49 protein-coding genes and 4 pseudogenes are annotated in these 55,666 nt (G+C 70.5%); 30 read left to right on the top strand and 23 right to left on the bottom strand.

The window, feature by feature from the left end; all coding sequences use genetic code 11:
* Window positions 1-34 precede the first annotated feature (34 nt).
* Entirely contained in the window at window positions 35-430 is a 396-nt protein-coding gene (locus ACZ4TG_RS00265) for a RidA family protein (RefSeq protein WP_468158983.1), read from the top strand.
* Window positions 431-536: 106 nt separating this feature from the next.
* On the opposite strand, the gene ACZ4TG_RS00260 is transcribed toward ACZ4TG_RS00265, so the two are convergent.
* Window positions 537-1,013: an NUDIX hydrolase gene (locus ACZ4TG_RS00260; protein WP_468158982.1), complete on the bottom strand. Its 477-nt coding sequence runs from the start codon at window positions 1,011-1,013 to the stop codon at window positions 537-539.
* 268 nt (window positions 1,014-1,281) lie between these two features.
* Here ACZ4TG_RS00260 and ACZ4TG_RS00255 point away from each other — a divergent pair, with 268 nt between their 5' ends.
* Window positions 1,282-1,866 carry a DUF1062 domain-containing protein gene (locus ACZ4TG_RS00255; RefSeq protein WP_468158980.1) on the top strand — a complete coding sequence of 195 codons (585 nt, stop codon included), beginning with the start codon at window positions 1,282-1,284 and terminating at the stop codon, window positions 1,864-1,866.
* 238 nt (window positions 1,867-2,104) lie between these two features.
* On the top strand, window positions 2,105-4,027 hold the full coding sequence (locus ACZ4TG_RS00250) for a CASTOR/POLLUX-related putative ion channel (protein ID WP_468158978.1): 1,923 nt from the start codon (window positions 2,105-2,107) through the stop codon (window positions 4,025-4,027).
* 33 nt (window positions 4,028-4,060) lie between these two features.
* Here ACZ4TG_RS00250 and ACZ4TG_RS00245 read toward each other — a convergent pair whose 3' ends face one another.
* A complete protein-coding gene (locus ACZ4TG_RS00245) occupies window positions 4,061-6,016 on the bottom strand; it encodes a flavin monoamine oxidase family protein (RefSeq protein ID WP_468158976.1) in 1,956 nt (651 codons plus the stop codon).
* Window positions 6,017-6,139: 123 nt separating this feature from the next.
* Window positions 6,140-6,490: an alkylphosphonate utilization protein gene (locus ACZ4TG_RS00240; protein WP_468159759.1), complete on the bottom strand. Its 351-nt coding sequence runs from the start codon at window positions 6,488-6,490 to the stop codon at window positions 6,140-6,142.
* On the opposite strand from ACZ4TG_RS00240, the gene ACZ4TG_RS00235 reads away from it, so the two are divergent.
* The gene (locus ACZ4TG_RS00235) at window positions 6,486-6,956 is read left to right on the top strand and encodes an STAS domain-containing protein (protein WP_468158975.1); all 471 of its coding nucleotides are present in this window, start codon (window positions 6,486-6,488) and stop codon (window positions 6,954-6,956) included. The genes ACZ4TG_RS00240 and ACZ4TG_RS00235 overlap by 5 nt on opposite strands.
* A gap of 15 nt (window positions 6,957-6,971) precedes the next feature.
* Here ACZ4TG_RS00235 and ACZ4TG_RS00230 read toward each other — a convergent pair whose 3' ends face one another.
* The 3 genes from ACZ4TG_RS00230 to ACZ4TG_RS00220 form a co-directional block, all read right to left on the bottom strand.
* Window positions 6,972-7,706, bottom strand: coding sequence for a nucleoside deaminase (locus ACZ4TG_RS00230; protein WP_468158974.1), 735 nt, complete (start codon window positions 7,704-7,706; stop codon window positions 6,972-6,974).
* 104 nt (window positions 7,707-7,810) lie between these two features.
* On the bottom strand, window positions 7,811-10,105 hold the full coding sequence (locus ACZ4TG_RS00225; RefSeq protein ID WP_468158972.1) for a CehA/McbA family metallohydrolase: 2,295 nt from the start codon (window positions 10,103-10,105) through the stop codon (window positions 7,811-7,813).
* A gap of 332 nt (window positions 10,106-10,437) precedes the next feature.
* Window positions 10,438-11,229, bottom strand: coding sequence for an SDR family NAD(P)-dependent oxidoreductase (locus tag ACZ4TG_RS00220; RefSeq protein ID WP_468158971.1), 792 nt, complete (start codon window positions 11,227-11,229; stop codon window positions 10,438-10,440).
* Between the two features lie 141 nt (window positions 11,230-11,370).
* On the opposite strand from ACZ4TG_RS00220, the gene ACZ4TG_RS00215 reads away from it, so the two are divergent.
* On the top strand, window positions 11,371-11,943 hold the full coding sequence (locus ACZ4TG_RS00215) for a TetR/AcrR family transcriptional regulator (protein ID WP_468158969.1): 573 nt from the start codon (window positions 11,371-11,373) through the stop codon (window positions 11,941-11,943).
* A gap of 179 nt (window positions 11,944-12,122) precedes the next feature.
* Here the strand turns inward: ACZ4TG_RS00215 and ACZ4TG_RS00210 are convergent, their stop codons facing one another.
* On the bottom strand, window positions 12,123-12,854 hold the full coding sequence (locus ACZ4TG_RS00210) for an SDR family oxidoreductase (RefSeq protein WP_468158968.1): 732 nt from the start codon (window positions 12,852-12,854) through the stop codon (window positions 12,123-12,125).
* Window positions 12,855-13,283: 429 nt separating this feature from the next.
* Here ACZ4TG_RS00210 and ACZ4TG_RS00205 point away from each other — a divergent pair, with 429 nt between their 5' ends.
* The 6 genes from ACZ4TG_RS00205 to ACZ4TG_RS00180 are packed head-to-tail and all read left to right on the top strand — an operon-like array spanning window position 13,284 to window position 19,965.
* Complete coding sequence (locus ACZ4TG_RS00205; RefSeq protein ID WP_468158966.1) at window positions 13,284-13,970, top strand: 2OG-Fe dioxygenase family protein; 687 nt, start codon at window positions 13,284-13,286, stop codon at window positions 13,968-13,970.
* Between the two features lie 5 nt (window positions 13,971-13,975).
* Window positions 13,976-14,812 carry a class I SAM-dependent methyltransferase gene (locus ACZ4TG_RS00200; protein WP_468158964.1) on the top strand — a complete coding sequence of 279 codons (837 nt, stop codon included), beginning with the start codon at window positions 13,976-13,978 and terminating at the stop codon, window positions 14,810-14,812.
* The gene (locus ACZ4TG_RS00195; RefSeq protein ID WP_468158962.1) at window positions 14,809-16,182 is read left to right on the top strand and encodes a diaminopimelate decarboxylase family protein; all 1,374 of its coding nucleotides are present in this window, start codon (window positions 14,809-14,811) and stop codon (window positions 16,180-16,182) included. The genes ACZ4TG_RS00200 and ACZ4TG_RS00195 overlap by 4 nt, the downstream gene beginning before the upstream one ends.
* Complete coding sequence (locus ACZ4TG_RS00190; RefSeq protein ID WP_468158961.1) at window positions 16,182-17,537, top strand: hypothetical protein; 1,356 nt, start codon at window positions 16,182-16,184, stop codon at window positions 17,535-17,537. Before ACZ4TG_RS00195 ends, ACZ4TG_RS00190 begins: the two co-directional genes overlap by 1 nt.
* Window positions 17,534-18,811 carry an ATP-grasp domain-containing protein gene (locus ACZ4TG_RS00185; protein ID WP_468158959.1) on the top strand — a complete coding sequence of 426 codons (1,278 nt, stop codon included), beginning with the start codon at window positions 17,534-17,536 and terminating at the stop codon, window positions 18,809-18,811. The genes ACZ4TG_RS00190 and ACZ4TG_RS00185 overlap by 4 nt, the downstream gene beginning before the upstream one ends.
* 20 nt (window positions 18,812-18,831) lie before the next feature.
* Window positions 18,832-19,965 (top strand): GNAT family N-acetyltransferase, encoded by a 1,134-nt coding sequence (locus ACZ4TG_RS00180; protein WP_468158958.1) that lies wholly within the window; start codon window positions 18,832-18,834, stop codon window positions 19,963-19,965.
* A gap of 83 nt (window positions 19,966-20,048) precedes the next feature.
* Here the strand turns inward: ACZ4TG_RS00180 and ACZ4TG_RS00175 are convergent, their stop codons facing one another.
* Window positions 20,049-20,672: a nucleoside/nucleotide kinase family protein gene (locus ACZ4TG_RS00175; RefSeq protein WP_468158957.1), complete on the bottom strand. Its 624-nt coding sequence runs from the start codon at window positions 20,670-20,672 to the stop codon at window positions 20,049-20,051.
* A 270-nt stretch (window positions 20,673-20,942) separates the two neighbouring features.
* Here ACZ4TG_RS00175 and ACZ4TG_RS00170 point away from each other — a divergent pair.
* A pseudogene (locus ACZ4TG_RS00170) lies at window positions 20,943-21,065 on the top strand (PadR family transcriptional regulator); the annotation flags it as partial.
* 173 nt (window positions 21,066-21,238) lie between these two features.
* Window positions 21,239-21,694 carry a hypothetical protein gene (locus tag ACZ4TG_RS00165; RefSeq protein WP_468158956.1) on the top strand — a complete coding sequence of 152 codons (456 nt, stop codon included), beginning with the start codon at window positions 21,239-21,241 and terminating at the stop codon, window positions 21,692-21,694.
* 116 nt (window positions 21,695-21,810) lie between these two features.
* Here ACZ4TG_RS00165 and ACZ4TG_RS00160 read toward each other — a convergent pair whose 3' ends face one another.
* Genes ACZ4TG_RS00160 through ACZ4TG_RS00150 form a run of 3 tightly spaced genes read right to left on the bottom strand, consistent with a single transcriptional unit; the run spans window position 21,811 to window position 26,233 of the window.
* Window positions 21,811-23,100, bottom strand: a complete 1,290-nt coding sequence (locus tag ACZ4TG_RS00160; RefSeq protein ID WP_468158955.1) for a hypothetical protein — start codon at window positions 23,098-23,100, stop codon at window positions 21,811-21,813.
* Entirely contained in the window at window positions 23,097-25,823 is a 2,727-nt protein-coding gene (locus ACZ4TG_RS00155) for a hypothetical protein (RefSeq protein ID WP_468158954.1), read from the bottom strand. Before ACZ4TG_RS00155 ends, ACZ4TG_RS00160 begins: the two co-directional genes overlap by 4 nt.
* Window positions 25,820-26,233 carry a hypothetical protein gene (locus tag ACZ4TG_RS00150; protein WP_468158953.1) on the bottom strand — a complete coding sequence of 138 codons (414 nt, stop codon included), beginning with the start codon at window positions 26,231-26,233 and terminating at the stop codon, window positions 25,820-25,822. The genes ACZ4TG_RS00155 and ACZ4TG_RS00150 overlap by 4 nt, the downstream gene beginning before the upstream one ends.
* Before the next feature lie 223 nt (window positions 26,234-26,456).
* Here ACZ4TG_RS00150 and ACZ4TG_RS00145 point away from each other — a divergent pair, with 223 nt between their 5' ends.
* Entirely contained in the window at window positions 26,457-27,572 is a 1,116-nt protein-coding gene (locus ACZ4TG_RS00145; RefSeq protein ID WP_468158951.1) for an AI-2E family transporter, read from the top strand.
* Between the two features lie 945 nt (window positions 27,573-28,517).
* On the opposite strand, the gene ACZ4TG_RS00140 is transcribed toward ACZ4TG_RS00145, so the two are convergent.
* Both ACZ4TG_RS00140 and ACZ4TG_RS00135 read right to left on the bottom strand, forming a co-directional pair.
* Window positions 28,518-29,507: a PI-PLC domain-containing protein gene (locus ACZ4TG_RS00140; protein ID WP_468158950.1), complete on the bottom strand. Its 990-nt coding sequence runs from the start codon at window positions 29,505-29,507 to the stop codon at window positions 28,518-28,520.
* A gap of 361 nt (window positions 29,508-29,868) precedes the next feature.
* Entirely contained in the window at window positions 29,869-30,411 is a 543-nt protein-coding gene (locus tag ACZ4TG_RS00135; RefSeq protein WP_468158948.1) for a GNAT family N-acetyltransferase, read from the bottom strand.
* Between the two features lie 422 nt (window positions 30,412-30,833).
* On the opposite strand from ACZ4TG_RS00135, the pseudogene ACZ4TG_RS00130 reads away from it, so the two are divergent.
* The 5 genes and pseudogenes from ACZ4TG_RS00130 to ACZ4TG_RS00110 all read left to right on the top strand — a co-directional run.
* A pseudogene (locus ACZ4TG_RS00130) lies at window positions 30,834-30,986 on the top strand (ectoine synthase); the annotation flags it as partial.
* 55 nt (window positions 30,987-31,041) lie between these two features.
* Window positions 31,042-31,315, top strand: a pseudogene (locus ACZ4TG_RS00125) (aminotransferase class III-fold pyridoxal phosphate-dependent enzyme); the annotation flags it as partial.
* Between the two features lie 178 nt (window positions 31,316-31,493).
* Window positions 31,494-31,772 (top strand): hypothetical protein, encoded by a 279-nt coding sequence (locus ACZ4TG_RS00120; RefSeq protein WP_468158947.1) that lies wholly within the window; start codon window positions 31,494-31,496, stop codon window positions 31,770-31,772.
* Between the two features lie 31 nt (window positions 31,773-31,803).
* Window positions 31,804-32,442 carry a hypothetical protein gene (locus ACZ4TG_RS00115; protein WP_468158946.1) on the top strand — a complete coding sequence of 213 codons (639 nt, stop codon included), beginning with the start codon at window positions 31,804-31,806 and terminating at the stop codon, window positions 32,440-32,442.
* 1,022 nt (window positions 32,443-33,464) lie between these two features.
* On the top strand, window positions 33,465-34,010 hold the full coding sequence (locus ACZ4TG_RS00110; protein WP_468158945.1) for a hypothetical protein: 546 nt from the start codon (window positions 33,465-33,467) through the stop codon (window positions 34,008-34,010).
* 126 nt (window positions 34,011-34,136) lie between these two features.
* On the opposite strand, the gene ACZ4TG_RS00105 is transcribed toward ACZ4TG_RS00110, so the two are convergent.
* Entirely contained in the window at window positions 34,137-35,084 is a 948-nt protein-coding gene (locus ACZ4TG_RS00105) for an SDR family NAD(P)-dependent oxidoreductase (RefSeq protein WP_468158943.1), read from the bottom strand.
* Window positions 35,085-35,534: 450 nt separating this feature from the next.
* Here ACZ4TG_RS00105 and ACZ4TG_RS00100 point away from each other — a divergent pair, with 450 nt between their 5' ends.
* Window positions 35,535-36,827 (top strand): penicillin-binding transpeptidase domain-containing protein, encoded by a 1,293-nt coding sequence (locus tag ACZ4TG_RS00100; RefSeq protein WP_468158942.1) that lies wholly within the window; start codon window positions 35,535-35,537, stop codon window positions 36,825-36,827.
* 549 nt (window positions 36,828-37,376) lie between these two features.
* On the opposite strand, the pseudogene ACZ4TG_RS00095 reads toward ACZ4TG_RS00100, so the two are convergent.
* Window positions 37,377-38,070, bottom strand: a pseudogene (locus ACZ4TG_RS00095) (transposase); the annotation flags it as partial.
* Window positions 38,071-38,691: 621 nt separating this feature from the next.
* On the opposite strand from ACZ4TG_RS00095, the gene ACZ4TG_RS00090 reads away from it, so the two are divergent.
* The 3 genes from ACZ4TG_RS00090 (at window position 38,692) to ACZ4TG_RS00080 (ending at window position 42,057) form a co-directional block, all read left to right on the top strand.
* Window positions 38,692-39,396 carry a hypothetical protein gene (locus ACZ4TG_RS00090; RefSeq protein ID WP_468158941.1) on the top strand — a complete coding sequence of 235 codons (705 nt, stop codon included), beginning with the start codon at window positions 38,692-38,694 and terminating at the stop codon, window positions 39,394-39,396.
* 458 nt (window positions 39,397-39,854) lie between these two features.
* On the top strand, window positions 39,855-40,631 hold the full coding sequence (locus ACZ4TG_RS00085) for a class I SAM-dependent methyltransferase (RefSeq protein WP_468158939.1): 777 nt from the start codon (window positions 39,855-39,857) through the stop codon (window positions 40,629-40,631).
* Window positions 40,632-40,926: 295 nt separating this feature from the next.
* Window positions 40,927-42,057: an acyl carrier protein gene (locus ACZ4TG_RS00080; protein WP_468158938.1), complete on the top strand. Its 1,131-nt coding sequence runs from the start codon at window positions 40,927-40,929 to the stop codon at window positions 42,055-42,057.
* A 424-nt stretch (window positions 42,058-42,481) separates the two neighbouring features.
* Here the strand turns inward: ACZ4TG_RS00080 and ACZ4TG_RS00075 are convergent, their stop codons facing one another.
* Window positions 42,482-43,939: a hypothetical protein gene (locus ACZ4TG_RS00075; RefSeq protein ID WP_468158937.1), complete on the bottom strand. Its 1,458-nt coding sequence runs from the start codon at window positions 43,937-43,939 to the stop codon at window positions 42,482-42,484.
* A 478-nt stretch (window positions 43,940-44,417) separates the two neighbouring features.
* Between ACZ4TG_RS00075 and ACZ4TG_RS00070 the strand changes: the two genes are divergently transcribed.
* The gene (locus ACZ4TG_RS00070; protein WP_468159758.1) at window positions 44,418-44,687 is read left to right on the top strand and encodes a Mu transposase domain-containing protein; all 270 of its coding nucleotides are present in this window, start codon (window positions 44,418-44,420) and stop codon (window positions 44,685-44,687) included.
* On the opposite strand, the gene ACZ4TG_RS00065 is transcribed toward ACZ4TG_RS00070, so the two are convergent.
* Both ACZ4TG_RS00065 and uppS read right to left on the bottom strand, forming a co-directional pair.
* On the bottom strand, window positions 44,632-46,095 hold the full coding sequence (locus ACZ4TG_RS00065; protein WP_468158935.1) for an oxygenase MpaB family protein: 1,464 nt from the start codon (window positions 46,093-46,095) through the stop codon (window positions 44,632-44,634). The two genes, ACZ4TG_RS00070 and ACZ4TG_RS00065, sit on opposite strands and share 56 nt — an antisense overlap.
* Window positions 46,092-46,778, bottom strand: coding sequence for a polyprenyl diphosphate synthase (gene uppS / locus ACZ4TG_RS00060; RefSeq protein ID WP_468159757.1), 687 nt, complete (start codon window positions 46,776-46,778; stop codon window positions 46,092-46,094). Before uppS ends, ACZ4TG_RS00065 begins: the two co-directional genes overlap by 4 nt.
* Window positions 46,779-47,230: 452 nt before the next feature.
* Here uppS and ACZ4TG_RS00055 point away from each other — a divergent pair, with 452 nt between their 5' ends.
* Window positions 47,231-47,449 carry a hypothetical protein gene (locus ACZ4TG_RS00055; RefSeq protein WP_468158934.1) on the top strand — a complete coding sequence of 73 codons (219 nt, stop codon included), beginning with the start codon at window positions 47,231-47,233 and terminating at the stop codon, window positions 47,447-47,449.
* Window positions 47,450-47,675: 226 nt separating this feature from the next.
* Here ACZ4TG_RS00055 and ACZ4TG_RS00050 read toward each other — a convergent pair whose 3' ends face one another.
* Window positions 47,676-48,035 carry a MerR family transcriptional regulator gene (locus tag ACZ4TG_RS00050; protein ID WP_468158933.1) on the bottom strand — a complete coding sequence of 120 codons (360 nt, stop codon included), beginning with the start codon at window positions 48,033-48,035 and terminating at the stop codon, window positions 47,676-47,678.
* 59 nt (window positions 48,036-48,094) lie between these two features.
* Here ACZ4TG_RS00050 and ACZ4TG_RS00045 point away from each other — a divergent pair, with 59 nt between their 5' ends.
* From ACZ4TG_RS00045 to ACZ4TG_RS00035, 3 genes are all read left to right on the top strand, one after another.
* On the top strand, window positions 48,095-48,424 hold the full coding sequence (locus tag ACZ4TG_RS00045) for a putative quinol monooxygenase (protein ID WP_468158932.1): 330 nt from the start codon (window positions 48,095-48,097) through the stop codon (window positions 48,422-48,424).
* Window positions 48,425-48,804: 380 nt separating this feature from the next.
* Window positions 48,805-49,122 (top strand): hypothetical protein, encoded by a 318-nt coding sequence (locus ACZ4TG_RS00040; RefSeq protein WP_468158931.1) that lies wholly within the window; start codon window positions 48,805-48,807, stop codon window positions 49,120-49,122.
* 17 nt (window positions 49,123-49,139) lie between these two features.
* A complete protein-coding gene (locus tag ACZ4TG_RS00035) occupies window positions 49,140-49,358 on the top strand; it encodes a hypothetical protein (RefSeq protein ID WP_468158929.1) in 219 nt (72 codons plus the stop codon).
* A gap of 389 nt (window positions 49,359-49,747) precedes the next feature.
* Here ACZ4TG_RS00035 and ACZ4TG_RS00030 read toward each other — a convergent pair whose 3' ends face one another.
* The gene (locus ACZ4TG_RS00030; RefSeq protein ID WP_468159756.1) at window positions 49,748-50,185 is read right to left on the bottom strand and encodes a MarR family winged helix-turn-helix transcriptional regulator; all 438 of its coding nucleotides are present in this window, start codon (window positions 50,183-50,185) and stop codon (window positions 49,748-49,750) included.
* Between the two features lie 114 nt (window positions 50,186-50,299).
* On the opposite strand from ACZ4TG_RS00030, the gene ACZ4TG_RS00025 reads away from it, so the two are divergent.
* A complete protein-coding gene (locus ACZ4TG_RS00025) occupies window positions 50,300-51,181 on the top strand; it encodes an alpha/beta fold hydrolase (protein WP_468158928.1) in 882 nt (293 codons plus the stop codon).
* A 72-nt stretch (window positions 51,182-51,253) separates the two neighbouring features.
* Here ACZ4TG_RS00025 and ACZ4TG_RS00020 read toward each other — a convergent pair whose 3' ends face one another.
* Complete coding sequence (locus tag ACZ4TG_RS00020) at window positions 51,254-51,355, bottom strand: helicase (RefSeq protein WP_468158926.1); 102 nt, start codon at window positions 51,353-51,355, stop codon at window positions 51,254-51,256.
* Between the two features lie 473 nt (window positions 51,356-51,828).
* Window positions 51,829-52,545, bottom strand: coding sequence for a TetR/AcrR family transcriptional regulator (locus ACZ4TG_RS00015; RefSeq protein ID WP_468158925.1), 717 nt, complete (start codon window positions 52,543-52,545; stop codon window positions 51,829-51,831).
* A 91-nt stretch (window positions 52,546-52,636) separates the two neighbouring features.
* Here ACZ4TG_RS00015 and ACZ4TG_RS00010 point away from each other — a divergent pair, with 91 nt between their 5' ends.
* Window positions 52,637-54,346 (top strand): CocE/NonD family hydrolase, encoded by a 1,710-nt coding sequence (locus ACZ4TG_RS00010; protein ID WP_468158923.1) that lies wholly within the window; start codon window positions 52,637-52,639, stop codon window positions 54,344-54,346.
* Between the two features lie 1,019 nt (window positions 54,347-55,365).
* Here ACZ4TG_RS00010 and ACZ4TG_RS00005 read toward each other — a convergent pair.
* Complete coding sequence (locus tag ACZ4TG_RS00005) at window positions 55,366-55,536, bottom strand: ArsR/SmtB family transcription factor (RefSeq protein ID WP_468158922.1); 171 nt, start codon at window positions 55,534-55,536, stop codon at window positions 55,366-55,368.
* Window positions 55,537-55,666 lie beyond the last annotated feature (130 nt).

Here is a 55,666-nt window from a genome sequence, read left to right as displayed (position 1 = left end):
TACTCCCGATCGATCGAATGGAGCTGATGTGGCAGTGGAACGAACGGCGGTCAACCCGGTGACGTGGTCGGTGGACTTGGGATTCAACCAGGGTGAGGTCGTCTCCGGGCACACACGGACCCTGTACATCTCGGGGCAGACCGCGATGAGCGGCGAAGGCAAGCCCCAGCATGACGGTGACATGGCGGCGCAGTTGACGCTGAGCGTCGACAACCTGGAAGCCGTTCTCGGCGAGGCCGGCATGTCTTTGTCGAACCTCGTCCGGCTCAACGTCTACACGACCGACGTCGATCTGCTCTTCCAGCACTACGGCGTGCTGGCGGCGCGGTTGGGCGCCGCCGGGGTGGCGCCGACCTCCACGATGCTCGGGGTGACGCGACTGGCGATCCCCGGCCAGATGGTCGAGCTTGAGGGGACCGCCGTGGCGTGACGCGACGCCGCCCCCCTGCTGCTCGTGCCGGTTGAACCGGCACGAGCAGCAGGCAGTTGGGTGATTGTCTGAGGTCACCCTGTGCGGCAGTCACTCCGACTGTGAGTCAACCGCGATGCCCCGCGCCCCAGGGGCCGTCCGGCACCAGGGCGCCAAGCACGGCCAACAGCTGTGGTGGCTCGACAGGATCCGGCAAAGAGTCCAGGTCCGACCACAAGACCCACGCGTGCGAGCCCAGGTTGACCTGCTCATCCGGGAGCAGGCCGGTCCGCACCAGCGAAGGCCGCTCCTCGGTGAAGCGGGCCACGAAGAAATCCTCCGAACCGACGAGCCTCACGCCCTTCCACCGCACGTCCCGCTCGACAGGCACGGACCGCTCCAGGACCGCATCCGGGTCCAGCCCGGTCTCCTCGGCCAGCTCGCGCCGTGCAGCCGCAAGCGGCGTCTCACCGGGGTCAATTCCACCGCCGGGAGGCTCCCAGAGCCACGTCCCATCGACCGGATCACGCCAGCGCAGCAGAAGCACACGGTCAGCGGGGTCCAGGCAGAGCACCCGCGCAGCGGGCCGATGTATGGTCTCCATCCCGTCGACACTAGCGGCCCTCGACGTGCCGATCGAGATCACAGGCTGCCGGCTGAGTCAGCACCACAAACGCGAGCCCGCGTCGATCCGAAATTCAGTGGAGCCGCAGTCCCGTGAGCCGTTACGGTGCTCCCGCCCACAGTCATCCCGGCAAGGACGTGCCGTTGTACACCAAGTGAGACACCCCGAGCGCTGATCCGTCGCGCGTCGCACCTGTGCGCCGTGCTCCTTTTCGCTGCGGTCTTCTCACTGGAACCGGTGTATCTCTGTGTCCAAAACCTGGGTGGTCGTGCCCACCTGCCTGCCGATAGTTCTCCGCCGTTGCCACAGGTGCGCCTCCGGGCGCTTCCGGGCGAACGGCAAATTCCGCGTCAACGCGAACCACAAGCTCCTCGACGCCTGGCTCCTCGCCCTGTGCACCGAATGCGGGGACACCACCAAGCTCACTGTCCTGGAGCGGATGAACGTGCGTGGCGTACGACCCGAGCTCCTGAACCTGCTGCACGACAACGACCTCGGCCTGGCAGCCGAACTGCTCCAGGACCCGGTCGTACGGCGCCGCAACCGCATCGCCCTCGACTGGGACAACGCCTGGCGCCTCGACAACGGCGCGCCGGAACAGCCGAATCGGCCGAATCAGCCGCACCATCCGCATCAACCGGAGGGTGACGCCATAGAGGTCTCGGTCCGCTTCGCGGCGCGGATACCTGTGCGGCCGGTGCGATTGATCGCCGAAGGCTTCGGCCTTTCGCGAGCCGAGGTCGAGAGACTGCTCGCCGAGGGGAACCTCGTGTCGGCAGTCCGCCTGAGCGGCAAGCGATCGGGCGACTTCACCTTCATGCTCAAGCGCTGAGCCCTTCCGGCCCGGGGCCTGTCCGGCGGTATCCGATCCGCCGGACAGGCCCGCCGCAGCGGCCGCGCGCTCCGGCTGCGTGGCCGGCGAGTGGCCGGGCCGAGCCGTCGGAAACGTTCATTCCTCCGGGTGAGGGAAGGGCTCTCGAGGAAGGCGGCCGCGCCGGAATTGTCTAGCCTGGGTCAGGGAGTGGCGGGCAGCCACCCCGTGGGCGCGTGGTTTCAGCACGGGGGCTTGTATGGCGGGGCAGCACAAGGCGACCCTCCGGCTGCGCCTGCGGTACCTGTTCGACCATCTGGTGGCGGGCGGGACCGCCGCGCTGGTGGGCTGGCTCGCGCTGGCCTGCCTCGCCGTCGTCCTGCCGGCCAGCGCGCTCCTCGTCTGGGCCGACCGGGCGGCTCCGGCGGATCTCTCCGGCAAGCTCACCGCAGTGTGGGTCAGCGTGGGCCAGACGCTCAAGATCGGTGGCGCGGTCGGACCTCCCCTGTACGTCCTCGCCTCGGTAGCCCTCGCCCTGGTCGCCCTGCTCTACGTGTCCACCCTGGTCAGCGTGATCACCGCGGGCATCAACCAGCGCATCATGGACCTGCGCCTGGGCCACTCCACCGTGCTGGAGACCCGGCACACCGTCGTCCTGGGCTGGTCCGACCAGATCTTCCCCGTGGTCGGGGAGCTGGTCGCCGCCAACGCCAACCAGCGCCGATCGGCCCTCGCCGTCCTCGCCCCGATGGACAAGGTGGAGATGGAGGAGGCCATCGCCGCCCGTGTCCCCGACACCGGCCGGACCCGGATCATCTGCCGCTCCGGCCGCACCACCGATCCGACCGAGCTGGCCCGGGTCGGTCCGCAGACCGCGAAGGCCGTGCTCGTCCTGCCGCCCGGCGGCGACACGGGCGACGCCCACGTGGTGAAGACCCTGCTCGCCCTCGAAGCGGCCCGTGCCGGGGCCGGCGCTGGAGACGCGGTGGTGGTCGCCGCCGTCCGGGACACCCGCAACCACCTCACCGCACGGCTGGCGGCCGGTCCCGGCGGACACGTCCTGTGCGTGGACGACATCGTCGCGCGGCTCCTCGTACAGACCGCCCGCCAGCCCGGACTGTCCCTCGTCTACCAGGAGTTGCTCGACTTCGAAGGGGACGAGTTCTACACCGCCCCCGCCGGGGACCTCGCGGGACGGACCTTCGGCGAGGCCCTGCTGGCCTTCACGACGTCCTCGGTGGTCGGCGTGCTGCACCACGACGGGACCGTCGCGCTCAACCCTGATGACCGTACGGTCATCGATGCGGGCGACCTGATCCTCGTCATCACCGAGGACGACGACACGGCCCTGCCCGCGGACGCCGCCTCCTGGGTGGACGAGGACGCGATCGTCACCGCCCGGCCCGGCCCCCGCCCCGCCGAACGCCTGCTCCTCCTCGGCTGGAACCGCCGCGCCCCGCTCATCGTGGAGCAGCTCGACGAGTACGTGAGCCCCGGCACCACCCTGGACGTGGTGGCCCTCGGTGACGAGGCGACGGCGCGCAGCGCTCGTACGGTCGCACTGGCTTGCACTGGTTTCGAAGTGACCTACCAAGCCGGGGACATCACCGATCCGCAGGTCCTGGACAAGCTGGACGTTCCCGCGTACGACAGCGTGATCGTCATCGGCGAGACGGACCCGACGGCCGAGGCGGGGTCCGACGCGCCGAGCGAGTCCCAGGCCGACGACCGGACGCTGGTCACCCTGCTGCACCTGCGGGCCATCGCGCAGGCCGCCGACCGCGAACTGGCACTGACCACCGAGATGTCCGACGACGGCAACCGGCTGCTCGCGCCCGCCCGGGAGGGCGCCGACTTCATCGTCAGCGGCCGGCTGATCAGCCTCCTGATGACCCAGATCTCGGAGAGCCGCCACCTCGCCGCCGTCTTCGAGGAGTTGTTCCGTGCGGAGGGGCACGAGCTGTACCTGAAGCCGGTCACCGACTACGTCCGGGCCGGGAGCGAGGTCGCCTTCGCCACCGTCGTGGAGTCCGCGCGCCGCCGCCGGGAATGCGCGATCGGGTACAGGCTGCGCGCGGAGGCCGCGACGGCTCCCGCCCACGGGGTGCGGATCAACCCCGACAAGCGGCAGCCGGTGCGGTTCGCCGAGGGGGACTGGCTGATCGTGCTCGCCGAGGGCTGACGGCGCCGGTCCCCGCCCGGTGGAAGGAACGGCCTACGCCCCCGAGTGGACCTCCAGGGCGGTGCGCACCGCGGACTCCAGGGCTCCCTCGATCCACGCGGGCTTGACCGAGGTGTGACAGCCGGCGAAGTGCAGCCTGCCCTCGGGCTCGCGGACGTACGGGAGGAGTTCGGTGTGCTGGCCGGGCAGCAGCACGGAGGCCTCTCCGTAGGCGTACGGGTCGCGCATCCAGGACTGGGTGCGTCCGACGCCGGTGTAGAACACCTCGATGCGCTGCCCGAACACCTCCTGGAGTCCGGCGAGCGCGCGCGGGTAGCGCTCCGCGTCGTCGAAGGAGTCCCACTTCAGGGCGTCGTCCGCCCAGCTGTAGGACGCCAGGATGACGCCGCCCGGGCTGCCTTCGACCGGGTGGGAGGGCTGGAACATGAACCGGTTGGGGTTGTCGGTGGCCGAGCCGCCGCCGATGACCCCGGCCGCCTCGGGCTGGTCGCGGGTGGTGCGGCGGCAGGCGGCGTAGTGGGCGCGCTGGGCCTGCGAGATGTGCCCCTTGGGCACGGAGGGGTGGGCGCCCAGCAGGGCCCCGTCCTCCGGGGTCTGGGCGACCTGGTAGTTCCGGTACAGACCGGCCTTGACGGCCTCGAGTTCACGCTTCCAGTCGGCCTCGTCGAACTCCCACCAGCGGCGGCTGAACTCCAGCAGCACCTTGGTGGCCGCGTCGTAGTGCAGTTCGGTGACCGCGCGCCGCTTGCCGTAGGACAGTGCGGGGGTGACCTGGATGTGACGCAGTCCGGAGAAGGGGACGGTGATGATCGCCGTGTCCCCGGTGAAGGTCTCCCGCCGCACGGGGCTGCCGCCGCGTCCCTCGGAGACGGTGTCGACGCTCACCCCGCCCTCGTCGTGGGTGATGCGGGTGGCGCGCCGGTCGAGCCGGACCAGGTCCTTGACCCGGGCGTAGAGCGCGTCGGCCAAGGTTGCGGTGCCGTCGGGCAGTTCGTAGAAGGCGGTGTCCGGGCTGATCAGGGAGGCCCCGATGAAGCTGTGGATGAAGGCGAGGTGCAGGCGGGAGGTGAGGTTCTCGACGGTGCCGATCAGGTCGATCGTCCGGTCGTCGAGCTGCGCCACCTCGGTCAGGAAGCGGTACGTCGACATGTGGCCGTAGCGCTGGACGACCCGGGCCCAGCCCTCGACGAGCTCCCTGTCCTTCTTGCCCTCGATCTCCTTGCGTACGGGGGCGAAGGCGTCGCGCACGATCTGCGCGGCGGCCACGGACTCGTAGGCCGCCGGGACCCCGAAGGAGCGGTTGACGGCCTGCGGGCTGCGGGCGTAGTCGGCGCGCCGGGCCCGGATGCCGTTGACGAAGATCCAGGTGCGGTGGGCCGGGCGGCCCGAGGCGTCCACATCGACCAGGTGGAAGCGGCGCCGCCGCAGGCCGAGGCTGTCCATCAGCCCGGTGACCAGCGGATGGCTGTCGGGGATGCGCATGGCGCCGGCCTCGGCGTACTGCTTGGGATCGGCGAAGACGGCGGGCGAGTTCTCGTGGCCGCCGGTACGGAAGGTCTTGATCCGGCCGCCCACCCGGTTGCCGTTGGCCTCGATGACGGTCACCTGGTGTCCGGCCTCGCGCAGGAGGTGGGCGGCGGTGAGCCCGGCCGGTCCGGCGCCGACGACCAGTACCTTCTTGCGGGCAACCCGGGAGCGCGGCAGACCGTTCTTCAGGAGGATGTCGGAGTACCGGGGCACCAGGGGCCGGTCCTCCTCGTCGCGGACGAGGACGGCCCGGGCGACGGTGAGGCAGGTTTCCCAGTCGGGCCGGGCGCTGCCGGGCGCCGTCCGCGGGGTCTCGGCGGACGCCGCCGCGACGGTCAGCGCGCCGGCCCCCGCGACGGTCAGCGCGCCGGCTCCGGCGATGACGGTACGGCGGGAGGGGCGGCGGGCGGGCGCCGGTGCGGGCGCGGGCTCGGCGGGCGTGGAGGGCGGATCGATGATCATGGGGCAACTCTCGCGCCCCGCGCGCGCCCCGCACGCTGAAAAGCGCCCGGGAGGCGAACTACCACCCGGACGTGCGGCGCCGCCGCGCACCGCTGACGAACTGGGATTCGTACGGCCCCGCGGTCAGACCTTCCTGACCACGCTGGACTTGAGCTGCATGGCTCCGAAGCCCTCGATCCTGCAGTCGATGTCGTGGCCGTCGACCCCGTCCACGAGGCGGATGTTGCGCACCTTGGTACCCGCCTTGATGCCGCTCGCGCTGCCCTTGACCTTCAGGCCCTTGACGACCGTCACCGTGTCCCCGTCGGCGAGCACGTTGCCCACGGAGTCCTTGACCACCCGCCTGCCGGGCGTCGCTTCGCTCGCATCGTTGCCTTTCCGCGAGCCGTCCACCGGCTCACGGGAGCGCCGCGCCAGGATGGGGGCTCCGCGGGCGCCGGCGTCTGCGGGAGATGTGAAGGAGACGGTATTGATCACCCTGGACGTCCAACGCTACGGCAGCTCGGTCCTGGTCAGCGTCGGCGGGCCACTCGAGGACGACGCCGGCGCGGCACTCCAGCCCCTGCTGGACCACGTCACCGACTACGAGCGGGACCTCACCTTCGATCTGCACGGCGTGGTGTCCATGGACTCCGACGGTCTGCTTCACCTCTTGGACCTGCACCGGCGCGCGGAGTGCCTGGGCCTGCGCGTCCTGGTGGTCGGCTGGCAGCCCCAGCCCCAGCAGCTCATGGCCCAGGTCGCCGGCATCCGAGGCCCCGGATCGGCCACGGGGGAGCGGTACGCGCTGGCGGGCTTCCGCCGCCTGCTCCAGGAACGAGAACAGCGCGCACGGGACCGCGCGCACCTGAGCGAACCGCTCCCCGAGCGCCCCCGCCCCTCGAACCGGCGTGCACCGACCGGCTCGAAGGCGGTCTCCACCGCGGCGTCCTCGGCGTAGAGCTCGGCGGCCAGCTCAGTCAGCCAGGCCCTGGCGTACCTTCCGGGCCCGTGCTGCCGAGGCGAGGTCCGGCCAGATCCCGGCGAGCCACTCCTCGGCCGAGGCCGAGGCCGAGTTCGAGGCCGAGTTCGAGGCCGAGTTCGAAGCCGAAGCCGAAGCCGAAGCCGAAGCCGCGCCCGGCCGCCCCGGTGCGAGGGCGTCGTGCAGGGCCGCCGTCTCGGGTTCCACGGCCCGGTGGTGCGTCAGGATCTGCGGCTCGCCCGGGCCGTCCCCGTGCGCCAGCACCACGCTGCGCAGGAACATCACGTTCGCCGCGACCAGCCAGCCGTCGTGCTCCACCGGATCCGCTCCGGAGGAGCCGGCGGAGCCATCCGACAGGGCCCATGGGTCGGGAGCCAGGTACCGCACCCGGCCCACGCCCGTGAACCGCGTCGCGGCCGCGCACATCCGGCACGGTTCCTGCGTGCTCCACAGCACCGCGGAGCCGAGGTCCCATCCGGTCCGCGCGGCCCCGAGCACGTTCATCTCGGCGTGGGCCAGCGGCGTCCCGCGCAGGGGGCCCCGCCCGGGGCCGTCCTCGTACGCCTCGTTGCGCCCCTCGGCGAGCACCGCGCCCGTCGCGTTCGTGAGCACCGCGCCCACCGCCAGACCGCCCGCCGTCAGCGCCTCGTAGGCGAGCGAGAGGGCCCGCCGGACCGCCTCCGGCGCCGCTCGCCACGCCGGACCGAATTCCGCTTCCCCGTGTTCCATGCCGCCATTGTCCCGCTGCCCCGGGCATCCGCCGGGCCGTACGCCCGCCGAACTCGAAGCGGCGACGCCCCCTCCCTGCGGCCGACCCGTACCGGCGGTTCCGGCTAGCCGGCGCTGATGGCCGTCACGTGCGTGGTGCCGTCACGCAGGGCGGTGATGCGGACCTGTCCCGCGGGGAAGGGGTCCCGCCCGTTCGGGCCGGGTATCTGCGAGAAGGGCGTCCAGGAGCCGTCAGGCTTCCTGATGTTGTGCCAGATCCGTCCGTCGAGCCCGACCGCCACGACCTGGGCGGAGCCGTCGGGCGTCCCCGCGATGCCGATGGCGCTGGCACCCATGGTGGCGGTGGTGACGCCCCGCGGGGGCCGGAATCCGGTCCAGGAGCCGTCGGGCCGCCGCTGCTGGTGGTACACGATCCCGTCGAGGCCGATCGCGAGGACCTGGGAGGAACCGTCGGGCAGGCCGGTGATCGCCAGGGCGGGGCCGGAGAACGTTGGAGCCCCGCTGTAGCCGGCCAGCCGTCCCCAAGCCGTCCACGTACCGTCACGCCCGCGAACGCAGTGGTACATGGCACCGTCCGTGCCGTAACTGAGCAACTGGGCGGACCCGTCGGGCATGGCGGTGATCGACACCTTCGTCGCACCCCAACGGCTCTTCGCGGTGAAGCCGGGCAGGGCCCGGAACCCGGGCAGCGCGCCGTCGGCGCGGCGCTGCTGGTGGAAGGTGGTGCCGTCCATGGCCGTCACCACGATCTGGCAGGTGCCGTCGGGGAAGGCCGCGATGTCCGCCTCCCGGACGGCGAATCCGGTCGAGCCGTCCGGCCCCGCTACGCGCTGCCAGGGCTGGAGCGTCGCCGAACCCCGGACGGCGGTCAGCCACAGACCGTTGTCGGGCGCGATGCCCAGCACCACGACCGAGCCGTCCGCCAGGCCGGCCACGGCGCTCTGCACCCCCGCGAACGAGGCGGCGCCGGCGGCACCGGGCAGCGGGCGGATGCCGGTCCACGACCCGTCGGGGCGGCGCTCGGTGTGGAAGAGCGCGCGCCGCTCGACGTCGTACGGGGGCAGTTGCGCGGAGTAGAACCACACCGGGTTGGTGATGGCCACCAGTTGGTCCAGCGTGGTGGAGGCGGGCTTGGGCCGCCGCACCTCGGCCCGGGCGAACAGCGAGGCCTTGCCCCAGCCGCGCCAGCGCAGTTGGCCCCTGCCGCTGCCGTCGATACAGGTGGCGGCCATGATGCCCCACTCGGTGTACAGCGTGGCGATGCTGTCCGGGGCGCCCGTCACGTCCAAGGTCACGTCGACGCTGTCGAAGAACGACAGGGGCAGTTCCTCACCGGGTCCCGCGATCGCGCCGCCCGCGCGGGCGGTGAAGTCCACGGTCACGGCCGCGGATTCGACGGCGTACGACCGGCCAAGGCGCAGTGCGTCCAGTACGGCGGGCGTCGACAGGCTGGTGGCGCGCACCACGTTGTGGGGCCGGCCGACGGCGTCCGCGGGGCTGTGGGCGTCGCTGTTGCCCACTGCGGCGACCCGTTTGCCGAGGCAGAGCATGACGTGCCAGGCGGCGATGTTGGCCGCGTCGTCCAGGGTCCACGGTCCGTTCCACACCTCCAGCGCGTCCACGCGGTCGAGGCCGAACTCCCAGAAGGATCCCGGTGCCGGAGTGAGCGGATGGGCGGCGATCGTGACGCCGCCCAAGCTGTGCACGCGCCGGACGTGGCCCTCGAACGCCCCCTGGTCCGCGGGGCCGTAGCGCCAGTCCACCCATTCGCCCTGGGGCAGGCCGACGGCCAGCCAGTGGCCGTGGCGGGTGGTGACCTCCTCGGCGTTGATGACCAGCAGGTCGCTCGGGACGTTGCCGCGCCATGTCACCCCGGTGGAGCTGGTGTTGTGGTCGGAGGTGGCGATGAAGTGCAGCCCCTCCTCGCGGGCGGCCGCGATGATCTCGTCCACCGTGCGCTTCCCGTCGGAGTGCACGCTGTGCAGGTGCAGGTCGCCCCGGTACCAGCCCGGTCCCCGTCCCGCCACCGAGGCCGGCAGGATGTCGTACGGGGTCCGGGGCAGCGCTTCGCCGTGGTGCAGGGTGACGTCGACCTGCCAGGCCATGCCGCCGGCGGCGCCGACCATCGGCCCGAGGATGACGGACCAGCTGCCGGGCTCGACCGGCCCGGGCACGTAGCCGGGGGTGGCGTCCGCAGCGGAGAGGGTGAACCCGGACCGTTCGCCGCCCGACCAGCCGCGGAAGCCGGACGGGCCGAAGACGCCGAGGTCCAGGACGCCGGCGGCGGCGTCGTGGGAGGTGGCGACGGAGATCCGCTGCACTCCGGCGGGGACGTCGAAGGGGACGTACGCCCACTGGTCGTTGCCGTACGGGGCGCGGCCCCGGTACGTGGTGGTCACCGCGTCGGACCCGAGGCCCCTCGTCGCGGCGTGCGCGATCGGGGCGGGAACCAGCGCGGCGGCTCCGCCCGCGGCCAGCAGGGCCCCTAATCGGAGCAGGGACCTGCGCTCGACACCGGGGCCGGGGCCGGGGTCGTGGCTCGGGTCGGAGCTGGCGTCGGGCACGGCGTTCGGGACGTGTTCTCTCGGCACAGCGGTGCTCTCCGTTCACGTGAGGTGGCATCGAAGGCGTGCGGGCGCGAGGGGGCGCGAGTGCGGGCGCGGACGGATCCGCCCGAGGGCGGGGGAGAGGGGCGAGTGGCGGTCCGCTCGGGCTTGGGCGGGACCGCCGCTCAACGGCGCGAGCGCTGGGCCTCGACGATCTGCCGTACGGAGCCGTCGACGTCCGCCCGGGCCTGGACCCGCTCGGCGAACCCGGGGAACTGCCCGGCGATGGCGCTCAGCAGCCGCAGCTCCAGCGGCGCCACATTGACCTCGCACCGGTCGCGGCGGACGGCTCGTACGACGCCGTCGGCGACCTGGCCGGGCGTGACGGTCCTGATGCCGTTCGGTGCGGCGGCACCGGTGGCCGCGAACATCCCGGCGTCGCGGACGAAGCCGGGCTGGACCAGGGACACCCCCACCCCCGTGCCCCTGAGCTCCTGGCGCAGGGCGAGGGCGAATCCGCGCAGCCCGAACTTCGTCGCGTTGTACAGGGAGGTCGACTTGGTCGCCGCCTTGCCGGAGATGGAACCGACCAGCACGATGTGGCCGTGGCCGCGGGCGACCATCTGCGCCGCGAGCAGTCGGGACAGCAGGACGGGCGCGCGCAGGTTGACGTCGAGGGCGCGGTCGAGCTGCTCCTCGGTGTAGTCCAGGAGGTCGCCGCTGGCGGGCAGGGCGGCGTTCGCGACGAGAACGTCCGCCTCGGCGCAGGTCTCGGCGAGGCGGACGACCTCGGACCGGACGGCCAGATCGGCGACCACGGTGCGGGCGCCGCAGGCGTCCGCGGTGGCCTTGAGGGCTTCCTCCCGCCGTCCGGTGAGCGTCAGGCGGGCCCCTTGCGCTGTCAGGCGCGCGGCCAGGGCGGAGCCGATGCCTCCGGTGGCCCCGGTGAGTAGAACGTTCGATCCGGATATGTCCACGATGACTCCCGTGAGGCGTCCCTATACTGTTCGTTCGAACGAACAGTATGGATCGCTCCGCCCGGTGTCCACACCTCGGACATCCCCAACTCCCCTTCCCCGCTTGGGCCGGCGCGCGGACCGATGGGGCAGAATGTCGACATGCCCCATGCTTCCGACACCCGCCAGAGCATCATCGACGCCGTACTGCGGATCATCGGGCAGGACGGCATCGCCGCCGTCACCAACCGGCGGATCGCCAAGGAGGCCGGGGTCTCCCTCGGTTCCGTCACCTACCACTTCGCCACCCAGCATGAGCTGCTGCGCGAGAGCCTGCTGCACTTCGTGGCCGAGGAGACCCGGCACTTCACGGCGCTCGCCGACGCGTGCTCCGACGAGCGCTTCGACATCGGGCAGGCGGCCGAGGTGGTGGCCCAGGTCGCGGGCGGCAACGCCTTCGACAGCCGCCACATCGCGCCGTTCGAGCTGTACGTTCAGGCCGGCCGCGACGAACGGCTGCGCGCCGCCGCGGCCGAGTGCTTCGCCGCCTACGACCTGCTGGCCACCCGGATCCTGACCCACCTGGGCGTGCCGGACCCCGAACGCCTGGCCGGCGTCGCCGTCGCCCTGGTCTTCGGGCAGCAGCTGCGCCGCCTGGCCACCGGAGCTCCCGCCGAGGACCTCGTCGACACCCTGCTGATCCTTGCGAAGTTCACCCCGTCGCAGACCCCGTAGGTGTCGGCTCGCAGGGGAACCAGGCTCGTCAGGTCGTGACGTAGCCCTCCGGGCCCGGCGCAGGTGGCCGGACATGGCGGACTTCGCCGACCGCAAGGCGATGCGCCATCACGGTCGAAGCCCCGACCCTCGTCGCCCCGAAAGCAGGGCGACGAGGGTCAGGGCACTGTCCGCCCCGATCAGGCGGCGTGGCCGCCGTCGACGGAGAACTCGGAGCCGGTGACGTAGGCGGCCCCTTCTCCGGCGAGGAAGGCGACCGTGGCCGCGACCTCCTCCGGACGGCCGAACCTGCCGAGGGCCGTCATCGCGGCCTGGGGGTCCGCGTAGGGCCCGTCGGCCGGGTTCATATCGGTGTCGACCGGCCCGGGATGGACGATGTTGGCGGTGATGCCCCGCCCGCCGAGCTCCCGGGCGAGGGCCTTGGTGAGCCCGGTCAGCGCCGACTTGCTCATCGCGTACAGCGTCCCGCCGGGGCCGGGCACCCGCTGGGTCATGCAGGTGCCGATGGTGATGATCCGGCCTCCCTGGCCCATGTGGTCCGCTGCGGCCTGCGAGGCGAGGAAGGTACCGCGTACGTTGACCGCGAGCACGCGGTCGATGTCCGCCAGCGTCAGCCCGGCGAGCGGGCCCAGGACGCCTGCGCCCGCGTTGTTGACCAGTACGTCGAGTCGGCCGAGTGTCTGCACCGCCCAGTCCACGGCACCCGCCGCGTCTCCGACGTCGCCCGCGTCCGCCCTGACGGCGACGCCTCGGCGGCCGACCGCCTCGATCCTGCGGACCACTTCCTTGGCGGCCGCCTCGTTGGCCGTGTAGGTGATGGCCACATCCGCTCCCGCCTCGGCCATGGCCAGTGCGATCGCCGCGCCGATGCCCCGGCCGCCACCTGTCACCAGAACCGCCTTGCCGTTCATACGTCCTCCTCGTTATTGGTTGCTGGTTCAATGAAACGAGGCGGTGATCGTCGGCGCTGGCGGTAATCCGACCTGGCGTTCAGCCTGCGACTCGGCGCACGTCGGGCGGCCGTTCGCGGCCGAACACCAGCCGCAAGGCGGGCCGTCGGCGGGGTGGCTGCCGGGATCTGAAGAGGCGTCGAATTTTCGCCAACTCGTAGTAGAATTCCAGCCAGGGTCGTGACGCGGCGCCAGGTCAGGGCAGTTGGCCGAATCGGACCTCCTATACCTGGGGACACCCCTGCTGTCCATTCGACAACATGTCGAGTTCACCCAGCATTCATGTGAAGATCAAGATCTTGTACGTGTGTCGTACATCTGTCTAGCCTTCCCAACGTTGCTCCGAAGCCCAGAGCGCACACATCTGGGCTCTTGACGATGGGGGTTCACATGAGTCTTGGTGACAAAGGCTTTACGGTCATAGACACTCCGCCGCTGGACGATCACAGCCTGGCCGAGTTCGAGAGGCTGCCGCTCGACCCGTACACCGGCTCGACGCAGAGGTACCGCCGCTTCTCCCAGTTCCGCCTGGTCCACGAGGACCGGTGGACGCTGGAACTGCTGCCGCACCGTCACTTCGCGCAGCCACGCCAGTACAACGACCTCGTCGGTGGACAGATGCGCACGCTGGAGCCGCTGACCACCGATCCCACGCCGCTCATCGCGGCCGGTGCCGAAGCGCTGGGCCTCGACAAGGAGACGGCCTGGCAGCTCAACATCCACCAGTGCAGGGTCGTCTCCACCCCCGAGGTCGAGGGCATCGCCGCTCCCGAGGGGCCGCACCGGGACGGTCACCAGTTCGGCATCGTCGCCGTCACGCGCCGCCACAACATCTCCGGCGGGGAGACCCAGCTCATGCCTCTCGGCGGGGGCGAGCCCTTCTTCCGCACCACCTTGCAGGACGGCCAGGCGATCGCCTTCGACGACCGTCTGATGTTCCATCACGTCACCGACATCGAGCACCTCACCGACGAGGGCGGCTACCGGGACGTGTGGCTCGTGGCGGTGAACACCTGGGACAACCGGCGCTACGGCGAGGAGTACGAGGCCGAGGTCCGCGCGAGCAACGAGGTATGAGGCAGATGTCCTTTCCCGTCACCACCACCCAGCCCGCCACCACGGCCGACGGCGCGGGCCCCGGCGGCCCGGCACCCGTCTACGACCGGATCGGCGTCGGCTACTCCTCTGTACGCCGCCCCGACCACCGCTGGGCCGCCCAGATCGAGGCCTCGCTCGGCAACGCCCGTACCGTCCTCAACCTGGGAGCCGGAACGGGCGCCTACGAACCCGCCGGCCGCCAGCTCGTCGCGGTCGAACCATCGCTGCAGATGCGGGCGCAGCGCGGCCCGCAGGCTGCGCCGTGCGTCGTCGCGAGCGCCGAGCGACTGCCCTTCGACGACCAGAGCTTCGACGCCGTCATGGCCGTCCTGACGGTGCACCACTGGTCGGACCTGGAAGCCGGCATCGCCGAACTCCAGCGCGTGGCACGGCGGTTCTCCATCGTCACCTACGACATGGAGGTGCAGAAGAACTTCTGGTTCACCCGCGACTACGTCCCGGAGATCGCCGAGGCGGAGTGCTCCCGCGTGCCCTCCATCGAGCGCCTCACCAAGCTCCTCGGCCCCTGCGAGGTGACGGAAATGCCCGTCTGGCACGACTTCACCGACGGGTTCATGACCGCCTTCTGGCGCAGGCCCGAGACCTATCTCGACCCCGCCACGCGCCGGGCCTGCTCCGCCTTCGCGCTGACGGACGAACAGGCCGTCACCCGCGGCATCGACCGCCTCCGGGACGACCTCGCCTCGGGCGACTGGCACCGCCGCTACGCCGAGCTGAGCACCCGGGACCACATCGACGCCGGCTTCCGCCTGCTCACCGGTGTGTCCGCACTCGCCACGGAGCGGGAGGCGTCCGCATGAGCCGGCCCTGGCCGGACCACGGCACGGAGCCCGGATGGGACCCCGTACGGCTGGCGGAGATCGCGCAGCGGCACGACACGCCGGTGCACGTACTCGACGCCGACCGCCTGGACCGCGCGACGCAGCACCTGCTGGACGTGCTCGGCGGGCTCGGCAGGCCGGCCCGCGCGTACTACTCGGTGAAGACCAACTACCTGCCCTACCTCATGAGGCGGCTCGCCGCCCACGGCCTGGGCGCGGACGTCGTGTCGGGATACGAGCTGGAGGCCGCGTTGGCCGCCGGGTTCGACCCTGCACACATGGTGTTCAACGGCCCGGTCAAGACGGATGCCGAGCTGGCCACCGCGGTACGTCACGGCGTGCGGGTCAACATCGACGGCGAGCAGGAGATCGACGCGCTGGAGGCGATAGCCGCCCGGACCGGGCAGCGCGTGGAGGTGGGTATCCGGATCTCCCCGGGCCTGCCGGTGTCCACCTCCGGCGATCCCTCCTACCGCGCCCAGGCCGAGCGCGCCGCCGCCCGCACCCGCTTCGGCTGGCCCGCCGGATCGCAGCAGCTCGCGCGTCTGGTGGACCGGATCGCCGGATCCCCCCACCTGGCGCTGCGCGCCGTCCACGCCCATCTGAGCAGCCAGATCGTGCACGAGGACCTGATGCTGCGGGCGCTGGAACGGGTCCTGGACGAAGCCGGCATGCTGCACCGCCGGTTCGGCCTGACCGAGGTGAACATCGGCGGCGGATTCGGCGTACCCGGCATCCGGCGTCCACGCGTCGGCCCGCAGGGCGCGCTGGCGGCCCTGCGGGGGGAGAGCGCCGTACCGGACGACGAACCGGTCCTCGACATCACCCGGCTGCTGCCGGAACTGGACAAGCAGATGCAGCAACGCGGCCTCGACGGTGTCGCGCTCGCCTGTGAGCCCGGCCGCTGGCTGGTCTCGGACGTCATGGCCATGGTCACGCGGGTGATGTCGCGCAAGGAACTGCCGGACGCCCGCTGGCTGATCCTCGACGCCGGCAACAACGTCGCCCCGTGGAGCGGAACCGGCGAGGTCCACCGTCTGACACCGATCGGCAGGCAGTACTCGGCCGACCGGAGCACCTGGTCCGTCGCCGGGCCGCTCTGCTACGAGAACGACGTGCACGCCGCCGCCATGGAGCTGCCGGACGACCTGCGCCCAGGCGACCTGCTGTGCCTCCACGACACGGGGGCCTACTCGCTCGGCCGCAGCAACAACTTCATCCGGACCCGGGCCGCCGTCGTCGCGGTCGACGGGGACCACGAGGAGTTGGTCTGGCGGGCCGAGACCGGAGCGGACGTGTTCGGTCTCGCTGACCCGACCACGCCGGGTACGGCGCCCGGGACCCCCTGATGATCAAGGCCTACCTGGAGCTCCTGAAACTCCCGGGCGCGAGCGCGGCGGCGGTACCCGCCGCGCTCGCGCGCCTGGCCGGGACCATGGTCCCGCTCGCCCTGCTGCTCACGTTCGTCCAGTCGGGGCGCTCCCTCGCCGTCGGTGCGGGCGCCGGCGCGGCGTACGCGGTGGGCAGCGCGGTGGGAGGTCCCTTCACGGGCCGCCTGATGGACCGGGCCGGCCCGAGCCCGGTCCTGCGGGTCACGGGGCCCGTGGCGGGCCTGATCCTGGTGTCGGCCGCCCTGTGGGTGCGCACGGCGCCGACCGCGGTGGCGCTGGCCGCCGCGTGCGCGGCCGGGCTGGCCACTGCGCCCGTCGGCGCGTCGATGCGGGCCCTGTGGCCCGCTCTGACCGAGGACGCCGCCCTGCGGCAGCGGGCCTACTCCTTCGAGGCGACCCTCAGCGAACTGCTGTTCATCCTCGGTCCGACGGCCGTCACGGTGCTCGCCACCCTGACCGGCGCGCGCGGGGCGCTGCTGACGACCGCGATCCTGTTGGGCGCCGGAGGGCTGGGATACGGGCAGGCACCCGCCGTACGCGGGCGCGGCCGGCGGCCCGAGCCCGCCTCCGCTGTCGCGGACCAGGGCGAGAAGGACTCGGGGCAGGGCCGGGCCGCGGCCTCGGCCGTGCTGGTGGCGATCGCCCTGACGGCGGCGCTGTCCAGCGGGCTCGTGGTCGCGGTGACCGCGTCGCTGCGGGACCAGGGGTCGGCGCCCGAACTCGCGGGCACGCTCGTCGCACTCCAGTCCGCCGGCAGTGTGGTCGGCGGCCTGCTCTACGGTGCGCGCACCTTCGGGGGCACGACGTACCACCGCTACCTGCGGCTCCTGGTCGTGCTGACCCTGGCCCTGGCGGCCCTGCCGACCGTACGACTGGCCCTCCAGGCAGGGCTGCCCACCACCTGGGCGCTGGTTCTGCTGGGCGCCCTGCTCGTACTCAGCGGGCTGCCGATGGCCCCGGCCGGGGCGGAGGAGTTCCAGCTCATCGGGGAGATGACCGCCCACGGGCGGGCGACCCAGGCGTTCGCGGGGGTCGGCAGCTTCATCGCCCTCGGCGGTGCGGCGGGCTCGGCCGTCACGGGCCTGGTGGCCGACCGTCTGGGCCCGGGCGCGGCATTGTGCACGCCGGCCGCCTTCACCCTGGCCGCCCTCCTGCTGAGCCTGGCGGCCCGCCGGCCGATCACCCGAGCGGTGTCACCGGCCCCTTCCACCACCACCGCTTCCACGGCGACCGCTTCCACCGCCACCGCTTCCGCCGATCCCGCGGACCGCACCCCGATCCCGGCCACCGACCCTGGAGAAACCCAGACATGAACACCTCACCCGGCGTACTCGCCGTCGTCGAGAGCCAGTTGTCGAACTTCGGTCTCACCCCGCTGCGCGCGGCCCACGAACTCGGCTTCCACACCGTGCTGGTGAGCAACAACCCGGACCGTTACCGGGTGGTCGGGATCGCCGAGGAGGTCTTCTCCCAGCACATCGACGAGATCATCCAGACCGACACCAACTCGGTGGACGCGGTCATCGCCGCCCTCCTGCCCTTCCACGAGCAGGGCCTGCTGCGCGGCGTGATGACGGTCACCGACTACAACATCCCCATCGTCGCGGAGGTCGCCGCGCACTTCGGCCTTCCGGGCCTGTCCCCGCAGGCCGCCCGCAACTGCCGGGACAAGCTGCTGATGCGGTACGCGTGCGAGCGGGCCGGCGTCCCGGCACCCGGCTTCCACCAGGCCACCAGCGAAGAGGACGCACTCGCCGCCGCCGACCGGTTCGGCTATCCCTGCGTGGTGAAGCCGATGACCGAATCGGCCAGCATCGGCGTCACCCTGTGCCGCACGCCGGACGAGGTCCTCGCCGCCTACCGCGACATCAGCTTCTCCCCGACCGACTTCCGCGGGCAGCCCAGGCGCCCCGGAGCACTCGTGGAGGAGTACCTCCTGGGCTTCGAGGTCAGCGTCGAATCCGTCCTGGTGGACGGCGAGCGCCGATTCCTGGGCGTGACCGACAAGGCGCTCGGCTCCCACCCGCACTTCGTGGAGATGGGCGACACCTTCCCCTCGATGCTGTCGGCACCGGTGCGCGCGCAGTGCACCGAACTGGCCCGCCTGGCGCTGGAGGCGGTCGGCCACGACTTCGGCGCCGCCCACGTCGAGGTGAAGATGACGGACAAGGGCCCGTACGTCGTCGAGGTCAACGGCCGGATGCCCGGAGCGGAGATCACCCAGCTCATCCGCGAGGCGACGGGGGTCTACCTCCAGCGCGAGGTCGTCCGACTGCACGCGGGGCAGGCCGCCGACCTCACGGCGACCCTCGACCGCGCCGCCGCCTCCCGCTACCTGTCCGCCCGCCAGGCCGGCACGCTGACCGGGATCGGCGGCACGGACCTGGCCCGGCGGGTTCCGGGCGTGGTGGACGTCGACCTGGAGGTCCACCCGGGCGACGCCGTACGGCCCGCCGAGAGCAATCTCGACCTGCTGGGCTACGTCGTGGCCGTCGGCGACACCACCGGCGACGCGGTCCGCAGGGCCGAAGCGGCCCTGGGCCAGCTCACCCCGGTCATCGCCCCCGCGACGGGCGGCGAGCGGTGACCGCCGCATCCGGGGTCCGCGTGACCGTACACCGCGCTCTCGAAGACGCCGACCCGCAGCGGTGGGACGCACTGCTCGGCCCCCGGGGCTTCTACGCCGCCTCCCCGTGGCTACGGCACGCGGAGGCCACCGCCGCCACCGCTCCGTACTACCTCACCGCCCACGACGGTGACGACCCCGACGGGCAGCACCGCCGCACCGGTGTCCTTCCCGCGTACCCGCTGGACCACGACACCCCGTACGTCTTCTGCAGCCCGGCCAGGGTCATCGACAGCATCCACCGCACGGTGACCGGCGAGGAGGCGCCCTGGACCGCTGGACTGCTGCCCGCCCTGGCGTGCGGGGGCCGCAACCCCTCGCACACCAAAGCCGGGATCGCCCCCGGGCCGGACGGGGGAGCCCAGCACGACACCCTCACGGCCCTCGTGCGCCGGGCCGAGGAGGAGGCCTGGGCCGCCGGGTTGCGGGCCGTTTCCTTCCTCTACGTCGACGAGGACGACGACCTGCTCCGCGGCGTGCTGGCGGAGCGCGGGTACACGGCGCTGCCGGGCCAGACGGCGTACTCCTTGCCCGTCCCTCAGGACGGCTCCTTCGACAGCTACCTGGCCCGCTTCGACCGATCACGCCGTACGAAGATCAAACGCGAGCTCCGCGCCCTGAGCGAGGCCGGGGTCGCCTACGAGACCCAGCCGCTCACCCCCGGGCTCATCGAACGGCTTGCCCCCTTGGAGCTCGCGCTCTACGCCAAGTACGGCACCCCCGCGAACGCGGACGCCTTCACGGCGGTGCTGCACAGCGTCGCCCGCCACGCGGGCGACGCCGCACGGGTCACCACCGCGTTCCTCGACGGGCAACTGGCCGGTTTCGCCCTCACCTTCACCCACCGGGGCGAGATGTACGCCCGCCAGGCCGGGTTCGACTACGAGGCACAGGGCAAGCTGCCGCTCTACTTCGGGCTGGTCTACTACGAGTTGCTGCGGACGGCGCTGGCCGAGGGGCTGACGCAGATCCACTACTCCACGGGCTCGGACCAGGCGAAGCTCCTGCGCGGGTGCATCCCGCGCCGGCAGATCGCCTACGTCAAGGCACGCCGCCCGCAGGAGCAGGACCGCCTGACCCAGCTCGCGGCACTGTGCGAGGCCGGCCCCGCCTGACCCCCCGGCCCTCCGCGCGCGGGGCGCGGCACGCGCAGGGCCGATCGCCCGATCGCCCGACGGGCCGACGCGGCGCGTGCCGGTCAGCCGGTGTCGAGGACGATGACGACGTCGGCCCGGTGGCGGCCCCGGGCGATGAGGCGGGCATTGGGTTCGTCCGACCGGGCCACCCAAGTGCGTGCGTGCGCCGGGTCCTTGCCGTGGCGGACGTGGCGGTCGACGAGGCGCTCCAGGCGCAGGGTCTCGTCCGGGGCGAGGTACCAGGCCTCGTCCAGGAGCGGCCGCACCGGCGCCCACTCCGCGTGGTCGTGCAGCAGGTAGTTCCCCTCGGTGATCACCAGCGGTACGTCCGCGGCGACGGGGATGCTGCCGGCGATCGGCTCCTCGAGGGAGCGGTCGAAGGCAGGTGCGTACACGGTGGGCCCGCCGGGCGCCCGCAGCCGGCGCAGCAGGCAGACGTACCCGGCCGCGTCGAAGGTGTCCGGGGCGCCCTTGCGGTCGGCCCGCCCCAGCCGGTCCAGCTCGGCCTGCGCGAGATGGAACCCGTCCATCGGGACCACGACGGCCCGCTCCGGCCCGAGCGCGTCGGCGAGCAGTGCCGCCAGGGTCGACTTCCCCGCTCCGGGCGGCCCGGCGATGCCGAGGATCCGCCGGGAGCCCCGAGCGGCCAGCGCCGCCGCCCTCCTGACCAGTTCCGAGGTCTGCACACAGGCATTCTGCCCGGGTGGAGCGGGTTTGACGGAGCTCTCGGTCGCCGGCACGGCGGTTCTGGCGATCCGCACCGATGCGTCCGGCCTTGACCGGCCGGACCATCGCCCCTCATCACCCACCGGCTCCACTCGGTCCGGCACGCCGACGTCATCCACGTACTCAAGGACGGACAGCACGCCGAGTCCGGCACCTTCACCGAGCTCATGGACGAGACCACCGGCACCGGAGAGTTCCGCAACGCCTACCTCGTACGGGGCGCTCTACCCCAGCCCGTACGGGCCGAGGAGGCGCCGGATCTCTTCCGGCACGGCATGCTGCGCATCGCTCGCGCGACCAGCGCCGAGGAGAAGAAGTGGCTGGCCGAGGCGATCGCGAGCCTGGAGGGCTGAGCGGGGCCCGGTGGCGGCGCCCATCCCGCCACGGGAGCCGAGCGAGTCGCTCGTCTGCGGCGTCCTGTCGACGCTTCGACGGAGCCAGGATGGCCTCGCGCCGAAACGGCGTGTGCGACGATCACGGTGTGGAGCGGCCGTGTGGCTGCTGGCCTTCCCGGGGGTGGAGTCAGGTGAACGACGACGAGATACGCTCGCGCTTCGACGGTCGCGGCCGCGTCGAGCTGCTGCCCGGCGGGCCCACAGCCTCCCGGCGACGCCGAATCGACGAGATCGCCCACGCGTTCGGCTACCGGCTGCTCACCCTCCACAACCTCGGGTTCGCCGGAATCCGGCTCGTCTACGAACGCGACGACGCCCCGCCCGCACGACGCCGCAACGAACTGACCATTGCCCGGCTGCGCGCGGGCGGGCCGCTGCTGCCGGCGATGGAGCAGCCTGCGCCCCCGCCACCTGGCCCGCCGCCTCCGGCCACGGCAAGGCCCCCGCGCCAGCGGCCCAGCCGGCCGCCGTCGGAGCCCCCGCCGCCCCCGCCCGCGGCTCCAGCCCGACCGCGTGTTCCGCCCCAGCCGCCCTTCCCACCGCCGCCGCCCCCGCCCCCTGCCGCGATCGGCGGGCAGACCACCTGACCCTTGACAGGGGTGGGCGGCCGCCGACCGGGGGCGTGTGACCACCGGACGCCGTGCCGGTGAGCAGCCGTGCGACAGACGATCCCCAGGGGCAACTCTCGCGGCCCGCGCGCCCCTCACGCCGAGAAGCCCCCGGGCGGGGACCCACCACCCGGACGTGCGGCGCCGCCGCGCACCGCTGACGACATTCCCCCCGCGAGCTGAAAGGCGGCGATGCCCTGCTGGGTGAGGACCACCAGCCCCTCCGGGCCCTCGAAGTCGACATCGATGACCTCGCTGTGCAGGTCGATCTCGGCGAGATAGCGCAAGCGGATTCCTCGTACGCTGAGGCGGGAGCGCCGGTAGTGGATCCCACAGTGCAGGCCGTACACGAGTGCGGCCGAGGCCAATTCCTGGTAGACGTACGCGGGGAAGAACAGATAGAGAAGGCTGAGAGCCAGCGGGTACGAACCCAGGCGGGGCAGGCCCCGCCGAGTGATCCACTCCAGCAGTCCGGTGTGGACCGTGGTTCCCCGTACGAATGCCAGGCGCGCCCCGCCGGCTACCGGCAGGACAGCCGCGAGACTCCCCCTCACCGGCAGGGCCGGCAAGGCCCGGCTGAGGTTCCCCGCGGTCGGCAGGTTTCCGGCGGCCAGGACGCTGTGGGACCGGTGCTCACCGGCGACGAGGACGACCGTCATACCTCCGGTCTCGACGACCTCGCACTTGCGGACCTGCCGGGCACGTTTGTCCAACAGGATGCGCGCGCTTGAGCGACGGCGGTTGGCCGGATGCCGAGACCACTTCTCCAGCACCGCATCGTGGTCGTACGGCAACTTCGCCCCGTGGTACGTCCAGGCGCAGGCCTGATGATCGGGATTCCAGTCGACCGCCCAGAAGGTGGCCGATCCGGGGCCGACGGGGGTGACCGACACCGTCGCGTTGGTCGAGCAGCTGATGACTGCCGGCCTGCCGGAAACGAGACCGAGGGAAAGCCAGACCACCCGCCGCCGGTGCGCGTGAGTGAAGTCACCGGACCACGAGCCGTCTTCCCCCGGAGTGAAGATGCACACGGAGCCCTCGCTGTCCCCGATGGCCACCACGACGAGACCGCCAGGGCGCCCGGCGGCCAGGGCGGTGATGCGCTCGGGGGACGCGCCGATCACCGAGGTCGTGTCGGTCCGGAGATCATGGGCGAGGACTTGCAGGCCCCTGACCGCCAAGAGCGTGGGAGCGCCACTGTCCAGAGTGGTGCACGCCGTGTGTGACAGGGGCCCGGGCAGGTTGTGGCGGAAGAGGATCCGTCCGCTGGAGCTGTCCCGGACGCGGACCAGCCCGCCCAGGTGTACAGCGACCGTGACCCGCTCCCCGTCCAGCTCCAACCCGTGGACGGCGATCGGCGCTTCGGGCCGCTCGTAAATGGTCACGAGGGCAACTCCGGAAAATCCCAGACGCGCACACAGCCCGAACGCTCTCCGGCGATGATGACCCAGTGGCCGTGGTGCAACTCGGCACCGCGCACTTGATCGACCGCCGTGTGCCCGTCGACACCGTAGAAGTCAGAGGTCGAGAAACCGTCGCCTGCCAGTGAGAACACCTCCAGCGGTCGGGCACAGGCATCGTAGGCGGCGAGCACGAAAGCCTTGCCGTCGTACAGGCGGACGTCCACGTCCTGCACGCTCTCCGGGCATCGGCGAACGGTCATCGAGCTCCCGGGAAAACGGAGTTCGTGAATGAGGTGATTGCTCACACCGGTCACGAGCCGGAGCGGGTCGTGCGTTCCCGGGATGAGGCGCACGCCCGCGACGAAGCCTCCGGTATCGGGGCTGCTGACCCGGGACGTCCGACCGGTGCGCAGGTCAGCGAGGCGGACACCGCCCCAGGTTCCGATGACGGCAGTGGGAGACGCGTTCAGCGTGGTCACCGCCACGGACGCCTGGTTCCGGTTGAACCCGTAGTTCTCACTCAGGCGAAGCATCGGCAGGCGCTTGAGCTCGGCCACGTCGAAGCGTTCCACATCGTCGCCGTCGTCGAAAACATGCAGGATGAGGGCGCCGTCGATGTCGACGAAGGCCACTGCGGTGGTCTCGCTGTCGGAGATCTCGTTGCCTGCCCTCCAGCTCCTGGTCAGGCGCCCTCCACCGAAGACCTCCCAGAGGTACACCGTGTTCGTGTTGCTCGCGGCCAGAAAGACCTTGCCGTCGTGAACAGCGGTGTCCAGCCCCGTGATCGGCATGTCCGCCGTGGAGTCGATCCTCAGCACCTGGCGGTTCATGTCGAGGTTCCACACCTCCACCTCGCCCGACGTGGACGCGCAGGCGACGTACTGGTCGCCCGCATGCCGGAACACCGTCAGCCGGGACACCGGATCGGACAAGGCGGTCAAGGTGTAGCTGCTGCGACGCGGCGCCAGATCGACCCAGCGGGCCTTCCACGGCGAGGTGTCGGGAACCGGCTCCATGCGCGACAGCAGGGTGAGGGCGCCGTGAGCGCGGGCCGCCAGGTCGAGAGCCGGCGCGCGAAGCTCCAAGGGGAGGCGCCGGAAGTCGGCGGCCGCCTGCCGGTAGACGTCGACCGCCGTACGGACTTCGCTCGCCGCGGATCCCGCCGGGGGACGGTAGCCGGCCAGAGCGCCGAGCAGCCGGTAGGGGTCCGCGGCCAGCAGGTAGCCGGGATCGAGCATCAGCTGCGCCAGGGCGTCGTGGCCTCCCGCCTTGGCGATGTGCGTGGCCAGGTAGGAGCGGGTGTAGGAGGGGGCGTTGGGCCAGTCGCGGGTACCGTCGGGCCGCAGGGTGGCATGCCTGAGGAGGAAATCGATGAAGGCGCGGTGCACCGCCCGCTGGTCCGGGACGTTCCGCAGGTGCTCGGACAGGGTCAGATGGTACGGCTGGTAGACGGTCTGGCCGCCGTCGGAGGACCTGACGGCGTAGCTCCCTACGTGTTCGCGCAGCCACAGCAGGTCCGTGTAGGTGTAGGCGCGTCCCGTCAGTCGCCCCGCCAGCCCGGACCACACGTCCTCGTCCGGCAGGCCCCGCCCTTCGGCGAAGGCCAGTGGCCGCAGCAGGTCGAGGGCCCGCTGCGCGTCCTCAGGGCCGAGCCGCTCGGTCAGGTCCTGCTCCAGGATCTCCCCGGGCAGCCGGGGGAGTTCGCCCTCCCAGTCCGATGCGAGGTCGGGCAGGGCGGAGCGGGCCGCGAGCATCCGGGCCAAGAGCCGCCCGACGAGGAAGGAGGATCCGGCCGCGCGAACGATGGCCGCCACCACCCGCGCCACGACCTCCGGCGCCGCGCCGCGAAACGGGCTGGTCTCGGTCGCCTGAAGCAGGACGTGTTCCACGTGGAGCCGCATGGCTTCGGGATCCGCGCAGTCGTGGTCGAGATCAACAACCTCGCAGAGATCACTGAGCTGGGAGGCGAGCTCGGTTCGCATGCCGAGCACCATGCGTACGCTTCCGTCCTGAAGCTCCCGTTTCAGAACGAGGTCGACCAGGAGCTGTGGGTCGGCCGCTTCGTCGACGGCGTCGATCAACACCGTGATGACGGGGGAGTCGCCGGCCTGCTCCGAAAGCACACCGCCGGCCACCGATTTCACCGGCCCGCGGGCGACGCGCCTGGCGAGGTCCAGGGCATCCGCCAGCTCCTCCGCCTCCAGGCCGGAGGCGTACACCACATGGGCGAAGCAGCCGAGCGCAGGAGTCGTCTCCGTATCGACGCCCACAAGAGACCGGGGCACATGGGACTGATAGCGGGGGTCGGACAGAGCCGCGAGCAGGCCGAGAACGGCCGTCTTGCCGGATCCGGGGGCACCGGCGAGGACCAGCCCCGGCCGGCCCTCTCCGTGACGAGCCAGCCACGACACGACGCGGCGGAGCGCCTCGTGGCGTCCTGAGAAGTCCCAGGTGTCGGCGTCGTCCGCGACCGAAGACCGCGCCTTCGGCAGGAAGTACTGCGCGTAGGCGGCGCGCTGGCGCTCGGCGGCGATCCGCTGCCGGGCGAGCAGGTCGCGGCCGGTCGGTGAGCCCTGGTCAGTGCCGAAGTAGACGTTGGTGATGACATCTCGGAGATCCCCGCCCGCGTACACCGAGCCGGGGCCGAACGCGCCCGTCGCCCCCGAAGGGGCCTGAGGGGGTTCCCGACGACGCCGTCTTCTCATGCCGTGAACGGTCCCTCGTCGGTCACATCGGTCCGTATACGACGGGCGTCCCCGCCCGCGGCGATCGCCCCCGCCCCGGAAGCACTGACCCCCTCGCCCCCGTCGACGGGCCGTGGGCCTTCCCCGGCTCCACCCGACGAGCGAAGGACGACCTTCGCCCGGGCATCCTCCACCGATCCGCGGGCGGCGATCGCGCCCGCTCCGGAGGCGGCCACTGCGGACGCGCCGCGCGACTGCTCCGAGACGGTGAGCCAGGCCTGCACACCGCCTCCGACGACCACCAGCACAGCAACGGCCGCCCACCACGCCACCGTCCAGTGCTGAGTCAGCATTCCCGTGGCCACGTTCACCGCCGCGGCGACCGCCACGGTCGCCGCAGCAGCGATTCCCCGCCGGGCTCGCCCGCTCATACGCCCCCCTCACAGGCCCCTGCCCCGAGGGCGCGGCAGGATGCAACCAGCCTGCTTCGTGCGAGGTCGGCTGAAAAGGGGCGCACAGAGGCGGGAAACGAGTGCGGGGGAGCGCGCGCGGAGGAACACCGCGCCCGGGCCTGCGGGCGCCTCGGTTCGTCGGGGGCCGGCGGTCGCCAGCGGCAATGCCCAGGCGGCAAGTGAGTGTGCATAGGGTGACCCCATGTCTGACACATTGAGCTCCGCAAGAGCCGCTGCCGCACTCCGTACGACGGCACGGGTCTCAGCCGAGTCGCTGGTGGTCCTGGTCATGGCGGCGGCGGCCCTGTGGGTTCTGGGCCGGATGTGGTCGGTCGTCTGGCCGCTCATAATCGCCCTCTTTCTCACCACCCTGACCTGGCCCCTGGCCGCATTCCTGCGCCGGCGCGGGTGGCGGCCCGCTCTGGCCGCCTCCGTGGTGACCGTGCTGTTCCTTCTGGTGGCCGCGGGCATCGTGGCGCTGATCGCCGTGCCCGTGGCCTCCCAGTCGGGCGATCTGGTCGACGGCGTGTCCGAGGGCATCCAGCGGCTGCGCGAGTGGGCGGCCGGGCCGCCGCTGAACATCGGCGACGACCAGATCTCCGGCGCCTTCGACGCCGCGATGGCCCGCCTCCAGAACAGCGTCGGCAGCGCGGTCTCCACCGTCGTCACGGGAGTGAGCACCGTCTTCAACGGTCTGCTCACCGCCGTGCTGGCGCTCTTCCTGATGTTCTTCTTCCTCAAGGACGGTCCCCGCTTCCTGCCGTGGCTCACCCGCCAGCTCCCCGGCCGGCTCGCCACCGACATCCCGGTCGTAGCCGTGCGCGGCTGGCAGACCCTGGGGTCGTTCGTCCGGTCCCAGGCCTTCGTCGGCCTCCTCGACGCCGTGTTCATCGGCCTGGGCCTGTGGATCGTGGGCGTACCCCTGGTGCTGCCGCTGGCAGTTCTGACCTTCGTCTCCGCGTTCGTGCCGATCGTGGGAGCCCTGTTCGCCGGTCTGGTGGCGGTGCTCATCGCGCTGGTGTCGAACGGCCTGACGGACGCGCTGATCGTGCTGGCGATCATCGTCGTGGTGCAGCAGCTCGAAGGCAACGTGTTCCAGCCCATGATCCAGAGCCGCGGTCTGGGTCTCCACGCGGCGGTGGTCCTGCTGGCAGTCACGCTGGGCGGCAGCCTGGCCGGGGTCGTGGGCAGCCTGCTGGCCGTACCGGCGGCCGCACTCGGCGCCGTCATCTGGAACTACGTGCGCGACCAGCTCGGCGAACCACCGCACGAGCCGGAGGCCGGCGAACGGCTTCCCACCGCTCCTGCCCCGTCGTAGGACCGCGCCCGGGCCGCCGGCACCCCGACGCCCGGCTCCGCCCCGGCGCGGAGCCGGTACGCGCAGACCCGCCACAGTCCCCCCGACGGCCCGGCCGGCGCGGCGAACTGCCTGCGGGCCCCGTCGGCGACGGCCCCGGCGACCCGGCCTGCGCCCCCCACCGCCGCCTGCTCCAGGCTGCCCGTCGCGGCGCCTCGTAAGACGCCGTCAGCGGTCCAGCGCCCGCGTCAACAGCTGACCCCGGCGATGCCGTTCCAGTTGCATCTGGTGCCCCCCGTGGACGACCGGGGCGCGGAATGCGGCCCTCGTACCCGGGACCGAGGCGGGCCGGTCAGCACGCCGCCCCGGCCGCTTCGGCACTGGCCTCCGCGCTGATCCGTACGCGCATGTCCGAAGCCTGGGCCGCACAACATCTCGCCCTCGTGTGCAAAGGCTTATGCGGAGACATACGCCGAGGGCCTGTCCCTTGCGTGTGCCAAGACGTCTGCGCGCCGGACACGCGGCTCAGCCCCGCCGGCGCGAGCGCAGGGCGAAGCCGGTCCGACGGCGTTTGCGCCGTAGTGCGCCACCAGCGGCGCGACGCCCATACGGCCAGCGCGGCGCCGACGGCTTTGACCAGTACGTGGTCCACGGAGGACACCCATGCCGAGTACGGCCGGGCCGAGGACCACGATCCCGCGCGTGCGGCGGGATGGTTCCGGCCGAGGCTCCGTCAGAAGTGCCTACAGCCAGGGCAGTTCGGTGGGGCGGTAGGTGCGCTCGCGTGCCCGGGCTTCGACAACCTGTCGGCCCGCTGAGGCAGGGGGCTTGGCGTGTGCCGTGACTGTCCGCCGAAGGAGGTGACTCCGGGACTGGTCCTCGCCGACGCGGGCTTCCTGCTCCTGCAGGGTATGACTGGGGGACGCAAGGCTCGCGTAGCGTGCGGCGGCTGGCGGTGTCTGTGCTCTACCTGAACAGACGGTCACCAGGGGCGGCCATGCGATGGGTGCCGCCGTGGCGGTTCACCCAGTCGCGGACGAGGCTGATGGCGTTGGCGCACTGCCAGCTGTCGTCGTACTCGCGCACTCCGGTGAACGCCCCGTAGCCCGCGATGATGCCGTCCACACGCCCGTCACCCAGGAGTTTGTCGACGTACCACGGATCGTTGTAGGTGGTCGTCCAGGACAGCGTGGCCGCGAGCTGTCCGGCGTCACGGTCCCCGGCGCCCTTCTTCAGCTCCGCGCACGTGTAATAGGTGGCTTCCGTGCAGTTGCCGAACCCCTTGGTGATGTCGCTGTCGCCGTAGTCCATCACCCGGCGACCGGCCGGGAATCCCGAACCGGACCGGTTGAAAGCGCCTCGGACCTGGTCGCGGGTTCCGGTCGTCGTGATGCCCTCCAGGCTGCCGAGCCTGCCTTCCAGACTCTTCCAGCCCCGGCCGCCGACATCCGGGGTGCTGCCGCCGTGGTACTCGTAGAACCCGTAGAGCACCTGGATCCCGGCAGCCGTCAGCCGCTGCGCCTTGTCGCGCAGTCCGGCGACACTGCACCCGCGGTTCTCCTGCTCTCCGCAGTAGTTCGGGTCCTTGATGTCCAGCCAGACCAGAGCCAGCCGGCGTCCTGAGTTCGCGTGGGAAAGAATGCGGTCGATCATGCTGTCGAAGCTGGGGCCCAGCCGGTTCTCACCGGCCGAGGAACAGTCGTGATAAGCACGCCATTCGTTCGGGTTCCACCAGGCACAGACGTCTATCTCGATGCTGTTCGCGCCGTGCTTGAGCGCGGCGTCCACGCCGCCCAGGGTGTCGACGCGGTGCGCGATGGCGTAGATCGGGTGGCGCTGATCGGCTGCTGCCGCCGGGGTCGTACCGAGCGCGGTAGTACCGAAGATTGCGCACAGGGCCGCGATCAGCGCCAGTAACCTCCGCAAAGCGGCGCTACGCCTGAGGTAAGTGGTCAAGAACGTACTCCTTCATGTGCGTGTCCTGCAGCAGGGGTTGATCTCACGATCACATGTTGGCACGCGATAAATGCACGATGAATGAAATTCGGACAAAGGCCACCGTTCTTCGGTCTGCCGCACACCCGCGCACGCCCCGAGCTCATCCACGTGGATGACACCAGACCTCCGACCACGCCAGTCGATTCTTCGCGGCCGGGGGCCGGCGGTGTGCCTACGAATTTACGAAGGAAGCGAGCGACCTGGTCGTCCAGCGGGGGCCAGGCCGGCGTCCATGCACCTCTGGACCGCCGCCGTCAAGGCCGCGTCTTCCCTGCCCTGGGGGTCGTGGCCCTGGTGGCCGACGCATCCGTGGGGTGCGTCAGGGGCGGGAAAGCCCCCACGTCTGCAACTTGTAAGGCCGGCCCTTCTCCTCACCGGTGATCAGCGGCACGTTGAGGAGGTGAAAGCCGGCCTGGGTGGCCACGGCGACGCTGGCGGCGTTCTCGGCCTCCAGCTCCAGGATCACCTGATCCGCCTCCAGTTCCTCGAAGGCGTAGGCGGACATCACCCGCACCGCTCGCGCTGCCAGTCCACGCCCTCGGTGTGCCGGGCCGACGGCGTAGCCGATCTCGGTTCCCTCGGGGGCACGCCGCAGCATCACCTCGCCGAGCGGCGCTCCGCCGTCGACGGTGATGGCGAGAAGCATGGCCGTACCGTCCGTCCGCAGTTGCCGGTCCCGGTCCAGTCGCGCGCGGGCGGCCGCGTCGTCGAAGGGGGAGGCGATCGGTGTCCAGTACGCGATGTCGGGGTGGTCGAAGAGCTCCGGCATCGCCGTCAGGTCCGCCTCCGACCAGTCCCGCAGGATGAGCCCTTCTCCCGAAAGCTCGATCCGCTCGGGAAAGGACGACGTTGTGCTGCTCATGATGGAGGACCTCCGTAGCCTGTTCGCGACGAGGCAGCGTAACCGTGGGCAGGCGGGAGAGCCGCCGGATTTTCGGCGGGCGGGCCGGTCGTGCCCGTGCGGCTCTGCCCTGGGGTGGAGCCGGCAGCCGTCGCACGTTGCCGCACCCCCCGGCCGACGGCATCCACGCCCGCTCACATCCGACCCGCCACTCATTACTGCGTCGGCTGCCTCACACCAACGGCGTAACCCGTTCACCAGAGAAAATGCCACCCGGCATGGGACGTCGTCACCGGCACCCTCCCGGGGCGCATGCCGGAGTCGGGAACCCCACGCACCCGCCGCAACGAGGGCCCGTTGGACGACGACGTATATCCCGACCGCTATGCACGACTCAGGGCGATACAGGCACCGCTGGGCGCCGGAGTGGTGACGTTCGAACCGCCCGGGAGCGGGTGGGGTTCTCGCTGCACGAGACGGTGATGTTCGCCGGGACGGAGACCTCGATGTGGTACGCCAACCACATCGAAGCGGTGGTCTGTGTGGAGGGCGAGGCCGAGCTCACCGACGAGGAGACCGGCGAGCAGTACTGGATCAGGACGTACGCAGTTGCTGCCGCCAGTGGCCCGCCGTCTTCGACCCACCCAGGGCACCGCCAAACGCGGCTTCCTCAAGTGCTTCCACGAGACGGTCCTGGGCCCGCGCCGCCTCCCGTACGAGGCCATGTCCCAGGCCCGACCGGTACCAACGCGGTGAAAGCCGCGCTGAAACGGGCCCCCGCAAGGCCACTGGCCGCACCGGCATTGTCACCTTCACCGCCGCCTTCCACGGCATGTCCCTGAGCGCCCTGGCCGCCACCGGCAACGCCGCCAAACGAGCCGGCACCGGCACCCCCTCAGCCCTTCGGACAGGCACTGGTGCGCCCGCCCGGATCCGTGGCGGTGCCAGCCGACCCCTCCCGGGGTTTGAGACGGACCTTCTGGTGTCGCCGATATCGGGTTAGCATCCACCCGCTTACTCACGGTAAGGAGCGGCGGACGCGGCACCCATGTGCCCGACCGAACCCCGGCCGGCCCAACCCACATCAACGAGGAACAACCCATGTGACGATCCCCGGACCGCCCACCTACCAGCCCACCGTCACCACGCCTCCGAAGCGCCGCGTCAGCGCTCGCACCGCCGTCGCCGCGGCCTGCACCGGCCTGGTCGTAGCCGCCGCAGCAGCCGCCACCGGAGCATTCGACGACGACCCCAGCCCATACGAGCGCGGATATGCAGCCGGTCAGAACGCGGCAGCCGGACAGCCCGTCCTGGACTCCGCCGACGCCGACGCCGACGCCGAGACCAAAGGCAAGGCCCGCGAAGCCTTCATCTGCAAGTAGCCACTGCCGTCCAAGAAGGAGAACCCGACTCGTGTCCGAGCAGCCCGACAGACTCGAAGCAGGCGAGACCGCCACTGTTCCACCCATGCCGGCGACGCCGCCCGCCGTGCTGGTGCCCCGGGTGTGGAAGCCCACGGCCATTGCCGCCACCGCTGTTGCCTTCGTCAGCTGCACGGCAGCCTCCGCCGCCATCGTCTACGCCCTGAGAGTCGACAGTGGTCCCGGGGAAGCGGCTCCGGTGCCCACCGTGACCGTGACCTCCACGGAAACCGTGATGGCAGCGCCACTCCCGGCCCCGCAGAGCACCAGCCGCACCGTCAGACCAGACGGAGAGATAGTAGAGAAGGGCTCCCTCCCCGGAGGCATCGCCGAGCGCGACGTAAAGATCCTTGGCCAGGGACTCACGAACGACGGCCGCGAAACCATCTACAAGGTCGACTGCCAGATCACCAACAACGGCCCCGACGACGCCGATTACTTCGTGGTCTACGACGTCCTCGACAAGGACGGCGACTACCTGGGCGATGCGATCTGCTCCGCCGAGCGACTCGGATCCGGCAAGGCGAAGACCGACAGCGGGACCTTCAGCAAGACCCCCAATGCGAACGGCACCCCCGAAGAAGCCAAGTCGATCAAGCTCCAGTACGTGGCCAGGAAGCCCGCCAGATAGTGAGGTCGGAGCGGGACGAGCACGCGGTGGACTTGCCACTGGCAACCCCGTCGGCCACCCCAGCGTCGAGGCATCTGGGTGATCTCCCACGCCCGAACCGCCCTCGAAACCTGTCTGGGCCGGATTCCTCGCCCACCTCGGCGGCGGGGTCGACTTCCTCGGCGTCCGTTTGGGGAAGCGAAACGGTGGTCTCACCCGTTGATGGAACTAGTGTTTGATTATCTCTGCGACCGGCCCGTCGAGGCATCGGCCCTAGAAGGCCGGCGTTCGCCCCGTCAGGCCCAAGGTCAACCCGAAGAAGGTGAAGGTGCGGCCGACCCGCACGACACCCTCCTACCCACAGACAGCTCGGTACGTGCCGCCAGGGGGCGGGGGCACGGACATGACCGGCGCTGTGCCGCGCCGCGCACGGCGTGACCAGCCTTTCCGTGAACGGTGGGGCGGCCCCACCGCGGTCGGGCCGGGTCCGCACCCCCTGGGCTGGGTGCCGGTCGGGACGGCGGCGACGGGCGAAAAAAGAGGGGCAGGGTCGGCTCGGTGTCCGCCCGTGCGGGTCGGGGATCGGCGTCCGAGCACGGCTCGACCTGGCCCGGGTGCTCTTGACGGGCCGCCCCAGGCGCTGGCAGGTATTCTCGGAGAAGAGCCCCATGGCGCGGGGCCGCCGCAGGCCGTCATGACGGCCCGTCAGCCCGCCAGCCCGTCCGCGTTCGCGGACAGTCGGCGTCGAGCGCTGATCCCGGACCGACCGGTTGGCGGCCGCGCACCTCTTGCCGCGACACGTCTCGCGTCAACCGCCATGGCGGGCCCGATCCCTGATTCCGTACACACTCCGGCAGCATCTCTGCCATGGAGGGAAGCGCATGAATCGGCAACGTCGTTGTGCACTGTTGGCCCCACTCCTGGCTTCCGCAGTGGCCCTGCCCCCGACGATGGCGGCCCAGGCAGCCCCTTCGGCCGTGCAGGTCCCTGCCGCCCCGGCATGCCAACTGAAAGCCGTGGCCGGCTCCTCGTCCCGTGTCAACATGGCGATCACCGGCTTCGCGGCGAACCAAAGGATCACGATCAACCACGTCGGCGGCAGAGCGTCGGACACGCGGGTCGATCCGCAGGGCAACCTCAACGTGAAGAACCTGCGCGATGGGACCTACAACGTCAAGCCACGCAACGGTGGTCGCGGCTCCAGCGTCCCGTGCACGGACGCCCCCGCCCCCGTGACCGTCAACATCACTGATGCCGACGTGGTTGCGACCAAACCGGACACCCCCACGGTCAAGTGCAACCAGCCGACTCCCGTGACGTTCGAGGGCACGCTCACAGGCACGGGAACCGGTGACATCAGGGTCGTGTGGGTGAGCCCGGACACTGGGAAGCGGTCCGAGCCCACGATAAAGTTCACCGGCCCGAGCTCCAAGACCCCGGCATTTGTCATCAATGCTCCCGCCCGCGCGAACCCGGCAGAACCGCGGCCCTCGGTGAAGGTCCAACTCCAGGTGCCCCGGCAGGGATCGGAGACGGGTGTGTCGTCGGCGGTGTTCACGGTGACGCTCGTCTGCGAAGCCGGCACCTGACCCGGACGGTTCGATAGCTCGTCAGGAGGGCAGCGCAGGGTGTGCCGGCCCGCGCCCGGACCGGGCGCGGGCCGTGCCGGGCCTGCGCCCGGTCCGTTCCGGCCGTGCGGTGCGGCGTGTGGGACTTCAGCTTCCAGACCGGAGGTTGGTGCCGGTCAAGTCGCAGCTGGCCGCCCATAGACGTGCCGCGGTCGTGGTGTCGGAGAGGTGGTTCCAGAGGGGTTCGATCCTGGGCGTACCGCGCAGCCCGAACAGTCGGGGGCTCCACAGCTGGCCGCCGCGGACACCCGGGTCGAGTACGGCCCGAACAGCGGGCCATGCGGCAGCGTCCTTGCCCTGGACGAGAAGGCCGAGCGGCAGATGGCGCAGCCGCTCGCCGGCGGTCCGGACATGGAATGGCGGGCGCGAAGGCGTGAGGGAGTCGAGCGCGCCGCCGGGATGAACGACCACGCTCAGCGTCGTGCTGCCGGCAGCACGCAGGCGGCGGTCGAGTTCGAGAGCGAAGAGCATCTGGGCCAGCTTTGACCGCGCATAGGCGCGCTTGGGCTGGTAGTCGTGCGTGCTCTGGAGATCGTCGAGGTCCAGGCGTTCGGACTTGGCGGCGAAGCTGCCGGTCGTGACGATCCGGCTCCCCGGGGTTGCCGTGAGCAGGGGGGCCAGGTGGTGGGTCAGCGCGAAGTGCCCCAGGTGGTTGGTTGCGAGCATCAGCTCGTGGCCGGCCGTGGTTTCACGGCGCGGTGGATGGTCGAGCGCCACGCCGGCGTTGTGGACGACGGCGTCGAGGCGATCCAGTCCGAGCGCGTCCACGGATGCCTTGAGCGAAGCGAGATCGGCCAGGTCCAGGGACAGGTGCTTCACCTTGGCGCCGGGGACGCGCGAGCGGATGGAAGTGATCGCGTCGTCGGCCTTCGCCCTGTCGCGGCTACCGAGAACGACCATGGCCCCGGTGCCGGCGAGCTGCTCGGCGACGAAATACCCGATGCCCGCGTTGCCGCCAGTGACCAGGAAACTCCTCCCCTCGGCGCGAGGCAGCCGGTGGACGTCCCAGTGCGGGACCTGGGGTACGGAGGGCATGGCGGGCTCCCGGAAGCTCGAAGTGGTCTGGAGGCGGGCGGGACCGCACATTCACAGCCGGCCACGCCCGGTTCCCACGGTCCCTGACGCCACCCACATCCCGCCGACAGGTCGCTGTCCCCACCGACAGCCGACCGACATGGCGCGGGCCCAGCACGGCAATGGCCGCAGCTTCCCGCACCGATCAGGTACGAGAGGGCAGTGAATCGCGGCTGGACGGACCCGGATTGCATCCCGGGTTGCCATCACCGGCCCAGGCGGGCCCGGCCGCGCCCTGCCGTGCATGCGCGACGGCTCCAAGGCACGGGTGAGAGAGCGGACCGGCTCTTGCATGGGGCGCGGGCAGCGGGTGAGTGGGCGGCACCACCGCGGCGGACGGCGGTGCGACGAAGGCGAGCGCCGTGAACGCCACCGGTCGATCGTGCGTGATCTTGTTCCTAAGATGACCTCATGTCTGTACCGTCACGGCCCCGTGCCGCCGTCCTCGTCGCGCTGCTCACCCTGGTGTCTGCCGGTCTGTCGGGGTGCTCCTCGGAGCAGCCCGACGCGAACAGGGCGAACCCCTCCGGCGCGGCGGGGACCGCGGAGGCGAAGCCGCCCGCGCCGAAGCCCGAAGGGGCGCCCGGCGACATCCTGGTGGGCGGCCGTCCCGTGACCGGTTCGGTTCCCTCCGGGCACGCGACGTTCCCGTTCCGGCGGACCTATACGGACGGGGAGCTGTACGCGCCCGTCACCGGCTTCCGCTCCTTGGCGTTCGGAGACACCCAGCTCGAGAGTGTGCGGCGGGAGGACCTCGACGCGGGGAAGGACGTGGCGACCACCATCGACCCGGTGGTGCAGCGGACCGCGTTCGACGCGCTGCGCGGCCGTACCGGCGCCGCGATCGCCCTCGACGCGCGAACGGGCGAAATCGCCGCCCTGGTCAGCGCTCCCAGCTACGACCCCAATACCTTCAGCGGATACGCGCCCCCCGACGACAAGGCCTGGAAGCAGCTCCAGGCGGACGTCGGCAAGCCCCTCGTCAACCGGGCTCTGCGCGACGACCACAACCCGGGCTCCGCCGCCCACATCATCGTGGCGGCCGCGGCCCTGGAGAAGGGGCTGCTCGCGTCGGTGGACACACCGACGCGCAGCCCGGCCGTCCACACCGTCCCCGACAGCTCGGTGCAGTTCTCCGGCGACCCCGCCCACTGCACCGACGCGAGTCTGCGGACGGCCCTGCAGTACGCCTGCCAGAACGTCTTCGCCCGCCTCGCGACCGACCTGGGCGCGGACGCCCTGGCAGCCACAGCAGGGAGCTTCGGCTTCAACACGGAGAAGACGGACACGCCGGTGCGGGCCTTCGAAAGCAAGTGGCCCCGGCAGCCGGGAAATGCCGCGCAGCTCGCGCTCACGGCGAACGGCCTCTTCGACACCAAGGCCACCCCCTTGCAGATGGCGATGGTGATGGGCGCGATCGCCAACGGCGGTGCCTGGGTCTCTCCCCGGATGGTGGCCGATCCCAAGGCACCCGAGCCCAGTCGGCGTGCGGTCTCCCAGCACACCGCGGACCAGTTGCGGTCCGCGGTAGGCGGCTCGGTGAACGCGTGGGTGCCTTCAGCATCGGTCACCTGGGCCATGGCCTACACCCAGGCTCCGGGCGGCCGCCCCCTGGCCGTGGCCGTGATTCTCTCGAGCGGCGCCGACACTACTCGGGAAGCCGCCCAGATCGCCGGGAGGGTCATCGAGGCCGCCAAGCGGTAGTCCGCCAAGACGCCGACGGCGCCGAAGACATCTTCGGCGTCACGCAGGAGTCCTCCTGGGCCTTCACCGGCTACAGCGGCGCCTCCATCACCGAAGCCACCCGGCTGACCGTCAACACCTGCGACCGGGGCCTGCACCTGCGCAAGGCAAGCCCGGACCCGGCGGAGGCGTCGACCCAGCCTCCCTCGGCACCGCCGCCGCGTCCCTGGACGGCAAGGACATCACCTACGGCGCCACGGCACCCTCCGGGCCGGCCGGCGTTTTGAGGGTAGGCCGCGGGGCTCAGCCGCACTCTGGCAGCGAGACCCTGCCGACCCTCACGGTCACAACCAACCGAACTTCAGTACTTCCAGCAAGATCACGAGTACGGGCGCCCAGTCGGCCACCGCCTGCCGCATTGACAGACGGCGTTCGCACCGTGCGCAGTGACGAGCCGGATCCATCTCTGCAGTCATCTGCATCCCTCCTCTCAATTCCCTTGTTGTGCGGCTTGGTGCAACGGCGTTCCCGTGGCAGTGCCGAACCTGCTCGCGGGCAGATCCACGGCACCGGGACCGGCTTGCGCATGTCCCGGTCCGAGCGCGCCGGCCCAGCACTTCGACCGGCAGATCGCTGAGGAGGTGGGCAATGCGGGGCGCGTCGTAGCCGGCGTCGAGGACGACCAAGATGTTCGGGGCCTCTGGCTGCCACTGGCCGGCTTCCACGAGGCGTTCGACGACGTCGCGGACCTGGTCGGCAGTGACCGCGGCCAAGTCGCGCCGGTCTCCAGCCGGATCGCGTCCAGCAGCGCAGTCCACGAGGTGCGGCCGGTCTCCAGGGCGGCGACGATCGAGTAGGGCCGACCAGGGACCATCTGATGCTTGCCCAGGCCGCGGCCGAAGGTGTGGCAGAAGGAGCGGTCCGAGCCTGTGTCGGCGTCCGGCCGCAGCCACGGGGAGACATCTACTGCCAACACCAGCCGGCCGTCGTTCGCGCGGGGCAACGGCAGACCCACCAGAGCGCGACGAAGGCGGGCCATGTCGATCCGGCCCTGGTTGATCCCGGAGTACAGGGCTCCGTGCCCGCGTCGGTGTTCCGGCGCGAGCGCCAAGTCCACAAGCGCGCGGACCGGGCCGTCGGTACACAGCAGAGCGTCGCACAGCTCGAAGACGGCGTCCGCCCGCGATGTCAGGCACGCATAGAGCTCGGTCCGGAACCCCGACAACTTCGTCAACGCGTCTTGTTGAACGTTGTGCTCGACCAGTCACACGACCCCGGCCTCCGTGCTGAATCAACCCTGAGCACAGGATCGGAGCCCGGCCTCTCTCAGTCCGGTGCGGAAACTCCGAACAAGTTCGAGCCACGTTCGAAGCCCGACGATAGACGGCAAGTTAGGAGCGTTGTTCCGTCGGTGTACGGGGCGAAGATCTGCGGCACCCAGGGTTGGCGGCAATGCTGTTCCAGCTGATGCTGCTCGATCGTGATCCCAGTTTCGTCGGGGACCGCACCCGGCCCTGCTGGTCGCACACACCACCCGTACCGGCCGACCGGCAGCTCCTCGAACGAGAACGGAGACGGCAGCCTCCGGTCTCTCCGGCTTCGCTGGGGAGGACGGTCGCGCATTTACCCGGCAGGTGCGCTGTCCCCGCCCGGTCGGGCGGGGCTCCGGTCGACACCGCCCGACCGGGGCGGGATCATGAGAATGAATGACGCGCTCTGGCGGCCTTCTCCTGCGCCAACGAGTCATGGGTGGAGAGCCATGAACCGGCGCACCCGTCTCGTCACGCCCAGCCCCCTCCTCGTCGGCGCGGTCGCCCTCGGCCCGTTGGGGACCGCGCTCGCAACCAAGACCTTCTGCACCTGACCACCCCACGGGAGGCAAGCCATGACCCAGCGCACCCGTCTCGTCGCCCTCAGCCCGCTGATCGCCTGCTCGGTCGCGCTCTGTCCCTACGCTGCTGCCACCGCCACGGCCGCCCCACAGGCACCGGCCGGCCCCACCTGCACCGTGGAGCCGTTCCCCGGCGCCGCCGATCACGTCAACGTGAAGGGGAGTGGATTCGGCGGGAAGGTCGTCGTCAAGGAAACGAGCGGCACGAAGCAGGTCACGGTCGACGCCACGGCGGACGGAACGTTCGAGGCAGCGGCCCTCCCGGTGGGCTCGTACATCGCCGTCCCGTTCGGGTCGCAGAGCCAGAGTTACCCCTGCACGCAGACGGGGGGCAAGGACCAGACCGACGGGGACGACGCCAAGGCCGAGTACGACAAGGGCTTCCAGTTCGCCTTCCAGCAGATCAAAGCCAACTGCCAGGCCACACAGCCCAAGACCACCGATTCGCTCGACCCGAACTGGCAGAAGGGCTACGACAAGGGCGCCGAACTGGCGGCCAACACCTTCTGCAAGGGCCAGAGCAGCGACCCGAAGGCCGGCAAGAGCGCCGAATGGGTCAAGGGTTACGACTTCGCCTTCGGCAGGATCAAGGCCAACTGCCAGGCCACCCAGCCCAAGACCACCGAGCAGGTCGACCCCGAGTGGGAGGCGGGCTACGACAAGGGCGCCGAGGACGCGGCCGCGAAGTTCTGCACATAGGCACCGTAGACCGCCTACACCCGTGTTCCCTGCGCCGGATCCGGCGGCCCGCAGTCGTACAGACTCCGTCCTCGGGGTCGAACTCGCCGACCCGGCGCAAGTGCTCCCAGGGTGGCCAGCGTCAGGACGAGCAGCCGGGCGTCCGCGGTGAGCTTGGCTTTGCGGAGCTTCTTGTCCGAGACGACCTTCTGTGCCCAGCCGCTGAGCTGGAGTTCGAGAACTCCTGGGGCGCAGTATGGAACGTCGAGTGGAACGGGTCCTGGCTGGTGAACGGCACGCCCCAGACGGACCCCCTCCGAACGCTGGGCGGCATCGGCTCTGGGATGTCCGTAGGGATTCGATGGCCCGCACCCTCCTTCAGCCGACACGGGGGATGACGGCACTGTCGTCGGCGAGGGCGTTCGCGCCGATCACTGAGGCGACCAGCCTCCAGCTGATCTGGCACGGTAATCTCAGGTATGCCCGAGACATCAGTGGCGCACTTCTATGACGAACTGGCCGACGACTACCACCTGATCTACTCAGACTGGGACGCGAGCGTCCGTCGGCAGGGGGACGCCCTGGACGCACTGATCGGCCAGGATCGCGCGGCGGTGCTCGACTGTTCCTGCGGCATCGGCACGCAGGCCATCGGCCTGGCGCTGCGCGGGCACCGCGTCACCGGGACCGACCTCAGCCCCCGCGCCGCCGCCCGCGCCGCCCGTGAGGCCGCCCGCCGGAGCCTGAGCCTTCGTACGGCCGCCGCCGACATGCGCAGCCTCCCGTTTGCCGATGGCGAGTTCGACGCTGTCGTCTGCGCCGACAACTCGCTGCCTCACCTGCTGACGGAGCAGGATGTGCACGCCGCCCTGGCCGAGATGCGCCGAGTCCTGCGTCCCGACGGCCAGCTGCTGATCAGCACACGGCCCTACGACGACCTGCTGCGCGATCGCCCAGCTTCGACGCCTCCACAAGTCCACAGGATCGACGACGGCGCCGACGGCGGAGAGCGAACCGTCACCTTCCAGCTCTGGCACTGGCACGACGACGGCGAGCACTACGACTTGGAGCACTTCCAACTCCTCCCGGCAGGCGGAGAATGGCGCGTCCAGGTCCGTCGGACCACCTACTGGGCACTCGGCCGGGACCGGCTGGCCGGCCTCGCAGCCGAGGCCGGGTTTGTCGACCCTGAGTGGCGGATGTCGCAGGAGACGGGCTTCTTCCAGCCGCTGCTTGTGGCCCGCGCCGGCGAGTAGGTGATTCCATCGCCCGGCGCGGGACGGGTGGTGTCAGCTGACCCTGGGGGGTTCGTCGGCCCATCAGTCCTGCATGCGACGAGCGGCCCGGCGACAGCCGTGAGCGCGGAGGTCGCTCGGAGCCGTCGGGCCGGCCTCCAGAGCGTTTCCTGGGGAAGCGGGCGCGTGCCGTGCAGTGGTGGATACACCGCCAGCGGTACACCCGCCCCTTCGGGCCGGGCTGTATCACAAGGGACCACCTGTGAAACGGCGGAAGGCGCTGTGCGGGGGTGTCAGGGCCGACATGATCTGAGGCATGGAGGATTCCGGGGTGACTATGCGCGCAGACACAACCATTCAAGACCGCTACCGGTTGCAGCACCTGATCGGAGCGGGAGGCTCCGGACAGGTCTGGAAGGCGACGGATCGGACCCTTGAACGTGAGGTCGCGGTCAAGATCGCCACCGCCATCGCCGATGATCCACAGGCGGTCGCGCGGTTTACTGCCGAAGCCCGCAAACTCGCCCGGTTGCATCATCGCGGCATCGTCACCGTCCACGACGCCGGAACAATTGCCGACGACGGCCAAGCCGTGCCCTACCTCGTCATGGAACTGCTGGACGGCTCGACATGGCAGAAGAGCTCCTCCGTGGAATCGGTGGAGTCAGTCGTCCGGACAGGGGCGAGCTTGGCGGAGGCACTCGCGCACATGCACGAGATGGGGATCGTGCACCGGGACATCAAGCCCGCGAACATCATGATCTGCGCGGACGGAAAGGCCGTGCTGATGGATCTGGGCATAGCCCGCGACTTCTCCACCCTCACCACGATCACCGCGGCTGTTTCCCCTGGAACTCTTGCCTACATGGCTCCCGAACAGTTTTCCGGAGCCTCCGCCTCCGTCGCCTCCGACGTCTACGCGCTCGGCCTGGTCCTGATCGAGAAGATCACCGGCAAGCGTGGCCCTGCCGCGCAGCTCCCCGCCACCGACCGGACTGCCCTCGCCCCCAACCTCCGGGCTCTGCTCGACCGCATGACCGCCCTGGATCCGGGCGAGCGTCCTAACGCGGCGGAATGCTGGGGACAGTTGCGCCAATCCGTCCCGTCCCGCGAGCCTGCTCTCCCGGAACCCGCGCCAGCAGACGGGTCCACCACGATCCCCATCGCCCGGGCACGCCAAGAGCAAGCCGATTTGGTCACCGCTCAGGAAGAGATCATCACAGGCCTCGCCGAGATCATCAACGAGATCGCCAACATTCCGATCGAGGACGTCCAACTGGACAGCTCCTTCAAACACGATCTGGGAGTCGACTCTTTGGCCATGGTCGAGGTCGTCGTCGCCGCCGAAGAGCACTTCGACATCAGCATCCCGGACAAGCACATCAAGAAGCTGAAGACCATCCGCGACGCAACCGGCTACGTCCTCAGGGCGCGGCGCTCCCAGTGACTGGATACTGAGATTCCGGGCGCGATGTCGTAAGACGTCGGTCGGCATCCGTAAGGGTGCGGGGACGGGGGCGCGGTAAGCCTCGGATCGAGCCGCTTGTCCATGCCCAGGCGGAACGAGCCGTACGGGTTGACGTTGGACCAGAACAGCGCGGATCGACCGCGCCCCTGGCGGCGTGGACCTGACCGGGATGATCTTCTGTGACTCCTCTGGAGATGACCAGAGCCGCAGAGCTGTTCGCCGTTGTTTCTGCCCCGCCTGGCTGACTCTCGGCTTCCGGCCCGGTGACTGTAGACGCCTCAACGCACCGGCTGGCGTTCCGCCAGGTGGGCTGATGCCGTTGGGCGGCACGGTCTTGGCTTGATCATGTCCAAGCCAAGACCGGGCGGTGTCGGTCGGCGCGAGACCTCGAGGGGTACGAGCGTCACTTGAGGGAAATGAACGGGATCTCAATGTCATGGGTCGTCTGGTATTCGATTCCGTACTCACCGCCGTCTGCTGGGTTAGTGAAGACCCGCTCCCCGGGGATCAGTGGACCAATGCCCGCGGTGAGCATGGAAGTATTGCCGTCGGGGAGGATGGTAATCCAGGAAGCGGCGTAGCGTGGCTTCCTTGTCACGTTGATCAAGTTGTTGCTGTGGGCGACTTTCCCTTGGTAGAGAATGTGCGTGCTGCATTGAAGCGGGCAGCCTTCGTCGGTCTCCTTATTGTTTGCCCACGTGACAATCCCCTTGCTGATTGTTCGATCAATGTATTTCGCTCGGTCTCCCCTGATCAGGTGTGCCTGTGCAGAGGCCTGGAGAGAGTCAAAGGCAGCGCCGGTCGGGATTTGGATGACCTTGACCGTGCTGTATTCGGCTCCCGGGTTGAGCGGGGAGCCTGGTGTGACCCACCATCCGGTGCTGATCAGCTGCCGGCTGGCTGGCGTGGCGTACAGGTTCGTGCTTGTCTCCTGTTTCGGGTCACTCTTCCTTTCAGCCAGACTTCGCTGATTTTCACTGGCGTAACGCGTCTGGCCATCGAGCCAGTAGATGGTCCCGAGCAGGTGTACCGGAACTTTTCCCAGATTGCGAACTTTCACCTCGAGTGGAAGGTGGATGAAGCCGCCCTCGGTCAACGCCTTTCCGAACTTCACCTCGGTGGCAATCGAGGGGTTCTGTAGCGTCGGCTGATACAGGCTTGAGTAGGAGAAATTTGTTGCGGCCAGGAAGGCCGTGAATGCGAGGCCGACGGCGAAACTCTTCGGATGCGGAACCGACTCCCATGCCCGACTTCTGTGGAGAGTGAAAAGAGCCCAGACGGACCAGACCCACAGGCCGATATAGGCTGGAAGGAGCGGGATGTACTCCCGGTGTTTCAGCCACATGGCCAGGAGCACACTGCTTCCCGCCAAGGAAATAAGAACCCCCACCAGGGCGCCGGCCCCGGAGAACTTCCATTGACGCTTGTTGCAGAAATCGAGAGCAGCAAGACTGGCGATACCCTCGGCGGCACCTGCCAGGATGAAGAGGAATCCGGTGAGCCGTCCCGCGAATGTCAGAGAGTCGAAGGCGTCCGGCAGCCCGATGAAGATGAGCAGAACCATCGACCCCAGCAGGCCTGCCGCCATCACACTCGCTGTTGCGCGGCGGCACCAAGCGTTGTCCGGCCACGTCGTGCTGTCGGCCTCGCGCCAACAGATGGATGGATCGTCCAGTGGAAGGTCGTGCGGGAGCCCGGCCCGGCGGAGAAGCCGGCGGAGTTCGCGTGGTGACCATACGGAACCCACCCGCTTGTGGCCGACGGCAACGGCGCGTAGACCCCGACGGTCCGGTGGATGGACCACCACCGGGCAGCTTTGCGGCATGGGCTCAGTCTCAGCGCCTGTTTCCAGCACACGCATCCCGGGTTACTCCTGGTGGCCCCGCACGCCTCGCCGTGCCGAGATGATCACCGGGCGCGCTATCGGGTCGATGACGTGGGCGCCCACATGGAAGGCCACGGAACCGGCGTACGCGCCCGCCTGACCGCCGACGACCCGAACGGGTACGGGTCCATCCTCACCGGGTAGAAGGACCCCGGTGAGCGCGGTCGGCCAAACTCTGCACCGTGAGCTGGAAGTGGAAGAGCGGGGAGACGTTCCCCAACGGCACGAAGCCGGATGAGCTGGTAGCCCAGGCCGACCTGGATGCCCGGTTCATGAGCCATTGGGGGCGATCGCGATCGAAAGGGTCGGCTCCGTGGCCCAGGCGGGCTCCGCCCTGAATTTATGTGCACACCCAGACCCGACGACTGGGTACGTGTACTGCTTTCCCTGCACGGATCAGGAGACGGTCTTCGCGATGAGTGCGAAGACGCCAACGCCGAGCCCGCCGCCGCCCGTGCTGGCCCGCTGGTCGACGGCTGTGGTCGGGCCGGACATCCACCTCAAGGTCGGACGCGCCCTCTACTCGGTTGCCTGGAAACTGATCGGCCGCCGGGTCGATGTCCGCCGTCCAGGCCGTCGCCACCATGCACAACCTCGCCATGACACGGTGAAAACAGCAGGTCAGACACCACTCAGGCCCGCCCGAGACGGGCCTTCTGCAACACCCTTCAGGCGTCGGCGAGGAGGGGGTCGTACAGGGTGCCCGTGCGGCGGCCCGCCATGAAGGAGAGGAAGTCGCCCACGAAGGCGCTCCGGCCGTAGGCGCCGTCGGTGGTGGTGAGGTCTCGGTGGAAGGCGGTGCGGAAGAGGGCCCGGTACTCGTCCGCGTCGATGCTCCCGTTGCCGTCCTTGTCGGTGGCGTCGAAGAGGACCTCGGCAACGCGGATGAGCGCGGGTCCGGCGAGGGAGGGGACGGCGGTGGCGTACTCCTCGGCGCTGACGCGGCCGTCGCCGTCCGTGTCGAGGGCGGCCTGGAGCTCGCGCCACCAGGCGGCGAAAGCGTCGTAGAGCCGGGTCTCTTCGGGTTCGTCCAGGTCGAGGCGGGTGGAGAGTTCGCGTGCCATGGCGGCGAGGTCGGGCCAGTCGAGGTGGCCGTCGCCGGTCTGGTCCAGCACCCGGCGGAAGAACTCCTCCGCCGAGCGTCGGTTCGCTTCCGTGCCCGTCGAAGGTGCCGGGTCGAAATCGTCGTCGCCGCTCAGTGGCGTGAGGAGGCGGAGCAGGGCCGATGCCCGCTTCATGCGGGCGCGCAGGGCGGTTACGGTGCGGGCGCGGGGGTCGTCGCTGTCGGGCGAGAGTGAGAGGGCCTCGATGATGCTTTCGGCGTTGATCCAGCCTTCGGGCAGGAATCGGGCGAGCCCGGCGGCGAGGTAGGCGCCCTGCATGAGGGTGGGGGCGCCGGGCATCTCGGGCAGCCCGGCCCGGCGCCGGTAGGGCTCGGGGAGCGAGGCGACGGTGATCGCGCCGAGGAGCGGACCGGCGACAGCGCGGCCGGCGGCCCACAGTGTCGGCGCGCCGTCGAGCAGCGCAGGGGCGGGCAGGTGGTCGAAGAGCCGGTAGAGGATGACGCGGGCCGCCTCGGTGTTCTCCAGCTCGTTTTCGACAACCCGGTCGAAGTATCGCCAGAAGTCGTTCAGGTCCTCGGGGAGTTCTGCGGCGTCGCCGTCGAGCGCGGCGAGGAACGCGCGGTACTCCGCGTACATCCGCTCCATCGTGTCCTGGTCGAGCGGCTGGCCGCTCAGTCGGCACATGGTGACGGCGCTCTCGAAGAGGGTGGCGACCACCCAGGCGCGGGTCGCGCGGTCCATCGCGTCGTAGGCTCGGCCGCGGGAGTCGGAGCCGCTCATGCGGGCGTGCAGCCGGTTGAGTCGGGCGGCCTCCCGTTCGCGTACCGCCGGGTCGGAGCCGAACATGCGCCGCATGCTGAGGAAGGTGTTGCGCAGTCGGCGCCAGGGGTGGGTGACGAAGGTGGAGTTGTCGACGAGGGCGCCACCGATCTGCGGGTGAGCGGCCTCCAGTACGGTGGCGCGGATCATGGCCAGAGCCCAGCGCGGGTCGTCGAAGAAGGCGCTGAACTGCGAGTTCGGGCCGAACAGGGATGCCTCGTCGGCCGTTCCCGTGGTCTCGGTGGTCATGATGGGTCTCCATTCGTCCGGGCGGGCACGCCGCCGAAGCGGCGGTCGCGGCGCCGGTAGGTGTGCAGGCAGGCGAGGAAGTCGGGAGCCCGGAAGTCCGGCCAGAGTGCCTCGGGGAAGACCCACTCGGCGTAGGCGACCTGCCAGAGCATGAAGTTGGAGATGCGCTGCTCACCGGAGGTGCGGATGACCAGATCCACATCGGGGGTGTCGGGGAAAGGCAGGTGGTCCGCGAAGAGCCGCTCGGTCACCTCGTCGGCGGGCGTCCCGCTGCGGATCAGCGACCTTGCGGCCTCGACGATGTCCCGGCGCCCGCCGTGGTCGAAGGCGACGGTCAGCGTCATCCCCCGGTTGTCGGCGGTCAGCGCCGCCAAGTCGTCAAAGTCCTGGGCCAGTTCACGGGGGATGCGCGGGTCGGCGACCCCGAGGAATCGGCAGCGGATGCCGCGCGCGAGCAGCAGCGGCGCATGCTTGCGCACAACCCGGCGCACCAGACGCATCAGGAATTCGACCTCGGTGCCAGGGCGGTTCCAGTTCTCGGTGGAGAAGGCGTACAGGCTGAGCCACTCCACGCCGGCGGTCCGGGCCGCCTCGATGACGTCGATGACGGCGGTCTCCGCGGCCCGGTGACCCGCCGTACGGGGAAGCGAACGCCGCTGCGCCCAACGGCCGTTGCCGTCCATTACGCAGGCCACGTGCCGCGGCCCCGCACGCGCCGCCCCCTCGTCCCGCCGCTGCCCGTCGGGTCCGCCACCGCACTGTCGCCCGCCCGGCAGATCCTCCGCCACCGCGCGTGCGCGCGGCACGCCATGGTCCGTCACGCCCGGCCCCGCCCCGTCCGGAGCGGCACGACCGGCCGTGCCGCGCTCGGTCACGCCCACCCTGCCGCCCCCGCCTCGCCCACGCCCCACCGGCGCATTCCCTCCCGGGAGTCTGACAGCGCGAAAGGGGCCCTGACCGGCCGAACGAGTGGCCGTCACCCTTGGCTCGTACGATCGAATCTGTCCGAGTGCTGGAGCGGCGAACGCGCGCACAGGCCCTTTCAAAGCTCCAATCGATGCGGGGGATGGAGCGTGACGGCATCCAAGTCTCCGCGAACTCGCGCGCTTCGCGGAGGCCGGCTCGGAAGCGGCCGGTGCGCAAGTCGTCGACGAAAGCCGTCACGGTCTGGCGGAAGCGGCTGCGCTGCTCTGGCAGCCACTTCGACGACTGCGCCGAGATGGGTGCGGGCGGTGGTGCCGCCGCCACGCCAGCGGCTGCCTGCCCCAAGGGAGCCGGCAACGGCGGCAAGGGCGGCAACGCCGGGGCCGGTAGCACCGGCGGCTACCACGGGTGCGTCGTCATCACCTGCTGACCCGCTTCGCACCGAGCCCGCACACCGGAGCCATCAGCTGCCGCGGAGCACGGGCTCCCCGCTGTGCCTCGCCGGCCTCGGGTCCCCGTGGCTCATCGGTGTCCTGTCGCATTCCATGTGGCGGGAAGCGAGGCCCTGACCTGCGGGGCTGCCAGTTGGCTCGGGAACACGATGTGGCGTCCCTCTCAAACGAGTTGGCCTTCGCGGAGGGCAGCGATGGATCACCCTAAACGAGGATCCGTTCGCGGGCCTGGGTGGCGGAGATGAGCCCGGCCAGGGAGGTGCGGGTTTCCGATAGCGCGGAGATCCGGTCGTCCAGACCCTCGAGGTGTTCTTGGAGGGTCTCCAGCTTGCATGCGGCGACCGTGCCGTCTTGGCGAATGCACGGCTGCAGGTCGCGGATGACGCGGGTCGGCAGGCCGGCGTCCAGCAGCGCGCGAATGCGCCGGACCACGGCGGGGGCGCTGTCGCCGTAGCGGCGGTGGCCGCTGTCGAGGCGGTAGGACTCAAGGAGGCCCTGCTCCTCGTAGTAGCGCAACAGCCGGACGGAGGTGCCCGTTGTGGCGGCGAGCTCGCCGATCTTCATGTGGTGCTCCTCACATTCCCTTGAACCTCACACTGGTGTGAGATCTTAGCGTGAGGGCCATGACGAACACAGACCGCCCCATTTCCCTCTACGGTTTCCTGCGCCCCAGGCCGGAGTACGCGGACGAGGTCCGGCGCACCCTCTCCTCTTTCGTGGAGCCCACCAGGCAAGAGCCCGGCAACCTGCAGTATCACCTCCACGAGCATGAGGACGGCCGCTTCTTCCTGTACGAGGTCTGGCGCTCCCAGGAAGACCTGGACCGGCACAACGCGACGCCCCCGCTGCGTGCCTTCCTGGAGAATCTGTTGATCTTCCTGGAGGAAGCCCCGGAGGGCTACTTCGACACCATGCTCAGCCCGTACGCCGAGGCAGCACCGGTTGCCGCCTGAGGTGGATGCCCACGACCGGCCCTGTGCGTTGCACCGGGGCTGAACGTTGCCTGGACGGTTGCTTTCAGAGGGGGACCGGGGGTGTGACCGCAGGTGTGAACCTCCTAAACCGATGATCTCCCGTTCCCGCAGGTCAAACCTGGTGGGCAAGTCTCATCCGGAAAACGACACCTCTATCCTCGCGATAGCCGAGGGGGGAGGTCTATCCGTATCCCGTATCCCGGGGGCCGGGGCCGCGCGGAGGGGTACATGTACCGGTATGGCTCGTGAACGGATCCGGTGGCCCCTCGTCGTGGAACGGGCGCGGCAGATCGTGGACGGGCACGCGCCGCTGAAGGTCACGCTGCGGCAGGTGATGTATTCGGCTCGTCTCCGAGGGCGTGCTGCCGCACACGCCGCCGATGTACCGGCGGCTGTCCGCGCAGCTGGCCCAGGCCCGGCGGGAGGGCCGCTTCCCCGAGCTGATCGACATCGTCCGCGAAGTCCATGTCCTGCCGGCCTGGCCGGACGCGTCCGTCGCCGAGATGCCCGGCTGGTTCCGCCTGGACCGCACTACGGGCCAGAAGCAGGCCCTGTACGTCGCAGCGGGAAAGGACACCCTCCGCCAGCAGCTGACCGGCTGGCTCGAGTTCGCGGGCATCCCCGTACTCGTGGTCCGCGGCTTCAGCTCCCCAATGGCGCCAAGCAGGAGTTCCTGATCGGCACCGACCGGGCGATGTGGACCCGCTGGACCGACGTCAAGGGCCGGTGGTCCGGCTGGCAGCCCATGGGCGGGCTCTTCAGTGGCGAGATCTACATCATGGACCGCTTCCGCGGGGGCGACCCCTGGCAGTTCACGGTGAACAGCCGGGGCGACGACGGCTACCAGTGGATCAGTATCCGTAACCGCGACGGCAGCTGGGGCGGCTGGCGCCGCATGCCCGACCCGGTCTAGCCCTGGTGGATCCCGGCGGCTTGCGCGGTGGCCGCCGCGGCTTGGCTGAGCGAGTCGGGACTGTGCTCGCTCACTGAATCTGCGCAGGATACGAGCGCGTTGCCGCTTGACCTGCGGGTCTCCTGCCCCGGGGCCTGGCTGCGCAGGTTGATTGTGTGTGGATGGGTGCGGCCGTGGCACCAGATGAGCGTCAGCCGGGACGGGACGGCTGTCCCTGCTCATGCCGCGCAGCAGCCGTGATCATGGCTGTCACGGGTTGACCGAGCTGCTGCCGGCAGGCGCCAATCGCGAAGGTGGCTGGCTGCCATGGGCGTGCCTGTTCACACCGCGAACTGCAGCGGGCCTGCCGGCGGCCGAACTGACCCGCGCACCGGGCCGGGGCTGCTGCTCTAACGCGGTGGTGTCCCGGTGACCTCGATGTCGTCGAAGAGGTCCAGCATTCGGCCCAGCACCTTGAGGCAGGCGGCCACCTCGCCTTCGGTGAGCCCGCCGCCGGTCCGCCGCAGCAGGGCGTGCTCGCGGGCGGTCGCGGCGGTGATGGCGGCGAGGCCGGCGTCGGTGAGCCGGATCAGCGAGGAGCGCTGGTGCGCCGGGTTGGGGACAGCCTGGGTGAAACCGCGCGCGGCGGCGTCGTTGACCATCCGCTGCACGAACTGCCGGCTCAGCGACTGGGCCTGGCCCATTTGCGGGACCGTCATCGGCCCGTGCTCGCGCAGCAGGTCGAGCACGGCCTGCACGCCGACCGAGAGGTCCTGTCCCGGGGCATCCTGCTCGATCTTGCGCTGGACGCGCCGGTAGAGAGGCCCGACGAGGCCGAACACCTCCATCAGCCGCTCGGGCAGTTCGTCGGGGGAAAGCGGTCGGTCGGCCGGGGTCCTATTCACACCACCATCATGACACCTCAGTTGTCATGATCCCAAAAACATGACACCTTGGTTGTCATGACAGAGAACGCGACCGCCCCCCGCACACGAGTCTCCGACGCCTCCGACACCGTCGAGACCTTCGAGTCCGCGGACGGCCCGCTCGCCTACCGCGACGCAGGCCCCCGCGACGCCCGCCCCCTGGTGCTGCTCCACACCGGCTTCACGGACCACACCCAGTTCGGCAACCTGATCCCCGAACTGGCCCGGCGCCACCGGGTCATCGCCCCGGACGCCCGCGGCCACGGCTCCTCCGCCAACGCGACCAAGCCGTTCCGCCAGGCCGACGACCTCGCCGCGCTCCTGCGCCACCTCGACCTCGCCGGACCGGCGGTCCTGGTCGGCATCTCCATGGGCGCCCTGATCGCCGTTGACACCGCGCTGGAGCATCCCGACCTGGTCCGCGCCCTGGTCGTCAGCGGCCGGGGCGTCGGCGAACCGGACCTCACGGACCCCTGGTCCACCGCAGTCGGCCAGGCCCAGTCGGCCGCCCTCGCGAGCGGAGACATCCCCGGCTGGCTCGACGCCTTCGCCCAGTGGGTCCCCGGACCCCACCGCACCCTCGCCGACGTCGACCCCGAAACCGTGCGCCACGTAAGGGAGATGGCGCTGCGCACGCTCATGAAGCACACCCCCGACGAGCAGGACTTCACCGTCCCGGTGGCCGGTGTGGCGGAGCGCGCGAAGACCGAGCTCACCCTCCCGGTTCTGGCCGTCAACGGCGCTCTCGACGCCCCAGGCGCGGTGGCCACCGCCGACGCCCTGATCCGCTCCGTCCCCGACGGCCGCACCGTCACCCTCGACGGCGTCGCCCACTACACGACCATGGAGGCCCCGGAAGCCTTCACCCGCGCCCTGGAGGAGTTCCTGCACGAGCTCGCCGAGGCCCCGGGCCGTTGACCGGGTTGTGCGAGCCATGGTGAAGCACGCCAGGGCCCGTCCGGCGGCCGACTTTGCCCGCCTGCGCGGGTGTCATGCCCAGCCCACGTCCAGCTTTGCGAGGGCGGCGCGCTGTTCGGCGGTGAGCTTGTCGCGCCGGCTCTTGGTGTTGGAGACCCATACGCCCGGCTTCACGACGACTGGCTCCGTCGTGCCCTCGACCGCGATCTCCTCGCCGTGAGCCCTCGGGACCGGCCGGTGGGCGCTCTTCCCGCGCGACCACCGCCCAAGGGCCTCCAAGCCCCCTGGAACGCCTGCTGAGCCTTGCTCCGACCCCTTCGCCGGGTGACCGGCCGCGGGGGCGGGGGAGGGCGCCCGGTCGGGCCTCGCCCTCGGCCTCGCCCGTCCCGCCGGCCGCGCATGCGCCCGAAGGACCTGGCCCTGCTCCTGTTCGCAGAGGGCCTCCCGGCACTGAAGCAGACGGTGCGGGCCGCCTTCACCGCGGCGGTGGGCACCATCCAATGCGGCAGGTGCGGTGGGCCGCCTGACGGATCTGGGCCCGGAGACGGAGCCTGTCAGCGAACGGGGCTTCGGCGTCTCGCTCGACTTTGCCTCTGTGCAGGTCGGTACGCTGTCCGGCGGCAAGATCGAATGAGACGGGACACGGATCAGTCGGTATCGAGGCCGTCGATCAGGCGGTTGAGGAACCGGGTGAAAGTGGCTTCGGGGGTGACGGGACGCCCCGGGGCCGAAATGGCCTCGGCGAGTTCCGGGTGGTGGCCGTCCGTGGCGACGGCGACGAGGTAGCGGGCTTCGGCCGCAGCCCGGTCCGGGGACTGCGAGGCTTCGGCCTGCGCGATCTCATGGCCGACGTGCCCGGCCACGAACCCCGTGAGCTGGGCGAAGATCTCCATCTTCGTCATCCCGTCCAGCCCGGCGGGCCGCAGGGCGGCGAGCGCATGCTCCAGGAAGGCCAGGGTGTTGGGCCCGGGGACGCGCCGGGTGGACAGCGCGGCGGGCAGCCAGGGGTGCCGCAGCATGTGGGCGCGCTGGAGGTGGGCGATGGCCTTCAGGTCGGCGCGCCAGTCGCCGGTGAGCCCGCCCGTGGTCGGCAGTTCGCCGCTGACGTGGTCGACCATCAGGTGCAGCAGCGTCTCCTTGTCGGGGGCGTAGCTGTAGAGCGACATGACGCCGGCTCCGGCCCGTTCGGCGACCTTCCGCATGGTGACCGCTTCGATCCCCTCGGCGTCCGCCAGGGCGACGGCCGCCTCGGTGATGGCCTCCCGGCTGTAGGTGGGCTTGCGGCCCCGGCGCGGCTGGCCAGAGCTCAGCCAGAGCTGCTGGGGGTCGACGCCCGGGGCGCCGGCCCCTCCGTCACGCGGCATGCTCCACGCTCCTTCCTTGATCGACAGCCCTTGTGGGCCTCAGTCGAGTATTCTATTCTCGTACACAGTACGGGAATCAAGGAGGGGAACGATGACGTCACGCACGCACGGTTCTGTGCTGAGTCCGACCTGGACACCGCCTTCCGGGAAGCCGCCCCTTTCCTCACGGATGATGAGGGCGACGTGGCGACGTCTCCCGGCCAAGCTGCACGATGTCGGGTGGGAGCCGGGACTGGCGGTGCCGGCCGCCGATGGCAGCCCGCTGATCACGGACCACTACTTCCCGCGCGCCGAGGGCGATTTCCCCACCCTCCTGGTGCGCTCGCCGTACGGCAGGGGCCTGCCGTGGTCCCCCATGTACGGGCTGCTCTTCGCCGAACAGGGCTTCCACGTGATCGTGCAGAGCTGTCGCGGCACCGGCGGTTCGGGAGGCACGTTCGACCTGTGGCGCAACGAGGCCGCCGACGGCCGGGCCACGGTGTCCTGGCTGCGCGAGCAGCCTTGGTTCAACGGCACGCTGGGTACCGTCGGCCCCAGCTACCTGGGCTACGTCCAGTGGGCCCTCGCCGCGGACCCGCCGCCGGAGCTGAAGGCGATGGTGGTGCAGGTGGGCCTGCACGATCCCCACGCCCTGTTCCACGCGCACGGTGCGCTCAACCTGGAGACCGCCCTCGCCGTCGGTGCGGGCATGACCTACCAGCACCAGGGCATGGCACCGTTTGTGAAGGCGACCCTGCGCCTGCAACGACGCCTGCGCGAAGTCACCACCGCGCAGCCGCTGCGCGGGGCGCATACCACCGCCCTCGGGGGCGAAGTGCCCTGGCTGGACGACGTGATGACGCACCCGGACGCCGAGGACGCCTACTGGCACGGCGCGTCCCTGGGTGAGGTGGCGGAGCGGCACAGCGTGCCCACGAGCCTGATCACCGGATGGCACGACGCGCTGGCCGACCAGACCTTCGAGCAGTACGACCGGCTGCGTCGGGCCGGATGCGAGACCTCCCTGCTCGTCGGCCCCTGGACCCACACCTCCGCCCTGCAACAGGGATGGCCCGAGGTGTTCGCCGAGAGCCTCGCCTGGCTGCGCGCCCACCTGTACGCCGACCCCTCCGACCTGCGTCCCACGAAGGTGCGCGTGCACGTAGGCGGCGAAGACGCCTGGCGGGACCTGGACGAATGGCCGCCGACCACGGCCGTCAGCCCGTGGTTCCCCACCGCGCAGGGAGATCTCACCCAGCAGTCCCCCACGGACCGCGCACCAGTGACGTCGTTCCGCTACGACCCGAGCGACCCCACCCCGTCCCTCGGCGGTCCGCTGCTCTCCCGGATCGCCGGCCCTCGCGACAACAGCCCCCTGGAGGCCCGGGACGACGTACTGACGTTCACCGGCCCCCCGCTGACCGAGCCCGTGGACGTCCTCGGGCCGATCTCGGCACGGTTGAGCATCTCCACGGACACTGGTCACACCGACGTCTTCACCCGCCTGTGCGACGTGGACGCACAGGGCCGCTCCCTCAACATCTGTGACGGCCTGGGCCAGCTGCGGACGGACGGGCAGGAGCCGTCGCAGGTCACCGTGGAGATGAGCTCGACCGCCCACAGGTTCGAGGTCGGCCACCGCATTCGCTGGCAGATCAGCGGAGGCGCCCATCCGCGCTACGCCCGCAATCCCGGCAACGCGGAGTCGCCGCTGGACGCCACGACCTTCACACCGGTGCGCATCACGCTCCACGCGGACTCGGAGCTGGTGCTTGCGACGCCCGCCCACGGTTCCGGGCTCAGCCCTGCGGAGAATGGCTGACCAGCCGGCCCCGACGGCCCGACGCCGTCCTCCTGCCCGATCACACCGCCAACGAGCAGGAGGGCGTCCCGGCGCCGGAGCTGCCGGTCACCCTCGACATGCCGGACAAGGTCGCCGACTTCTGCGCGCCGCCGACTGGAGCCCGCCGAGTGGGCCGCCCTCGACCACGGAGTGACCGCACGACGCGGCTGCGCAGTCCTCTTCGGCCTCGTCAGCATCCACACCGCCTGTCGAGGCCGAGGCGCTCGGTCTTCTGACGGTCGCATTGACCGCAGTGCGAGTGGGCAGCGGATGCTTCCTGGCATAGCTGCAAGAACCGGGAGGACCTACGGGCACGGACCGCGCCCTTCTCTTCCATGGGGATGCCCTCCAGGCACCCGATCTCCGCCGGATCCATCAGCGCGCCCTCGCCAGCCGTGCCCCAGGTTCCGAGCTGTTCCACGCACCGCTGCGCAGCGCGGTGTTCGTCGCGGCGTTCCTCTCCGCTGAACCGGATCCCGGCCGGGGCGATCGTGGGCTCGGGAACGGACAGCCCATCCGAAGCTGGCTCTTCCGGAGCTGCCGCCCCGGTTGCTGTACCCGGATCTGCCGTGGACGCGGGGCGAACACCTCCTGACCCGTCCGATCGAAAGCCTGCGCGAACACCACGCCGCCTCCATTCCAGGCCGCGCTCACCGCGTGGCTGCGATTTCTCCCGCCGGGCTGCCGCGCCATCTCAGGCGGACCGGCCTCTGCTTTTCTGCCTGGTGGGTCAGAGTGTGGTCTCTTAGACGACGGTGGTGTTGGGGCAGTCTTTCGCGATGCCGAGGAGGGCCTGGCCAATGGGTTATGTGGCTTTGTTCATGAGTCGTGGTTCTGGCTCAACTTCTGTGGTGACATCTCGTCGCTCGGTTCATCGGGACCCTGAAGGATGGGAACCGGCAGGACGTTGCGTGGCGGACGCTCCTCAACGCAGTGGACCCGGTGGGAGCCAGGACGGCTGTCGGCCCCACCCTCCCCGGGGCCGAGAGCCACCGCGCTCATCGATCGTTTTCGGCCAACACCGCGGCGAGGAGTCCCGGGAAGCGGGCATCGAGATCAGCGCGACGCAGGGTCATCAGACGAGCCTTTCCCGCCCTGCGGGTCTGGGTGATTCCGGCTTCGCGCAGGATGCGCCAGTGATTGGACAGCGTCGATCTGGGCACGTCCACGCCGTCAGGGCTGCACGCACTCTCGCCGCCCTAGGTGTGTTGTCCCGGGACGTTGGTGACACGCGTGCTGGGTTCTTGAAATGGGTGAGGGCCTCCGGGTTCGGTGTGGATTGCGACATCTACATCGTTC

It is taken from the genome of Streptomyces sp. NPDC028314 (genome assembly GCF_055565795.1).
The sequence above is the reverse complement of the archived record's forward strand: the minus strand, read 5'-3'. Positions and strand labels throughout refer to the sequence as shown.

Excerpts from the sequence above, each read along its gene's own strand:
- ACZ4TG_RS00080 (WP_468158938.1), top strand. The coding sequence starts at position 40,927 with ATGGAGGATTCCGGGGTGACTATGCGCGCAGACACAACCATTCAAGAC.
- ACZ4TG_RS00065 (WP_468158935.1), bottom strand. The coding sequence starts at position 46,095 with ATGACCACCGAGACCACGGGAACGGCCGACGAGGCATCCCTGTTCGGC.
- uppS (WP_468159757.1), bottom strand. The coding sequence starts at position 46,778 with ATGGACGGCAACGGCCGTTGGGCGCAGCGGCGTTCGCTTCCCCGTACG.
- ACZ4TG_RS00190 (WP_468158961.1), top strand. The coding sequence starts at position 16,182 with ATGATCAAGGCCTACCTGGAGCTCCTGAAACTCCCGGGCGCGAGCGCG.
- ACZ4TG_RS00015 (WP_468158925.1), bottom strand. The coding sequence starts at position 52,545 with ATGCCGCGTGACGGAGGGGCCGGCGCCCCGGGCGTCGACCCCCAGCAG.
- ACZ4TG_RS00260 (WP_468158982.1), bottom strand. The coding sequence starts at position 1,013 with ATGGAGACCATACATCGGCCCGCTGCGCGGGTGCTCTGCCTGGACCCC.
- ACZ4TG_RS00050 (WP_468158933.1), bottom strand. The coding sequence starts at position 48,035 with ATGAAGATCGGCGAGCTCGCCGCCACAACGGGCACCTCCGTCCGGCTG.
- ACZ4TG_RS00150 (WP_468158953.1), bottom strand. The coding sequence starts at position 26,233 with ATGAGCGGGCGAGCCCGGCGGGGAATCGCTGCTGCGGCGACCGTGGCG.
- ACZ4TG_RS00185 (WP_468158959.1), top strand. The coding sequence starts at position 17,534 with ATGAACACCTCACCCGGCGTACTCGCCGTCGTCGAGAGCCAGTTGTCG.
- ACZ4TG_RS00025 (WP_468158928.1), top strand. The coding sequence starts at position 50,300 with ATGACAGAGAACGCGACCGCCCCCCGCACACGAGTCTCCGACGCCTCC.
- ACZ4TG_RS00100 (WP_468158942.1), top strand. The coding sequence starts at position 35,535 with ATGTCTGTACCGTCACGGCCCCGTGCCGCCGTCCTCGTCGCGCTGCTC.
- ACZ4TG_RS00205 (WP_468158966.1), top strand. The coding sequence starts at position 13,284 with ATGAGTCTTGGTGACAAAGGCTTTACGGTCATAGACACTCCGCCGCTG.
- ACZ4TG_RS00135 (WP_468158948.1), bottom strand. The coding sequence starts at position 30,411 with ATGAGCAGCACAACGTCGTCCTTTCCCGAGCGGATCGAGCTTTCGGGA.
- ACZ4TG_RS00250 (WP_468158978.1), top strand. The coding sequence starts at position 2,105 with ATGGCGGGGCAGCACAAGGCGACCCTCCGGCTGCGCCTGCGGTACCTG.
- ACZ4TG_RS00010 (WP_468158923.1), top strand. The coding sequence starts at position 52,637 with ATGACGTCACGCACGCACGGTTCTGTGCTGAGTCCGACCTGGACACCG.
- ACZ4TG_RS00110 (WP_468158945.1), top strand. The coding sequence starts at position 33,465 with ATGGCGATCACCGGCTTCGCGGCGAACCAAAGGATCACGATCAACCAC.
- ACZ4TG_RS00145 (WP_468158951.1), top strand. The coding sequence starts at position 26,457 with ATGTCTGACACATTGAGCTCCGCAAGAGCCGCTGCCGCACTCCGTACG.
- ACZ4TG_RS00210 (WP_468158968.1), bottom strand. The coding sequence starts at position 12,854 with ATGAACGGCAAGGCGGTTCTGGTGACAGGTGGCGGCCGGGGCATCGGC.
- ACZ4TG_RS00230 (WP_468158974.1), bottom strand. The coding sequence starts at position 7,706 with ATGGAACACGGGGAAGCGGAATTCGGTCCGGCGTGGCGAGCGGCGCCG.
- ACZ4TG_RS00195 (WP_468158962.1), top strand. The coding sequence starts at position 14,809 with ATGAGCCGGCCCTGGCCGGACCACGGCACGGAGCCCGGATGGGACCCC.
- ACZ4TG_RS00035 (WP_468158929.1), top strand. The coding sequence starts at position 49,140 with ATGTGGACCCGCTGGACCGACGTCAAGGGCCGGTGGTCCGGCTGGCAG.
- ACZ4TG_RS00105 (WP_468158943.1), bottom strand. The coding sequence starts at position 35,084 with ATGCCCTCCGTACCCCAGGTCCCGCACTGGGACGTCCACCGGCTGCCT.
- ACZ4TG_RS00200 (WP_468158964.1), top strand. The coding sequence starts at position 13,976 with ATGTCCTTTCCCGTCACCACCACCCAGCCCGCCACCACGGCCGACGGC.
- ACZ4TG_RS00085 (WP_468158939.1), top strand. The coding sequence starts at position 39,855 with ATGCCCGAGACATCAGTGGCGCACTTCTATGACGAACTGGCCGACGAC.
- ACZ4TG_RS00075 (WP_468158937.1), bottom strand. The coding sequence starts at position 43,939 with ATGCGTGTGCTGGAAACAGGCGCTGAGACTGAGCCCATGCCGCAAAGC.
- ACZ4TG_RS00245 (WP_468158976.1), bottom strand. The coding sequence starts at position 6,016 with ATGATCATCGATCCGCCCTCCACGCCCGCCGAGCCCGCGCCCGCACCG.
- ACZ4TG_RS00045 (WP_468158932.1), top strand. The coding sequence starts at position 48,095 with ATGACGAACACAGACCGCCCCATTTCCCTCTACGGTTTCCTGCGCCCC.
- ACZ4TG_RS00215 (WP_468158969.1), top strand. The coding sequence starts at position 11,371 with ATGCCCCATGCTTCCGACACCCGCCAGAGCATCATCGACGCCGTACTG.
- ACZ4TG_RS00030 (WP_468159756.1), bottom strand. The coding sequence starts at position 50,185 with ATGGAGGTGTTCGGCCTCGTCGGGCCTCTCTACCGGCGCGTCCAGCGC.
- ACZ4TG_RS00155 (WP_468158954.1), bottom strand. The coding sequence starts at position 25,823 with ATGAGAAGACGGCGTCGTCGGGAACCCCCTCAGGCCCCTTCGGGGGCG.
- ACZ4TG_RS00090 (WP_468158941.1), top strand. The coding sequence starts at position 38,692 with ATGACCCAGCGCACCCGTCTCGTCGCCCTCAGCCCGCTGATCGCCTGC.